Origin of the sequence: Streptomyces sp. RB17 (assembly GCF_009604455.1) — a bacterium.
Classification (GTDB): Bacteria; Actinomycetota; Actinomycetes; order Streptomycetales; family Streptomycetaceae; genus Streptomyces.
On sequence record NZ_WEGL01000017.1, the window covers coordinates 1 to 55,073 of the forward strand.

The window sequence follows — 55,073 nt, forward strand, 5'->3', positions numbered from 1 at the left end:
GACGTTTTTGATCCGGCCTGCGGTCGTCCAGATGGACACCGTCTGTGCGTCCATCTGCCACGACAGGCACCGGTCGTCATATGGCTGCGCCGATTCGGGCCGGAACATGATCGGCTTGGACTCTGCCTCGAGCCGGCGCTTCGAACCCGACTTCCCCAGATTCCCAGCACGGATGTTCGCGTGCAGCGTGGTGTACGCGTCGCGCACCTTCTTGATCACGTGCTGCGCCGCCTGCGCCCCCAGCCCGGAGGCTTTGAGGTGGGCGTACGTGTGCTTGCGCAGCTCGTACTCACGGGGAACGTCGTTGACGAAGGCGACTTCGGAGACCCAGCACGCCAGGTCGTTGACCGTGCGCACAGTCGCCGACAGCGCGGCGGCCTGGTCGGCCTCCGGCATCAGCTTCACCTGCGTCACGATCTTCATACCGGCAACCTACAGTGCCGCACTGACAACGCCTCAGGCCGACAGTGCAGACCCGTGCGAACAAACAGGTCACCCCATCCAGAGAAGCGATTCCTCCCGGGCGGGGTTCCTCGCTAGATCCTGCTGAACCGACAACCGAGCGCCCGCGCGGACCACCGCGCCGGGCGCTCGCCTGTGTCAGCGATCCTCTTCCCGCCAGGCGCAGAGGGCCAGCAGGAGCTCGGCGCGTACGTGCGCGGAGTCGAGGCCCACGCCCAGAACGGACTGGACCCTCTCCATACGGCTGCGCAACGTGTGGCGGTGCACGCCCAGGGACGCGGAGGCGGCCTCCCACTGGCCGTTGTGCTCGAGGAACGCGCGCAGCGAGCTGAGCAGTTCGGTTGCGTTGGCGGCGTCGTACGCGGCGAGCGGGGCCAGCCGGGTCCGGGCGATCGACTCCAGTACCGTGCGGCTGCCGGGCGTGGCCAGCAGGACATGACCGGCGAGCGACTCGAAGCAGACCACGTCCGGGCAGTCGCGGGCCTGGGCGGCCGACGCGGCGCTCAGCGCCTCGCGCAGGGCCGACGGCCCCGCGTCCAGTTCGTGCGGGCTGCTGAGGCCGGCCCAGAGGCGGGCGCGCGTCGGCGCGGCCAGCCGGTCCAGCACCGCCTGGGCCGTCATCGCGTGGCCTCCGGGGAACAGCAGCACGGCGCACCCCTCGCGGACGGTGCCGAACAGCGGCAGGCCGCGCTCGCTCAGCTGCTCGCCGGCGGCCTCGAGGAGGGGACGTGGGCTGCCGCCGCGGACGGCCAGGACACGCACCCCGTCACGCACCGGGAAGCCGGCCTCGGAGAGGTGGCCGAGCGCCGCCGACGAGGGAATCGACCCGTCCAGGAGCATCCGGAAGAAGAGGCTGTTCACCCGGTTCTGCTCGTCGCGGAGCCGCAGCGGTTTCTCGGCCTCCAGGGCGACCAGCGATGCGGCGTGTCCCAGCAGCAGGTGGTCGACCGGTGTCAGCTCCCGGTCGGTGACCAGCACCAGCCGCCCGTGCACCCGCGGGCCCACCCGGACCTGCTGCACCGCCACCCCGGCCCCGGGGCCGCAGCTCACCGCCGCGGCCGGCTCGTCCGCCGTGCGCAGGGCCGCCAGCACGTCGGGGGCGGGCGCGGCGGCGCCGGCCGGATGCGCGGCGCGCGTGCGGCCCTCGTGGTCCAGGAAGAGCACGGCCGTACGTGTGGAGACGGCCAGTTCCCGGACCACGGCCTGTGCGCCGCCGTGCAGGGCGGCCCGGGTCATGCGCGGCTGGATGCGGGAGGCCTGGACGACGCCGTCGTACTGCTGCTCGGCGAGCCGTTTCATCACCGCCTTGGTGACGGCGGCGAACGGCGTGGGCAGCGGGACCTCCAGCAGCGGCAGGTCGGCCTCCTGGGCGGCCGCCACGACAGCGGCGGGCACCGCCTCGTGCGACAGGCCGACGCCGAAGCCCAGTGCCGCGACGCCGACGTCGTGCAGGCGCTCGACGTACTTCTGCTGCGCGCAGGCCTGTGCCGGGAGGCGCAGACCGGTGGTGAGAAGCAGCTCTCCCCCGCTGATCCAGGCCACCGGGTCGGCCAGTTCGATGCTGTGCGCCCAGAGCACCTCGCGGTCGAGCCGCTCGCGCGCGGCCAGGACGCGCAGGCCGAGTTCCGCACGCCCGAGCAGCCAGCGCAGAGGTACGCCCACCGCCGCCCACCACCTTCGCCCTTGACCTCTAAGACTGTAGGTCAGGGTATTTCATGGTGTCCGGCCACCAAAAGACCGGAAGGGCGAGCGGCGGGCGTGCCGAGGTGTGAGCTGTACGACGGCGGTCAGGCCGCGGACGCGGTTTCCTCGGTGATGGCCTTGCCGAGCAGCGTCAGACCCTCGTCCAGCAGGCCGTCGGAGATCGACAGCGGCGGCAGGAACCGCAGGACGTTGCCGTAGCTGCCCGCCGTCAGCACGAGCAGTCCCTCCGCATGACAGCGCCGGGCGATGCCGGCGGCCAGTTCGGGCGCGGGGACGCGGTCCCCGTGCGGCTCCACGAGTTCGATGGCGATCATCGCTCCACGGCCGCGCACCTCTCCGATGGCCGGGTGGGCGTCGCTGAGCTCGGCGAGACGCTCGATCATGGTGTCCCCGATCTCGCGGGCGCGGCCGAGCAGGCCGTTCGTCTCGATCTCTGCGAAGACGCCGAGCGCCGCCTCGCAGGCGACCGGGTTGCCGCTGAAGGTACCGCCCAGGCCGCCCGCGGGCGCGGCGTCCATCAGCTCCGCACGGCCGGTCACCGCGCCCAGCGGCAGGCCGCCCGCCAGTCCCTTCGCCGTGGTGACCAGGTCCGGCTCGATGCCCTCGTGCTCGCACGCGAACATCCGGCCGGTTCGGGCGATGCCCGCCTGGACCTCGTCGGCGATCAGCAGGATCCCGCGGTCCCGGCAGAGCTCGGCGACCCGCGGGAGGAAGCCCGGCGCGGGGACGATGAAGCCTCCCTCGCCCTGGATCGGCTCCACGACCACCGCCGCAACGTTGTCCGCGCCGACCTGCCGGTCGAGCAGGTCCGCCAGGGCCGCTGCGGCCTCCTGCGCGCAGTGCTCGGGCCCGGTGGGCCAGCGGTACGGATACGCCATCGGGGCGCGGTGGACCTCCGGCGCGAACGGGCCGAAACCGTGCTTGTACGGGCGGTTCTTGGCGGTCAGGGTCATCGTCAGCAGCGTGCGGCCGTGGAAGGCGTGGTCGAAGACCACGACCGCCGGGCGGCCGGTGGCGGCCCGGGCGATCTTCACCGCGTTCTCCACCGCCTCGGCGCCGGAGTTGACCAGCAGGGTCCGCTTCTCGCCGGGCACGGGTGCGAGCTCGTTGAGCCTCTCGCAGACGTCCAGATAGGACGCGTACGGGTTCACCAGGAAGCAGGTGTGGGTGAACCGCCGCAGCTGCGCGGCGGCGCGCTCGGCCACCGCCGGGGCCGAATTGCCCACGGTGGTGACGGCGATGCCGCTGCCGAAGTCGATGAAGGAGTTGCCGTCCGCGTCGACGACAACTCCCCCGCCGGCGGCCTCCACGAAAACGGGCAGGGTGGAGCCGACCCCGGCGGGCACCAGACGGCGCTGCCGGGCCAGCAGTTCGCGGGAGCGCGGACCGGGGATCTCGGTGACGATCCGGCGGACCTGCTCGAGGCCGGGACCGCCGGCCGGTCGGGAATCACCGGGCATGGGACGTCCTCCGGGAGGTCGGGGGCTGGGGCACGCCGAGCCAACCACCGCCGCGCGCACCGCACCATCGACGGATCGGCGTGCCCGGACCGGCTGCGCCACTCCATCGCGTCCAGTGCGTCCGATGCACGGCCCACCACAAAATGACGGCCTCACCCCACCCGCGACGGCGTCATGGGTGTCCCGAAAGGAGTGCCGATGCGACCCACCCCAGGCAGCAGCGTGAGGGAGGCCGGGGCGGCCCGGCCGGCCCGGACCCTGCGCCACCTCGTCGCAGGGCAGTGGCGGACCGGCGACGGCGACGAGCTCGTCGACCTCAGCCCGGCGCGCCCCCGCGAGATCGTGGCCGTAGGACGGCTCGCCCAGGACCACGACCTCGACCGGGCCGTCGTCGCGGCGCGGGACGCCTTCCCCCGCTGGGCCGCCACCCCGCCCCATGCGCGCGGCCGGATCCTCGACCGCGCCGCCGAGGTCATCGAGGCGCACGCCGGCCCGTGGGGCGAGGAACTCGCCTGGGAGGAGGGCAAGACCCGCGCCGAGGGCATCGGCGAGGTGCGCCGGGCCGCGGACATCTTCCGCTACTACGCCGGTGAGGCATCCCGTCCGGTCGGCGAGGTCTTCGCCTCGCCCCGGCCCGGCGAGCAGATCCACGTCATCCACCGGCCCGTCGGCACCGTCGCGGTCGTGACCCCGTTCAACTTCCCGATCGCGATCCCGGCATGGAAGATCGCCCCGGCGCTCGCCTACGGCAACACCGTCGTCTGGAAGCCCGCGACCCTGGTGCCGCTGCTGGCCCTGCGGCTCGCCGAGGCGCTGGTCGAGGCCGGTCTCCCGGACGGCGTCGTCTCCCTGCTCATCGGCGGCGGGAGCCTGGGCGGGCGGCTGGTCGAACACCCTGGTGTCGACGCGGTCACCTTCACCGGGTCGACCTCGGTGGGACGCGGCCTGATCGCCGCCTGCGGGCGCCTGGCGCGCCCCGTCCAGACCGAGATGGGCGGCAAGAACGCGGCCGTCGTGCTCGCTGACGCCGACCTGGAACTCGCCGTGCAGGAGGTGCTGGCCGGGGCCTTCCGCGCCACCGGCCAGAAGTGCACCGCCACTTCCCGGCTCATCGTGCAGGAGCCCGTCGCCGACGAGTTTCTCGCGCAGCTGACCGAGCGTGCCGCCGCCCTGCGGGTCGGCGACCCCCTGGACGACGCCACCCAGATGGGGCCCGTGGTGTCGCTCCAGGCCCGCGACGAGATCCAGCACGCCGTCGACGCAGCGGCCGCCCGCACCGGCGTCGACGTCCTCACCGGTGGCCAGCACTACGACGACGAGCGCATGGGCGGGGCCTTCGTCCCGCCCACCGTGCTCGAGCTGGCCGGCGACGACCCGGTGTGGCGGGAGGAACTGTTCGGCCCCGTCCTCGCCGTACGCCGGGCCAAGGACTCCCGGGAGGCGCTGAGGCTGGCCAACGACAGCGACTTCGGCCTCTCCGCGGCCGTGTTCACCGACGATCTGCGCGCCGTCACCGCCGCTGTGGAGCAGATGGACGTCGGCGTGCTGCACATCAACTCCGAGACGGCGGGCGCCGATCCGCACGTGCCGTTCGGCGGGGCGAGGCAGAGCGCGTACGGGCCGAAGGAACAGGGCCGCGCGGCACGCGAGTTCTTCACCCACACCACGACCGTGTACCTGCGCGGATCCGGAGGTCCGCTGCTGTGACCGCACCCTCCCCGCTGCCGCTGAGCGGCGTCCTCGTCGCCGACTTCGGCCGCGTGCTCGCCGCGCCTTACGCCACCATGCTCCTCGCAGACCTGGGCGCCGACGTCATCAAGGTCGAGCACCCCGCCAAGGGGGACGACACCCGCGCCTGGGGTCCGCCGCATGCGCACGGCGAGGCCACCTACTACCTGTCCGTCAACCGCAACAAGCGCTCCGTCGCCCTCGACCTGGCCGACGAGGCCGACCGGCGCCGCGCCGCCGAACTGGCCCGCCGGGCCGACGTGCTCTTCGAGAACTTCCGGCCCGGGACCATGCACAAGTACGGGCTCGGATACAACGAGGTCCGTGCCGCCAACCCGGGGATCGTCTACTGCTCGATCACCGGGTTCGGAACGGGCCCCGGGGCCGACCTGCCCGGCTATGACCTGCTGATCCAGGCCGTCGGCGGGCTGATGAGTGTGACCGGGCCCGCTCCCGGACAGCCCGTCAAGACGGGCGTGGCCCTGGTGGACGTCCTCACCGGCCTGCACGCCGCGATCGGTGTGCTCGCCGCGCTGCGCCACCGGGAGGCGAGCGGCGAGGGACAGCACGTCGAGGTCAATCTCCTCTCGACCCTGCTGTCGAGCCTGGTCAACCAGGCCGCCGGCTACACCCTCGCCGGCCGGGTGCCGGGCATCCTGGGCAACCGGCACCCGTCCATCGCACCGTACGAGGTGTACCGCGCCAAGGATCAGCCGCTCGTCATCGCCGTCGGCAACGACCGGCAGTTCGCCGCGCTCTGCCACGGCACCGGCGCGCCGGAACTGGTCGACGACCCGCGTTTCTCCACCAACGCCGACCGGGTGGCCCACGTCGACGAACTCGCCAGGAAACTCGGCCACTTGCTCGCCACCCGCACCGCGGCCGAATGGTTCGAACACCTCACGCCCCTGGGCGTCCCCTGCGGCCCCGTCAACAACCTGGCCCAGGCTTTCGAGCTCGCCGACCGCCTCGATCTCGCGCCCCGGGCCGTGATCGACGGCGCCGGCGAAGCCCCCGTCGACCTCGTGGCCAACCCGATCTCCCTGTCCCGCACCCCGCCCCGCTACGACCGCCGCCCGCCCCGGCTGGGCGAGCACACCGGCGAGATCGCGGACTGGCTGGACTCCTGACCCCCACTCACCCCAAGGAGCACATGATGAGCGGCACCAAGCCGATGAAGGACCCCCTGGACCTGCTCGACCTCCCCTCCATCCTCTCGGACGAGGAGCGCGAGATCCAGTCCACCGTCGCCAGGTTCCTTGCCGACCGGGTCCGCCCGCACATCGGCGAATGGTTCGAGAACGCGCACTTCGCCCGTGAACTCGCCCCGGAACTCGGCAAGCTCGGCGTGCTGGGCATGCACCTGGAGGGCTATGGCTGCGCCGGCACCAACGCCGTCAGCTACGGTCTCGCCTGCATGGAGCTGGAAGCCGCCGACTCCGGGTTCCGCAGCTTCGTCTCGGTACAGGGCTCACTGTCGATGTACTCGATCTGGAAGTGGGGCTCGGAGGAGCAGAAGCAGGAATGGCTGCCACGGCTCGCAGCCGGCGAAGCGATCGGCTGCTTCGGCCTGACCGAGCCGGACTTCGGCAGCAACCCGGCGGAGATGCGCACCCGGGCCGCGCGCAACGGCGATGACTGGGTCCTCAACGGCTCCAAGATGTGGATCACCAACGGCGGCATCGCCGACGTCGCCACCGTCTGGGCGCAGACCGAGGACGGCGTGCGCGGCTTCCTCGTCCCGCGCGGGACCCCGGGCTTCACCACCCAGGACATCAAGCAGAAGATGTCGCTGCGCGCCTCGATCACCTCCGAACTGCACTTCGACAACGTACGGCTGCCCGACTCGGCACGCCTGCCGCACGCCGAGGGCCTGCGCGGGCCGCTGTCCTGCCTGAACGAGGCCCGGTTCGGGATCCTCTTCGGCGCGGTCGGAGCCGGCCGGGACTCCCTGATGGCAGCCCTGCAGTACGCCGACTCCCGTGTCCAGTTCGGCCGGCCGATCAGCGCCTTCCAGCTGACGCAGAAGAAGCTCGCCGACATGAGCGTGTCGCTGGGCAGCGCGGCCCTGCTCGCCGTGCACCTGGGCCGGCTCAAGGACCAGGGCCGGCTGCGCCCCGAGCAGGTCAGCGTCGGCAAGCTGAACAACGTCCGCGAGGCCCTGGCCATCGCCCGCGAGTGCCGGACCGTCCTCGGCGCCAACGGCATCTCGCTGGAGTACCCGCCGTTGCGCCATGCCAACAACCTGGAGTCCGTCCTCACCTACGAGGGCACCAGCGAAATCCACACGCTCGTCATCGGCCAGGCCCTCACCGGCCAGGCCGCCTACCGCTGACCCGCTGTCCCCTCGGGAGAAGGACGCATCATGACGCCATCGACAGCCGGCCGTTCGGGGAAGTCGGGCCGCGGGCCCCGGCCGGAACGCCGGCGTACGTCACCGCCGGCGTGCGCCGGTGCCCGCCCGGCCTCCGCCGGCATCCGCCGCGTCGGCGTCGTGGGAGCGGGACTCATGGGCAGCGGCATCGCGGAGGTCTGCGCCCGGGCGGGACTGGACGTGCTCGTACGCGAGACCGGCCCGGACGCCGTCCGGGCCGGGCGGGACCGGATCACCGCATCCCTGGACCGCGGCCTCCGCAGCGGGAGACTCACCGAACCGGAGCGCGATGCCGCACTCGGCCGGATCCGCTTCACCACCGACCTGGCCGACTTCGCCGACCGCGACGCGGCGATCGAAGCCGTGGCCGAGGACGAGCAGGTCAAGACCGAGGTGTTCGCCACCCTGGACAAGGTCCTCACCCGGCAGGACGCGATCCTCGCCACCAACACCTCCTCCATCCCGGTGATGAAGCTCGCCGTGGCCACCGGTCGACCGGAGCAGGTCGTCGGCATCCACTTCTTCAACCCGGTACCGGTGATGCCCCTCGTCGAGCTGGTGCCCTCGCTGCTGACGGGTCATCAGGCCCGTTGCGTGGCCGAGGACTTCGCGACCGCGAGGCTGGGCAAGCACGTCATCGAGTCGCAGGACCGGGCGGGCTTCGTCGTCAACTCCCTGCTCGTCCCGTACCTGCTGTCCGCGATCCGCATGCTCGAATCCGGCTTCGCCACCGCCGAGGACATCGACGACGGCATGGTCCTCGGCTGCGCCCATCCCATGGGTCCGCTGCGGCTGTCGGACCTGATCGGCCTCGACACGCTCAAGGCCATAGCCGACTCCCTGTACCAGGAGTCCAAGGAGCCGCTGCACTCCCCGCCGGCCCTGCTGCTGCGGATGGTCGACGCGGGCCTGCTCGGCAAGAAGAGCGGCCGCGGTTTCCACGGCTATGCCCGCTGACTGGAGTGGACGCCCGGTGCACAGGGCGCGCTGTAAGAATGCCCTGCCGATGCCGGGGGTGCCGGGGTGTCCGGGTTCCTGCTCAGCAGCGACACGGGTGTGGCCGAGCGTCCAGCGGTGAGCAGTCAGACGTTCACGTCTTCATGTGCCAGCAGCGTCATGAGCAACGGGATCTGGGTGGCGACGGCGGCCCGGACGGCGCCCGGCGCGGTCTCCCATTCGTCATCGCTCTCGGCCAACCCGCCCAGCAGGCACGGGACTTCGGTCGTCCCGGCCGGGCGGCAGCGGCGATCCGGGCGAGGTACGGGACGGCGTCCACGCCGGCGGAGTACACCGTGCCCTGATGGAGGATGCACGAGTACAGCTCGGAGATCGCCTGCTCGGCATCCCCGCCCCCCTCGGCGAGGGCACGCAGCAGGTCGGGCAGGTCCTCGGCGGAACCATAGGCGTGCGAGACGGAGGACCAGGGCTGGGTGTCGAGACCGGCGAGGGCGTAGCGAGATCCATGACGTGATCTTCGCAGCCCGGTGCGACAGGACGGTCAGGGCCCTGCGACGACTGGGCCGGCGCGCCTGAGTCGTCCCCCTTCGGTGTCAGGTGGCGGTGGTCTACGGCGTCTCCTGATCGTGCCGGTAGGCGGCGAGCAGGAAGAGCCAGATCTCGCTGACGGTGGGGAAAGGGGCGATCGCGTGCCGGAGCCGTTTGAGCGGGACCTCACCCGCGACCGCGATGGTTGCCGAGTGCAGGAGCTCGCTGACGCCGGGACCGACGAAGGTCACTCCGAGGAGGACCTCCCGGTCGAGGTCGACGACCAGCCGGGCGTGGCCCCGGTAGCCGTCGGCGTGGAGGTTGGCGCCCTGGGCGGCGTTGAAGTCGAGGTCGACGGTCTTGACGCGGTACCCGGAGCGCTCCGCCTGCTCGGCGCTCAGGCCCACCGCGGCCGCCTCGGGGACGCTGAAGAAGACCTGGGGTACGGCGTGCTGGTCGGCGGTGGTGGCGTGGTCGCCCCAGGGCGTGTCGTCCAGCGGGCGGCCGGCGGCGCGGGCGCCGATGGCGTCGCCTGCGGTCCGGGCTTGGTATTTGCCCTGGTGGGTGAGCAGGGCGCGGTGATTGACGTCGCCGAGGGCGTACAGCCAGTCGCCGTCGACCCCCTGCACCAGGCAGGTGGTGTCCACATCAAGCCACGAGCCGGGGGTGAGGCCGACCGTGTCCAGGCCGATATCGTCGGTAGCCGGGGTACGGCCGGTGGCGAACAGGACCTCGTCGGCCTCCAGCTCGCCCCCGTCATCGAGGGTGAGGGTGACCGGTCCCTCCGGGTCCGTGCGGCGCAGGGCGGTCACCTGCACGCCGATCCGCACATCCGCGCCCGCCTCGCTCAATCCCTGGGCGACCAGTTCACCGGCGAAGGGTTCCATGCGGGGGATCAGGCGGCGCCGGGCGAGCAGGGTGACCTGGGAGCCGAGGCCCTGCCAGAGGGTGGCCATCTCGATGCCGACTCCGCCGCCGCCGATGATGGCGAGGCGGGTGGGCACGGTGCTGGAGTCGGTGCCCTGCCGGCTCGTCCAGGGACGGGCCTCGGCGATGCCCGGGATGTCGGGCAACGCCGGTCGGCTGCCGGTGGCGATCGCCACCGCGTGCCGGGCCGTGAGGGTCTGCCGGGCGCCGTCGTCACGGGTGACGCTGACGCGTCGGGGCCCGTCGAGACGGCCGTGGCCACGAAAGAGGTCGGCTCCGATGGACTTGAGGAACAGAGCCTGTCTGGCGTCGTCCCAGTCGGAGACAGAGCGGTTGCGGCGGGCGAAGACGCCATCGGTGTCGAGCCGACCGGTGACGGCCTGCCGGGCACCGTCCACGCGCCGCGCGTCGGCGAGCGCGATGACCGGCCGCAGCAGCGCCTTACTGGGCACGCACGCCCAGTACGCGCAGTCGCCGCCGACCAGTTCCCGTTCCACGACCGCTACGGAGAGGCCGGCGGCACGGGCGCGGTCGGCGACGTTCGCACCGGCCGGGCCCGCACCCAGCACGACCACGTCGTAAGGAACGCCTTCCTGGGTTTCGCGCGGTCCGCTCATGTTCTTCCTCGCATTCCTGGGAGTGCCTGACGACGGTCGAGGTGGTACTGATGCCGCCCGTCGGGCCTGGTGGGTCGGGCCTGGGCGGGGGCTCCCCGACCGGGCCAGGGCACGTCGGTCAGGCGTCAGTGTGCGGGGTGACGACCGGCCATTCGGTGTCGGTATCGGCGAGGACATTGAAGTAGTTCGTAAGGATGCTCAACGCCAGATCGCCCACGACCTCGGCGATCTCGGCGTCGGTGGCGTCCACGGCCCGGGCAGCCTTGAGCTGCGTCTCACCGATGTGATCGCGGGCAATAGCGTGGGACGGGTCCGGCAGTGCGTCGACGTACGGGTCGGTGGACTCGGCGGGGCGGGCGCGCTCCAGTCCCCCGGCGTCGGCCTTGGCGACGTGCGCCCCTATGGAGGTGTGGGCGGAGAGGCAGTACGTGCAATTGTTGTACTTCGCGGTGGCGATCGCCAGCCGTTCCCCGACCGGGGCCGGGATCATGGTCCCCGGTCCGCCGCGAGGGCAGCATCCTCCCGGCGATCACCCACGAGCAGCCGGACACCACCACCCAGACCGGCGGCCGACCCGTCTACCCATGGTCCAGCGGGATGTCCGCCTCGGAGAACCACAGGTCACACTGGGCCGGCTCGCCCGGCCGATACGTCGTCCGGGACACCGGGTCCACCGGCAAACACGCCGGTCCGAGCTCACGCACAACACGTACCTTGAGGATCGGCCTCCCCCACTGGTCGTGGCACGGGTAGATGGGATCGCCGTAGGTGTTCAGCACCCACTGGCGGGACCAGTCGTACACGGGGTCGCCTTTCCCTCTGATCTCGGCTGTTCCCTTGAAGCGGGACTGCACCTATGGGAAGCCTCGACCATCCGTTCATTGTCGGCGCAGGCGCGCCGTCCCGCATCAAGCCGACGCTGACGTCGGCGATCCGGCGCTGCTACTCGCCCACGTAGAAAATGACGGACCTGTAGCTGGTGCCCACGCCGTCGCCGTGGCGGTTCGACGTGGAGGGGTCGTGGACCTGGAAGAAGAACTCGAGGATTGAACGGTAGCTGGTCTTGGAAGGGTCGTAGGTGATCTCAACCGACTCCACGTGGCTGCCGTGGTTCCGGTAGGTCGGATGCACTACTTCGCCGTCCGTGTAGCCCACCCCGGTGGCGACCACGCCCGGCAGCGCGCGAAACAACTCTTGCAGGCCCCAGAAGCACCCTCCGGCCAGTACGGCCGTCTCCATCATGTCGGACTGCCTTCCCTTCGACGTGGACCCACGTTTGCGCTGACGTACGAGGTTGAGGGGCCCCCGACCACCCCCGCTCACGACGGTTAGCGGACCCGAGCGCGGTATTTTTGGCTCGAACGTCGCTGGCCGCGGACCGGTGCCGGCCGGTGTCTGCGCACGTCTGCCTGGCATGCCGTCTGAGGCGAGAGGCCGACCGCAGTGGGGCTTTGGGGCCCCATGCCAGTTCAGGACGACGTGCCCCCCCGCTCAATTGGCGGCCGCCGGGCACTTCGACTGACTGCGCAATGTCTGGACCGACGTCGCGCCGAAGGCCGGAGGTGCGGCTGAGGTCTGTGGGAGAGAAGGAAGATAAGAGGCGTGTGTTCCCCGTCGCTGATACTTTTTAAGGGCGCCGGCCCTGCTTACGACGAGCCGATTGGACGGCCAGCATGGCGATCATCTCGCGCGGTTTCCACGGCCGTCGACCGCCCGCGGGCAGGAAGCTGCCACCCGGGCAGTACGAGACCACGGGCTTTCCGGTCCTCTCGGCCGGGCCCACGCCGAGGATCAGCACAGACAAGTGGGAGCTGTCCGTCACCACGGAGACCGGGAGGCGGCACACCTGGGACTGGGCCGCCCTCACGAAGCTGCCGTCGGAAACCCCGACGGCAGACCTCCACTGCGTGACCAAATGGTCGAAGTTCGGCACCCGGTGGCAGGGGGTGTCTTTGGACGTCCTGCTCGCCGATGTCGAGACGGCTGCCGAGTACGTCCTCGTCTCCTCCTACGGGGGCTACACCACGAACCTCCCGCTGGAGGATCTTCTGGACGGCAAAGCCTGGATCGCGTACGGCTACGACGGCCGGCCGCTCGCCCCCGAGCATGGCGGTCCGGCCCGACTGCTCGTCCCGCACCTCTACCTCTGGAAGTCCGCGAAGTGGGTGCACGGACTGGAGTTGCGGGAGAACGACATCCCGGGGTTCTGGGAGAGCGCCGGCTACCACAATTACGGAGACCCGTGGCAAGAACAGCGGTATCGAGGAGACTAGGCGACCGGCTCCGATGGGGGGTCGCCGAGGTGACAGAACGTCGCGCTGAGTCCGCGACGGCCGTCACGCTGGTGCTGGAGGTGCCGGAATGGCCCGGCCATCTGGCAGGCCAGCATGTGGACATCCGGCTGACCGCGGAAGACGGCTACAGCACACAACGCAGTTACTCCATCGCTTCGGCCCCGGACGGAACGCGCCTGGAACTGACAGTGCAGCGCGTCGTTGAGGGCGAGGTCTCTCCCTACCTGGTCGACGAGCTCATGCCCGGCGACCAGCTGGAACTGCGGGGACCGGTCGGAGGCTGGTTCGTCTGGCAGCCGGAGCAGCAAGAACCGGTTCTGCTCGTGGCCGGAGGCTCCGGGCTGGTGCCGCTGATGTGCATGATCCGCTCGCGGCGTGCAGCCGGCAGCCGGGTTCCCTTCCGGGCGCTGTACTCCCTGCGATCGCCGGCCGATGTGCTGTACGGGCCAGAAATCCGCCAAGGAACACCAGGGGTCGACGTCACACACATCTACACCCGGGAAGCGCCACAGCAGTCCGCGCGCCCCCCGGGCCGCATCACACCCGACGACCTGGTACGCCACGGATGGCCACCGGACTTCGCGCCCACCTGCTACGTCTGCGGACCCACGGCATTCGTCGAGAAGGCAGCTGCCTACCTGGTGCTCCTCGGACACGACCCCGAGCGAGTCCGCACAGAGCGCTTCGGCTGAGGAGAGGACTGAGATGACGGCAGGCACACCGGCAGACACCGGTATCCCTCGCGACGCAGAGGGCGGCTACATCGACGGCAACGCGCTGGCCGGCCCTCTGGCCGAACTCTTCGCGGTCGACCTGACAGCAGCGACCAGCCAGTGCGCGCACTGCAGCAACACAGGGCCCGTAGCGCTCCTGCACGTATACCTTCAGGCACCGGGACTGGTAGCCCGCTGCCAGCAGTGTGGACAAGTGATGCTACGTCTGGTGCGCGCACCGGAGACGGTCTGGCTGGACATGAGCGGCATCACAGTAGTGTCGATCCCCGTCGGCGCCGACTGAGCCACCCATGGCCTCCCCTGCGGATGGCACGCCGTCGGCGCGGCAAGCTCGGTGGTGCCCGCCACGACCGGAAGGCGGGGCCGCTGAAAGCTGGTGGGCCACCGCTCGGGTCCCGACGACTGCTCCTCCTTCCACTACCCAGCGCAGATCGTAGGACGCTTGGTAGGAGGGCGGCCAGAAGGAGCAGAAGCGCCCCATTCTCGTCGACGGACCAGGTGCCCTCCGTCTGGCGTCCTGCCTCGAAGTAGGAGGTGCTTCCGTCGGGTTGGAAGGTCTGGGTCGTGCGGGGACTCCACCCCTTGGACGCCGCAGCACATAAGCGCACTGCTGTACACGGGCATCGACTGAGGGCCTGCTGGGCCCCGAGCCGCAAGACGGGGCGCCGAGCCGCCATGCCGTTCGGGCTCCGGGGCCCTGCCCTGGTTGCCGGTCATCGGCTCTCGGCGGCGTCCTCTTCCGTCGTCTCGAAGACGCTCAGGAACTGGCCGTAGCCCTCCTGCTCCACATCCTCCAGGGGGACGAAGCGCAGCGAGGCGGAGTTGATGCAGTACCGCAGTCCTCCGCGGTCGCTGGGCCCGTCCGGGAACAGGTGCCCGAGGTGGCTGTCCCCTTGAGCCGACCGTACTTCGACGCGGACCATGCCGTGGCTGGTATCGGGCCTCCCGACGACGTGGCCGGACTCCAGAGGCCTCGTGAAGCTGGGCCAGCCGGTCCTGCTGTCGTACTTGTCGACCGAGGCGAAGAGGGGCTCCTCGGACACGATGTCCACGCGTAATGCATCGCCCCGACTCTTACCGTGTTGCAGGGGTGCAGGGGCCGCGGGTGAGGGCCTGCCCGGGGCGCGATGCACGGGCGGACCGTTGAAGTGGTGGTCAGAAGCGGCCGCCCGTCGCGAGCCCGGCTGCCTCCCCTCACGACCGGGACGGGACGACGACGAACGGTTGCCCAATCTGCCCCATTGCTCGTGCCCGGCCCGTAGCGGCGACGCTGGGGTGCAGGTCGCCCTCGACAGGCCCGGCACGGATGTGGACGCGTGCTTCCAGGCGGCAGGGATCGTCCTGGCGCCGTCACGTCCGGCGACGGCCGACTGGTCGTCGCGTGCACCGTGACGCTGAGTCCCGACCACCTGGCGATCTGGGCTTTCGCGAGTGACGTCGCCGTCGTCGGCTCCGCGTGGGACCTCGTGCAGCGCCAACGGGACGCACCGGGTCCAGGAGAGGGCGTCCGGCTCGGCAGGGTGCTGATCTCGTATGCGTTGGGCACGCCGGGAAGGGGGCCTCCAGCAGCCACTTCCCGCGGGTCTGCGCCGCTACTCACCTGGCTGCGCCTGTTCACCTCTGATGCCCTTCGCGGCCTCCGCTTCCTCGGCTGAGATGTCCTCGGCGATGGCAAGCACCCGCCGCAGGCTGGCGGAGGGAATCACGACGCCACCGGCGCTGTCCATGTAGATGTAGTCACCGGGACTCACGCAGACACCGGAAATCTCAACAGCCACGGCGCAGGCGTAGGGCATCACCGTGTCGCCGCCCCATCGGACCGCCTCCCCCCGGCACCAGGTAGCGAATCTGTAGCCACGCAACTGGCCGAAGTCACGTAGCCGGCCGTCGGCGAGGACTCCGGCCAGCCCGGTGCTGTCTGCCCTGGCAAGCTTTGTGCCCCCGCCGTGGGACACGTCGGCGTGCCCTCCGCTGGAGAGCACGAGCACCTGGCCCGCCCCGGGCGGGTTCCCGAGTGCTCCGTAGAAGTAGTACCGGAAGTCATGGCCCTCTGCTACCAGGTCCTCGCGGTAGGGGAGAAAGGAGATGGTGGCTGCAGGCCCGAAGAGATAGCGGAGAGGGTCGGGGCTCGACATGGCGGGTATGTGCGCTCGATGGCCGTGGACCCGGTTCATGGCGTCGACGAGCGTGGCGCACCCAAGGCGGGCTGCCTTCTGAGCCGGTGTCTCGTCCTCCATCAGCTTCTTCTCTCAAAGGGCCATGGGCTCTGTCCGGCGTACCGCCGGGGCGCCGCCAGGCACCTCGGCTGGGCCAGAGCCGCGTGAAGGCTACGCGTGCCCGGCTTTCTGCATGTGCCAGAGCCTCCGTCCGCCGGGCCGGGACCCGAACCGCCGGCACTCCTCCGAGGTGGCCAGTGACGAATAGGTATGCCTGAGAACTGCGCCTAGTGTGTGAGGGTTCTTACTGTCACTCACCCTTTCAGTGTCGCGTTCACAGGCTCGCAGGGCATCTTGGCCACCGTTCTCGCCCCGGCGTCCTGTCGGGGCCGCGTCGCGTCCTCATGCTGCTCCTATGCCAATCAGGCTGCTTGCCGAAAGGAGTCCTGGTGAGTGCCGATGCGGGCGTCGTTGTGGAGGGCGCGGTAGACGCCGTCGGAGAGTCGCCGTCGCAGTGCGCGTATGGCTTCGGTGCTGGTGTTGCCCGCTTCCTTGCGTCGCTGAAGGTGGGCATGGGCATCGGGATGGTAGTGGGCCTGAGTGATCGCGATGCGGGTGCGGGCGAGGCGATGTGGCCGAGGGCCGTCGCGCCTATCCGCTTTCGACCTCGTGGAACGGTCAGCCGTCATGTCCGGTGGTACGGCTGACCAGCGTGCTCAATCGCTCTCAGGGAAGCGGGAGCAGGTGAGCGAGGAACGAGAGTTCTCGCGTCTCGGCGCCCTGCGTTTCGCCCGCCGCGTCGTCGAGCAGCAGGCCACCCGGGAGCCGGGCCTCATCGACCGGTGGATCGCCGACGAACAACGGCGCGAGGCCGAGGAGCGGCGGGGCCAGGAGCGTCGGCCGCCGACGCCGGACTGGCTCCTCGAGGTCGGTCTCAACCGGACCACGCGGTCTACATCCACCGCGGCGACTGCTGGAACGCCGGTCAACGGTCTCGCCCTGTGGCCCCAGGCCGAGGCGATGCGGGCACTCACCGACGGCGTACCTGCCTGCCTGCTCTGCCGGCCGGACAGCGAGCTGGGCGTCCTCGACTAGGTGTGGTGTCTCGGGACCTTGGTTACACGAAGTCCTCGAAGGTGAGCTGCTGCGGAATGTCCGCGAGTGGTTCGGGCGGCTGGTCGAAGACGATCCGGTGGTCGCTCCCGGCGGTCCGGCTGATGGGCGGTCGGCCGCCGAGCGCTGGGTGCGGCCGCTTCTGGTTGTAGTAGTTCACGAACTCCGCGAGCGCGGCGCGGCGTTCACGCTCGGCCGTGTAGTCGCGGACGTACGCCGCCTCGCGGGTGAGCGTCCCGTTATACCTCTCCACCTTCCCGTTCGTGCGCGGCGTGTGCGGCCTGGTCCGCTTGTGCTTCGTACCGGTTGCGGCGAGGGCGTCAGCCCAGGTTGTAGACCGGTAGCAGGCGCCGTTGTCGGTGAGGCAGCGGCGGATCGGTGTGATGCCGTGGGCGGCGAAGAACGAAACGGCCCGGTGCCAGAAGGCGACCGCGGTGACGGCCTTCTCCTCGACCAGGGCCTTGGTGTACGCGAGCCGGGAGTGGTCGTCGAGCGCCGAATGCAGGTACGTGTATCCGACCTTGCCGGAGCCGGGACCGGTGCGTTTGGAGGCGCGGGCGGACTCGGTGCCGACGCCGTGCATCCGCCGGCCGCCGCCGGTCGGGACGCGTCCGAGCTTCTTGATGTCGACGTGGACCAGGTCGCCGACCCGGTCGTGCTCGTAGCGGATGACCTCGCGCAGTTGCTCGCCGGTCGGTGGATCGAGGTCCCGGAGCCGGTTGAGTCGAACCCGCAGGCACAGGCGCAGACGTTCTTCGGGGGTCAGCGGTGCGTTCCGATGTGCCCTGCTGGTGGTGCTCCTGGACTCGGGGGCCGCGTTCACCGGGAGCCCTGGCATGTCGGGGCTCCCGGTGAGCGACTGTGCGTGGCGTCAGCGTGCGAACTTTTCGATGGCCGCTGGGGTGACGGGGGTGAAGAAGTTGACGAGGTTGCCGTCGGGGTCACGGAAGAGCAGCGACCGGTTGCCCCAGGGCATCGTGGTGGGCTCGTTGACGAAGTCGGTGACGAAGCCGGTCAGGTTCTGGTGAACGCGGTCCACGTCGTCGACGAGGAACTCGGTGATCACGCTGTGGTTGTCCGCCGGGCGGGCAGAGCCCGGGGCGAACAGCGGGACCGTGCGGGTGCCGGCGATGGCGAGGGTGGCGCCCGCGGTCTTGAGTTCGGCGAAGTCCTCGGTGGCCCACGTCGCCCGCGCCCCTGTGGCTCGCTCGTAGAAGTCGACGAGGCGCGCTACGTCGCTGGTGATGATGCGGATCGAGACGAAGTCCATGGGAATCTCCTTGGCTGTGCTGGAGGCGTGCACGTCGCAGGCTAGGAGAAATAGTGGACAGAATCGGTCCTGTATTCGCGTTAGGCTGCGGACATGCCTCGCCCCACCGGCCGCGTGCTGACACTCCTGGAGCTGCTGCAGTCGGGCGGCATCCGGACGGCGGCCGAACTCGCCGACCGGCTCGGCGTCGAAGGGCGCACCGTGCGCCGGTACGTGGACCAGCTGATCGACCTCGACGTGCCCGTGGAATCGGTGCGCGGCCGCTACGGCGGGTACCGGCTTGCCCCCGGGTACCGCTTGCCTCCGCTCATGCTCAGCGACGACGAGGCGCTGGCCGTGCTGCTCGGCCTGGTCGCGGGCCGCCGGGCAGGGTTGACGACGACGGAGCGCGCGGCAAGCGAGACGGCATCGGCGAAGATCCGGCGGGTGCTGCCCAAGCACATCGCCCGTCGGCTCGACACACTCCTGGCAGCTCTCGCCTTCACGGATCAGCCCGGCGAGTTCGACACCCCGGACGCTGGGGTCCTGCTCACGATCGCCGATGCGGTGCGCCACCACCGACCGGTCTCGATCCGCTACACCGACCGTGACGGACGGCGCAGCGAACGCACGCTGCACGCGTACGGGATCGTCGCCCATGCGGGCCGGTGGTACGTCACGGGCAAGGACGCCCAGATCGGCGAGGACCGAACCTTGCGGCTCGATCGCATCGCAGACGCGCGGACCCTGCCCGGCTCATTCGAAGCGCCCGTAGGTACCAGTCCGGCACAGCGCGTGTTGTCAGGGCTCGCCACGGCCGAGTACCAGCATGAGGTGACCTTGCGGATCCACGGGACAGTTGAGCAGATCCGCGCCCACCTTCCGGCCAGCGTCGCGAGCCTGGAGGAGCACAAGCCCGCGGCGGGCCAGGACCCGGCGGCCGAGCACTGGCTGCGCGTAGAGCTGCGGGCGGAACGACTCGACTGGTTGCCTCCGGTACTCGCCGCACTCGACCAGCCGTTCGTCATCGAGCGCCCCGATGAACTCCGCGACCTCGTCATCGCGCTCGCCGAGCGCCTCACGTCCTATGCCCGCCGAGCCTGACAGCGAGGAACCAATGTCATGAGATGGCACAACTAGGCGCTGCGCGGCCGGCGGCCGGACATCCTCTTCGCTGTGGTCTTCTTCGCCGCGGCCTTCTTGGCTGGCTGCTTCTTCGCGGCCGCCTTCTTGGGCTTCGGGAGCTCGTGCACCTCGGCGGGCCCGGCGCCCTCGCCTCGGGTGGCCTTCGCCTTCTCGACGGATGCGTTCAACGCGGCCATCAGGTCGAGCACCTGGGCCGGCGCTTCTGGCGCGGGCGCCTCTGGCAGCGGCTTCTCCTCGCGTTTCGCCTCGATGATCTGGGCGATTGCCTCGGTGTAGCGGTCCTGGAACTCGGGGCCCTCCAGGGACTCGGTGGTCATGGTGTCCATCAGGGCGAGCGCCCCCTTGATCTCGTCTTCGGTCACCTCGGTCGGCGGCGGCAGCAGCTCGGTGGGGTCGCGGATCTCGTCCGGCCAGCGCATGGCATGGAGGACGAGGACATCGTCGCGAACGCGGAGAAGCCCGAGTCTCTCCCTGCCGCTCCACGCGTACTTCGCGACGGCCACCTTGGCGGAACGCCCGAGTGCCTGGACGAGGAGCTTGTACGGCTTGGCCGCCACCTGGCTGGACGGCTGGAGGTAGTAACCCTCCGCGATCTTCAGAGGATCGATCGACCCCAAGGGCACGAACGCGTCGATCTCGATGGCGCGGGCGGTGGGCAGCGGGAGGTTACTCAGGTCCTCATCGGTGATCGGGATGACCTGAGTTTTGGTCAGCTCGTAGCCCTTGCCGATCTCGTCCTGGGAGACCTCCCGGTCCTCCAGCTCACAGATCTTCCGGTAGCGGATTCGGCCCTGGTCGGCCAGGTGGTACTGGTGGAATCTGATGCTGTGGTCCTCGGTGGCGCCCACGACGTTGATCGGTACCGTGACCAATCCGAAAGAAATAGCGCCTGACCATATGGTGCGGGGCATCGGTAGACCTCCGTGATTGCCCCGAGCACCACCAGACTACGAACGGCTCTGGCGTCCCGCATGCGCGCTCCCGGCCCGCGCCGCACTCTGAGAGGGTGACCGAGACACCGCAGGTGGTCGTCTACCCACCGGCCGAGGACGGCGGCAGGCGGGTCCGCGTCGGCAGCCGGTTCATGGGCATGGCGTACACGCTGCTCGACATCGTCGAGTTCCTACGCCGGGCCGGATCCGAAGACGTGGAGCCCGAGGACGTGGCGGGTGCGGCCTGGGTGGAGTGGCGGGGCGTCGGGCCGGACGTTTGGACGCCGCCGCCCGGCTAGGGCCACCCCATCTCGTGCCGCCGCTTGGCCGGTGGCCGGCGCGGCGGCCCCGCCCAGCGCGCAACACAGGCGAGCACGCCCCGATCCCCGGCTGCGTTCGCGCCGCCTCTCCCGCCCTGTCTCTCACTCTCAACTCCAGCCAGGGACATGGGCGAAAAGCGGCCGCCACGGGGATGTCGCACCCCCCGACCACGCCCGTACGATGGGGGTGGCCTGAGCAGCCACGCCGACGTCGGCGAGGGCTCGCGCAAGACGCAAGGGCTGGCGCAAGAGATGTTCCGCCCAGGCGGGCGCTAATCGAACAACAGTGCCATCCGGGCCGAGATTCTGCGGCCGAGGTGACTGGAGGACGTCACCGGAACAGGCGCCGTGACCACTCCCCCGCCGCCGATCGCGGAGCCCGACCGGTCCGGGCTGACCTGCCCCGGCGACCAGGTCGGCCTGCGCGCCGACTGCCAGCGCAAGACCCACAAGTACGACAGAGGGTTGAGTGTTGCGTGCGGATCCTCTGAAGTGACGCGTTGAGCTGGGAGAATGCTGGTCCGGGTGCGCCCGGGGGCTGTCGGTCTCTGCCGCGGTTTTCCGTCCTGCAGAATCGACCAGGTTGCAGGGGACCGCACTCCGGACTGCGTGAACGCCCGCCGGTGTATCCGCCCGATGTCCTTGGTCACCGCCTCAAGACGGAGCTGAAGGGCGCGTCAGGATCCTTCCTGAAGGCGGCGAAGGCCTCGCGTGCGCGGCCTTACCGGATGAGGAGGTCGCCCAGCTCGTAGCTTCCAGGCTCTCGGTCGAGGCGGACTGCTATGGCCTCATCGGGGCGACCTTGGTTTTCCAAGACGCCTGCCAGCGTCTCCCGGCGGAGGTAGAACTCGTCGTCGGTGAGGCCCTCGAGTATGGCGATGGATTCGTCGGCCCGTCCGGTTTCGGAGAGCAGCCATACCCGGAGGCGGGCCAGCTTCTCTTCCCATTCCGCCAGGTGCATGCGGCCGTCCTCGTCGTCGGCGAGCTGAGGCGGCCGGGAAGCGAGCTCAGCGAGGAGGTCGCAGGCGGTGTCGAGGTGGCCGCGTTCGACCAGCTTCATCAGCGGACCCTGTTCGTAGCAGCCGCAGTCCCGGTCGGCCAGTAGCGGGCCGGCGGCTTCCAGGGCTTCGTCGGGCCGTCCGTGGCGCACCAGCAGGTCGGCGAGATGGGCCGGCCCGCGCATGGGGTGGTCCGCCGCGGCGCGCCGGGCCACGGCGAAGGCGGCATCGGTGAGGCCGAGTTCCTCCAGCTTGCCGATCAGTTTGCCAACTGCGTACTGGCCGTAGGAGCGCTTTGTGAGCTCCTCCAGGTCCTGCAGCCGTTCGTGACGGGCTAGTAGCTGGGCGAGCTCTTCAACGACGTTCACGCTGACGGAGTTGCCGGTGCCGAGGTTTCGCTGCAGCGCCTGGACGGCCTCGTCCAGGCGGCCTTGCCGTTCCAGAACCTGCGCCGGCATGACCGTGGCCAGGAGCGGATGGCCGGTCTGCAATTCCTGCTCCACAATCGGAGTCATCAGGTCCACCACTTGTTCATCGCAGCCCGCGCCCTTGGTTGCATCCACGAGGCCCTTAGGACTCCTAGCAAAAGGAGGCCCAGAGGCGGCGCAACCAAGGAGCGGGGAGGTGGCTCCGTTGACGCTCCGATTTTCGCTGTTCGCCGTGCCACTCACCGACATCCCGCTCACGCCGCTGGTGGCCGGCCTCGCCCTTGGTGGCCGCCCGGCTAGCTTCCTTCGGCGCCTAGTTGGCGCAAGAGACTGCGGTTGTCGGTGCGTACCCACTCCTCGATGAGGCGTCCCCGGTCGTCGAAGCGGAAGATGTTGATCAGGTCGAACACGATGCGTTTGCCGTTGGGCGGCAGCGGGCCGGCCGGTGACTGGGTGAACTCGCGGGCGAAGGTGCCTTCGATCCATGTCTGGCAAGCCAGGTGGTCACCTTCGGCCACCACGATGCCGCGCCGGATCGCTCGCTCGTCGAAGGCCTCGCGCACGGAGTCGAAGTAGGCGGTGAGCCCGGCGAAGTCGGACTCGAAGCCGTCCGGCCCGTGGAAGCGAAACTTCTCCGTGTCGAAGTACGTCACGGCCTCAGCCGGATCCTCGCCCGACACCTCCAGCTCACCCGCGCGGATCAGTCGCGCCACGAGTTCGTTTCGAGTGAATCGCTGTGTCATGTCACCAGCCTGCCCCCCTCCAGTCATGCGGTCCAACGATGATTCCGCACCATTTCCATGACGAACACGCATGTTAGGCTCGCGGCCATGGCCGAGTTCACCCTTGCGGGCCTCCGCGTCGTTCACCAGGTCGCCGCCGCGGGATCCTTCACTCGGGCCGCCGAGATGCTCGGTTACACACAGTCGGCCATCTCCCGCCAGGTCGCTGCCATGGAGGCGGCAGCCGGAGCACCGATCTTCGACCGCCGACGACGAGGCGTGGCGCTCACCCCGGCAGGCCAGGTGCTCCTACGGCGCGCGACGGAGATCCTCGCCGACATGGCGGCGACCGAGCTGGAACTAGCCGGTCTGCGTGACCGGCTCGCAGGCCGCCTCACGATCGGCGCCTACCCCACCGCCGCCATGGCGTTGGTCCCGCGAGCGATGGCGCAGGTGACGTCCGGTCATCCGGGTCTCGCCGTGATCCTGGCGGAGGCCTCGACGCCCGCCCTGCTCCGGCGACTGCAGATCGGCCGGCTGGACGTGGCGGTCATCGGGGTCGGCCACGGCCTTCCGGATTACGACCTGAGCGAACTGAGGCAGACCACAGTGCTCCAAGGTGACCTTCTGGTGGCCGTCCCGGACACGCACCGGTTCGCGGGCCACGCCGGCATCACCGTGCCGGACCTCGCCCAGGAGCACTGGATCGCCGGGGACGACGCGGCGGGCGAGCCGCAGTTCGGAGCCTGGCCGACCCTGCCGGACCCCCGCATCGCCCACACCGCGCGCAGCTGGTCGACACGCCTCGGCCTGGTCGCGGCCGGCCTAGGCATCACTGTCATCCCCGATGTGGCCCTACCTGCCCTGCCGACGGGTGTACGAGCCGTGGCCGTCACCGACAGCTCCTGGCCCGGACGCGCGACTGTCGCCGTGACCCGGCCACGCCCTTCCGCCCAGGCACAGGCGATGGTGACAGCCCTGCAGAATCAGGCCGCCTGTCTCCACAACGCCTGACTCCGGGCAGGAACGGCCTGAGGACGCCTACAAGAAGAGGTCTTCAGGCGACGCCGGCACATGATGCTGCAGCCGAGAGTGAGGAAGGCCTGGTGCAGGTCGTCGCGGATCTCCCAGCGGGTGCGCAGGCGGCGGAACCAGTGCAGGAGCGCCAAGCCGGCTTCGACGACCCAGCGGTGAACGCCAAGGCCGGAGCCGTGCTGGCTGCCGCGGCGGGCGATGACCGGGCGGATGGTGGGGATATTCGAATCTCCCCACCCGGTGCTCGGGCAGTCCTCAGGGTTGCTCGACTTGATTCCCCGGGCAGCCCCGCGCTGACCTGCGGACGGGCGCCACAAGGGAGGGACCGCCCGCCAGCCGGCCAGCACCAGGGCCGTGGCGGCCGGTCCAGGGTGCGCGCAGCGCATCGCGCGAGCGACGCCGAAGGCGCCCTTGACGGGCCGGCGCGGCCCGGACACGACCGGGCGGCCCCGGCTCATGGGCCCCAGTAGTACTCGCCGAAGAAGCAACGGAGTAGCCCCTGACCTGGCCGGTTGGTGCGGAGCCGGCGGCTCGTTGGGCTGAACGAGTGAGTCCGGCGGCGAGGGGGGCGGGCAGATGGCAACGCGGGTGTTCTCCGATGAGGAGTTGGAGGCCCTGCGCTCCTTCCCGGCGATCGGTAAGCACCGCAGTAGGCGTCAGCGTCAACATCAGGAACACAGTGACCGGCCGGAACTTCGGCGGAAAGGAGACTTACGGCCTGGACACCAGTGGTGGCAATACTTGCGAAGCGATCGGCCGGACCCACCACTTGTACAGCGGTGGCAACTCGTTCTGGAACAGCGGAGCAGGCCAGCACGGGAACTGCGGCGAACAAGGGCTGTCGACCCGCATCAGCCCGGGGGCCTGGCCCAAGCTGCCGAACTCAACCCAAGGGGGAAACTTGCCTAGTTGGACTGGACGCGTCACCAAAGCCTTCGTCGCTGGCGCCATCGCCGTCGCAGGCGTGGTCGCCGGCACGGGAAGCGCCCACGCAGACCCCGCGACAGCCTGCCGAGCGGGGAGCAACAGCCCCACGGTCAATGTCACCAACACCATCTCCATCGGCTCCTGCTACTACGTCGAAGGCAACGGCTACACCATCTGGGGCTGGATCCCGTACCAGAACAACTCCGGCAGCGCCGTGACGTACTGCGCGCACGCGATCAACGTTTACAACCCCGGCGGCCCCTGGGCCCACGACTTCGGTTGCGACAGCACTACTGACGCGCGGGAGGGGATGGCCTACCCGGGAAAGGCGCAGCCGTACCGGGGCTGGGGCTGGCAGACCTGGGATGCGCCGGCGGGCTCGTACGTGATCTCGGCCGGGTTCTGGTTGAACGGCCGCTACCTCGGCGACGTTGAGAGCCCGATGACCAAGATCGGCGATCACTAAGGGGCAAGCACATGCCCGAGTGGACCGGTGGCGGTGCCAACGAGGGTGACGCCGCCACAAATACGGCTGAGGACACCACCGCGGCCACCGAGGCGGACATGACCGCCGCGGAGCAGACCGAGCCAGCCAGCGAGTGACGGAGCAGCACGAAGGCCCGGCACCCGTGATCGGATGCTGTTGGTTTACTTGGGGGCCCGTCTACTTCGCTCCGTCGATCGTGAGATCGGCGGAGCGAAGTGCTGCGAAGTGGCCGGTGCGGGTGCGGGATCTCGGTGTGCCGGTGATGTGGGCGTCGATCCGGAACAGGTTGATCGCCGCTCCGGTGATGAGTGGCGTGACCGTACGGCGCGGCCAGGGCTACACCCTCCGCGTCCCCGCGGTCCACCGTCAGCTCCTCGGCCACTGCGAGCCGCTCGACAGCCCTTCAGTGATCCCGGCACAGAACTTCCCCAGTCTGTTGATAACCCGACCGAGCGGGGCGAGGAGCATCCCTGGTCGTTTTCAAGAATCCCCATCAGCGGATGCCCAGGCCGCGCAAGTCGCGGCGATAGGTGTCGTAGTCGTAACCACGGTCGGCATACAGCACATCGATGCCGTGCGCTTCCACGATCACGTGATGCTTGCTGCCGGTCCGGCCCCGGTCCACCGGAGACGGCCCGGTCTTCGCGCCGCCCTTCATCGCCCGCAGGTGCGATCCGTCGACCGCCGCCTGGGACAGATCCAGCTGGTCGGCCGCCCGCAGCTCGGCGAGCAGCAGTTCGTGCAGGCCTGCCACACCCCGGCCTCATGCCGGTCCCGCAGTCTGCGCCAGCACGTGCTCCCCGAGCCGTGTCCCAGCTCCTGCGGCAGGAACTCCCAGGGGATCCCCGTGTACAGCACGAACAGGATCCCGCTGAGCACCCGCCGTTCATCCAGCCGTTTGCGCCCCGGCCACCGGGCACAACGCTCGACCACCGGCAGCAGCGGAGCGATACGCTCCCACAGCCCGTCATCGACCTCCCACGGCCTGCGCTGCCCCATCCCCACCCCGATCCATCGGATGCAGGCGCAACATCGGCTGACAGCCTGTCATTCCAAGGTGACAACCGGACTCATTTTGCAAGGAGTCCTAGTACCAGTGCTCCAGGTGCGGGCGCAGGAGGTCTCACCGAACCTCTGTCGCCCGATGACGCGCCCCGTGACGTGGGTGCCGGCGGGGAGAGCTGTCACGGTCTTGGGTCAAGACTTACGAACTTCCTGAGGTGGCGGGGACTCCAGAGGCCGCGCGACCTCGGACATGAGTCCGATGATGGTGCAGCCCAGGGAAGAGCGCCATCAGCTTGGGAAGCTGCGAGCATTTGCGGCCGGTTGGGGGCTGATTTGGGCGAACGGCTGTGATGCAGCCTCGTCGGGCCCGGTTGCTTTCACCGTGATTCCCCGTTGTTCCCCGCTTGTTCTGGCGCACGTATGGTGCGGTGCCGCATGCGCGTCCTTTCGAATGCGGTGTCCGCATCTCGTGCCATGACCCTCGGGTGCTGCAGATCCCGGGATACGAAGGCGGCCCTCTGGTCGCGGGGAACGCCTATCTGGACGACCCCTTGTTCTGGCCGGTGCACCTCGGTACCTGTTTGCGCGGTGTGGACGCGCAACGAGCTGCGTTCGGTGCCGACTGGGACGCGGCCATGGGCACGCTGTGGGCACAGCGTGGAAGGACGCCGGCCGCAGCGCTTGCGTGAAGGGGCTCTGCGCTCGGCGCCGCTGTCTCCGTCGACCAGCCCGGCGGCCCTTGGCGAGTGCACAGCCCTTCCGGCGGGGTGCGCCTCCCGGGGCGAGGACGGCATCGGTTTGGCAGCAGCGGACCGGCGACTTTCCGGGCCGTGCTCCCCTTCGGCCGCAAGACGGCGTTCGGGATACGGCACGCGCCCGCGTGTTCAGGCGGAGCCGGAGCCGGAACTGCCCGCCGACTGGCTGGCGGCACGGCGGTACTCGGCGTTGATGCGCTGCGCTTCCTCGAGTTGGTCCTCGAGGATGACGATGCGGCACGCGGCCTCGATCGGAGTCCCCTTGTCGACGAGCTCGCGGGCGCGCGCGGCGATCCGCAGCTGGTAGCGGGAGTACCGGCGATGTCCTCCCTCGGAGCGGAGCGGAGTGATCAGACGAGCCTCACCGATGGCCCGGAGGAACGCCGGGGTGGTGCCGAGCATCTCGGCTGCCCGGCCCATGGTGTAGGCGGGGTAGTCGTCGTCGTCCAGACGATCATTCAGGGGGTTGTCCGATGTCATGTCACCTCGCTGTGTAACGCGTCGAGGGGCCCTGGTGCCGTACGGCACCAGGGCCCCGAAGGAAATTCAACACCATCTGTCGGCCCTACTGCTGTGCCGACCTTCTGTTTCCGCTACCCGGCCCGGCAGGGGGGGTGCGGGGGATCGCTGCTGCTTGACCGGGGACCACCATCCATTCCGGGGTCTTGCGGTACCCGGGCCGAGTGCTTCTCGGGCCGGGCGATCCTGATGGCGTCTGCTCCTCCGTTCCTCTCTGAACCAACCACTCAGTGAACCGGTACTGCTGTTGGCAGCTCCTCGACGTGCGAGCCGCCCAGTGCGGCTCTCAGTCCCGTCACCGTTCTGGTAACACTCTGGCTTCGAGGCTCGAGAGCCGCACTGACCTGCGTACTTCGTATTCAGGCACCCGCCAGTTCGTGTCTGGCGGGTCTTGTTCGTCCGTGTCTACGAGAAGAAGCGTACCCACATCAGGAACGAAAATCTACTCATGCAAGAGTAGATTTCACCCTTCTGGTGGAGGAAGAAGCCTGCCGCGTTCGGGCCTCACCGGTTAGCGGAGGCCGCCTCCTGCCGAGCGCGCCAACTGCTTCAGCCCCACGGGCGGTTCCTGATACAGGTGGGCCGCATATGCTGTGCTGTCATGTCGAACCCTGATGAGCTGCTCGTCGCCATCTCCGCCGCGGTGGAGTCCGAGCGAAGCAATCAGATGTCGCTGACCGTGGTCGTCGGCGGCGCCGTCATCACCGGCCGGCTGGCTCCCGAGGCGGTGTGGAGGGAGCGGGTGGCGGAGGTCCTGAAGGACTCGGACCGTCTCGGCCCGTTCTCGGACGTCTTTGCGCGCGGTCCGCGAGGGAACCGGCCCGGTCGCGGCGAGGCACCCACGCATCTGCACTTTCATCTCGCCCGGATCCTGCAGGGCAGCCTCGGCATCCCGGAGACGGGCGGCATGTACCGAGTCGCGATCAAGGACGTCAGCGCATGGACCGTAGGAGATCTCATCCACTTCGACCGGTGAGACGTTGCCTCCGCCCCGTTGCCCGGGGCTTTCCGAGCGGACGGCGACACAGCGGTGGGGGCGGTCTCCCGCCCGTCCTCATACGGCCACAGGGCCGGTGCCGCCGAGCAGTGCGGACGCGGTTTGGAGGGCGGTGGGTCCACCCGCGCCCACGGGCGCGCCCTCGGGGCGGTCGTGGCAGGTGAAGCCGAGACGCGTCATGGCCCGCACGACTTCGGCGGCGGTGAAGTCACGGGGGTCCTGTCGCGTGATGACCTGGCCCACCTGCTTGACGGGGTAGCGGCGGCGGCCGATGGTCACGGACGCCCCCGTGACGAGCTCGGGCCTGACGCCCTTCATCGAGGCCAGCACCCCGGTCCTGGTCAGGTCGAACGGGTACCGGGCGATGACACAGCGCATGATGCCTCACAGGGGAGAAGTCGCGTGGAAGAGGAGAACGGGCCGCCCGGGGCGAGACGGATCAGCACGAGAGGGCGGCTACGCCCGGAACCCGGCCGTACTCACCGACGCCGCCCGAGCGGCCGCCGGGCGAGGGCAGTGGTCCGTCGAGGACGTCCCGCAGACGGATCCGGTCCGTGTGCGCGGAACTGTCGCGGAGAACGGCGAGCCGGACCCGGGTGACCGAGCCTGTGCTCTCGTCGTCCCCGTCGCACACTGTCAGGTACTCGACCCGGGCACCCGCCATGACGGCCAGAGCCACCTCGACGGTCATGTCATCACATACCCGAAGCCCGTGCCCTTCGATGTCCTCGACCGCGGTCACGGGAGCAGGGTCCGGCATACGGTACTGCGTCCGCGCTGGCGTCAAGGGTGTCTCCTTCGGTGGGGGATGGTCGGCTTGGCGGCCCTTGCGGCCCCGGGAGAGCACGGCGGCTTCCGGGAGGCCAAGGGGGCTCCGGGGACTGCGCCGGCCTAAGCAGCCGAGTCGTTCCCGGGCCGCCACTGTGCCCTGCGGCGCACCCCCGCGCCGACGGGTCGGCCCTGGCCGGTGCGGCCCCGGCGGTCCCGGGACGGCGAAGGCGCGCGGCGGGTGCGTTCCACGACAGGCGCGGTGATGACCACGGGAACCCCGGAGGGCGCCTGGGCACCCGTGATGCGGCTCAGCTCCGCCTCGCCCGAGCGGACCGGGGTGATGTGCGGGGTGATGCCGGCCGAAGCCATCAGCCGGGTCATGCCGCGGCGCTGGTCGGGGGTCACCAGGGTGACGACGCTGCCGGACTCCCCGGCGCGCGCCGTACGGCCGCCACGGTGCAGGTAGTCCTTGTGGTCGCTGGGCGGGTCCACGTTGACGACCAGGTCGAGACTGTCGACGTGGATGCCGCGGGCCGCGACGTTGGTGGCTACCAGGACGGTGATGTGACCGTCCTTGAACTGCGCCAGGGTCCGGGTGCGCTGCGGCTGGGACCGGCCACCGTGCAGGGCCGCGGCGCGGACACCGCTGCTCAGCAGGTGCTTGGTCAGCCGGTCCACGGCGTGCTTGGTGTCCAGGAACATGATGACCCGGCCGTCCCGGGCCGCGATCTCGGTGGTCGTGCGGTGCTTGTCCGCGTCGTGCACGTGGAGTACGTGGTGCTCCATCGTGGTGACGGCACCGGCCGACGGGTCGACGGAGTGCACCACCGGGTCGGTCAGGTAGCGGCGGACCAGCAGGTCGACGTTGCGGTCCAGAGTGGCCGAGAACAACATCCGCTGGCCCTCGGGGCACACCTGGTCGAGCAGGGCGGTGACCTGGGGCATGAAGCCCATGTCGGTCATCTGGTCGGCCTCGTCGAGCACCGTGGTGCCGACGTCGACGAGCCGGCAGTCGCCCCGGTCGATGAGGTCCTTGAGCCGACCGGGCGTCGCGACGACCACCTCCGCGCCGGCACGCAGCGCACCGGCCTGCCTGCCGATGGACATTCCACCGACGACGGTGGCGAGCCGCAGGCTCACCGAGCGGGCGTAGGGAGCGAGCGCGTCGGTGACCTGTTGGGCCAGCTCACGGGTGGGGACGAGGATCAGGGCCAGTGGCCGGCGCGGCTCGGCGCGCCGGCCCGCCGCACGGGCCAGTACCGCGAGGCCGAAGGCGAGGGTCTTGCCCGACCCGGTGCGGCCGCGACCGAGTACGTCACGGCCGGCCAGGGAGTTCGGCAGGGTCGCCGCCTGGATCGGGAACGGTACGGTCACACCTTCGTGGACGAGCGTGGTCAGCAACGGAGCCGGCATGGCGAGATCGGCGAACGACTCGACAGCGGGCAACGCGGGCGTGACCGTCTTCGGAAGCGCGAACTCGCCCCCCGCGGGCTGCCGGTTTCCGGAACCGGCGGAACGGCGCGGAACGCCGGAGCGGCCTGCGGCGGCGCTTCCTCCGAAGCGGTCGTATGTGCGATGGGTGCGTGCGCGAGTGGTACGTGTGCGGTTCATGCGGAACCTTCCTCGATGCGGGCACGTATCAAGGAATTTCCGCAGCAGAATGAGCGGCGCAGGGAATCGCGAGAACGGGCCGAAAAATCACAGAGTCGAATCACCCTGGGAATGAAGCGAGCTGGGGCCCGCACCCCAAGGTGCGGGCCCCAGCTGCGAAGTATGCGTCAGCGCCGGTGCGTCAGGCGGGAACGATGTTCTCGGCAGTCGGGCCCTTCTGGCCCTGCGCGATATCGAACGACACCTTCTGGCCTTCCAGCAGCTCGCGGAAGCCCTGGGTGGCGATGTTCGAGTAGTGGGCGAAGACGTCGGCGCCGCCGCCGTCCTGCTCGATGAAGCCGAAGCCCTTTTCCGCGTTGAACCACTTCACAGTGCCAGTAGCCATGTTGTTTCTCCTTCGGAGGCGGTATCGGGAATACGCCCTGTGCGCATTCCGTGTCGCCGTGATGATCGGCCGTCGGAAAAACCTTCTGGCAACCACACCTGCAACTGAGATCGACAGTAGCACGGTGCGATCGGCCTTGCACGGTCGATAATTCCGCTCCGCCGGGCGGTCGAGGAATACTCACCGTACCCCGCACCCATTTCTCATTTCACGGGCACAGATATTGCTCTCCGCGGACGCGGCCTTCCTGCCGTGCGCTTCCGCCCGCAGCCCTGTGACCTCCCTCGACGGGACATGTGCCGCTGCCACCGTCGTCAGCGGATGGCACAACAGCGAACACGCCCGAGACTCCCATACCGCAATAAAGGTCACATCCCCCGTGAAGAGCGTGCCGGCCGGCGTCGACGGTGATCGGGCTCACGTCGGTCAGGTAGATCCCGGAGATGGGAGGAAGCACGGGGAGTAGCGCGGGATGGGCGAGGCGAGTCCCGTGTTCGCACCGGCTCCCGAAGACGGGTGGCCTCATGACCGGCTCCGATTCACCCTCTGATTCCCGGCATCTGCTGAGCGGTGTTCACGTGATTCCCGGCATCTGCCGAGCGGTGTTCACGAGGCCGTACGGCCGGGGTGCGCGCTCCTCCGGTTGGAGACTACGGAGTCGCGGGAAGGTGTCCTGGATGGTGCGTGGTTGCCGCGGTCGCGCGACATCGCTTCCGAGCTGCCCGCACTGCTGACCGCCCTCACCAGGCACCTCGGACCCGTGACCCGCGTCGGGCTGGACACCGTGGCCTGGGCAGGGCTCCCGACGCGGATCGTCGTCGACGACCGGGTGGTGCATATCGACTCCTTCCCCGTGGGTGACGACACCATCCTGATCACCCGGGGTGACCAGGATCTCTTCTCGCTGCTGGTGGTCCCGCCGACCGCGACACCCGAGGCCGCCCGCGCCGCGATGGCCCAAGCAGTGCGGGCAGACAACGTCAGCCAGGCGGAACAGATCCTCATCGATACCGGAAGCGGGCAGGAGCCGTCGGACTGATGCGCCGCACCTGGACCGAGGCAGGTGAGGTCAGCCGCGCCACTCCACCATGAGCAGCGCCGCGCAGCAGCTCGAGGAGCGCATCGAGGAACTGGACGATCTGCTCTTCGCCGAAAGCAGCCGACAGATCCAGACCGTTCAGCGCCGTTCCTACGCTCTACGGAAATCACTGGTTCGGCTTCGTCGCGTCGTGCTGCCCATGCGGGAGGTCGTCAACGCCCTCATGCGCCCCGACCTCAAGGTCGTCGACGGCCCCCTGCTGCCGTACTACCGCGATGTGTACGACCACGTGCTGCGTGCCAGTGAGTGGACGGAGTCACTGCGCGACCTGGTGGAATCGGTGCTGGAGGCCAACCTGTCGGTGCAGGCCAACGCGATGAACCTGGTCATGAAGAAGGTGACGAGTTGGGCTGCGATCATCGCCGTGCCTACGGCGATCACCGGCTTCTACGGGCAGAACCTCCCCTACCCGGGCTTCGGACACCAGTCGGGGTTCATCGTCTCCAGCACCGTAATCGCCGTTGCCTCTCTGATGCTGTACTTCGCTTTCAGGCACTGGGACTGGCTCTGACCGCACACGCTTCTGCGTGCTGGTCGGCAGAAGAGCACAGGGAGCCGGAACCCGCACTTGGTTCCCCGAGGGCTCCCAAAACGGCTCCGCAAACCGTTCAGGGGCCTGGGGCTGCACTGTCGGGGTGGCGGAACCGGGCTGATGATCCGAGGGCGCAGGGTGGCTCGGTCGAAGCCCTGGGAAGTCGACGATGAGCTGTGGGCGGTGATCGAGCCGCTGCTGCCCGAGGTCGAACGTCGGACGCGGCACGCCGGCTGCACGCGGTATCCAGACCGTTTGGTGTTCCAGGGCATCCTGCCCGTCCTGCACACCGGGATCGCCTGGGAACACCAGCCGCAACAACTCGGCCTCGGCTCGGGCATGACCTGCTGGCGCCGCCTGGCCGAGTGGACCGAAGCCGGATCCGCCGGGAGATCCGCGACGACATCCACGAGGCCTTCCTCACCCTCGAATGCGCCCTCATCTGCTGGAGGCGCTTGAAGTCATCGCAATAGGAGTTCTTTGAACTTCAACAAGGCGACAGTCTGGTCAGCCGGTTGACTCGGGCGAGGCCAAGAATCAGGCTCCGGCGATGGTCCGGCCAGGCATCGGCTCCGCGAGCGCGGCCCGCCAGGCCGGCGCGCCGAAGGGATCGGCGAAGTACTGCGTCTCGTGCACCACGTGCTGGTCAGCGAATTCCATGATGCTCACCGAGTGCGAAGGCACACCGTCGTAGGTGATGAGGCATTCGCTCACCCATAGATCCGCATGGCCGGTGATCCGCTGGACGGTGAAGTGCCGGTCGGCTGGGTGGCCGCCGCGTTGCGCGGAGATCGTCGCTCGGCCCCGGAACCGCTCACCTGACTGCGGGTAGTCCAGGATGGCGTCCGCGGCGTAGATGGCGTGCTCGGCTTCGGTGTCCCCGCGTTCCGAGGCCCGCCAATGCTCCTCGATCGCGGCCCTGGTCCGGGAGTCAGCATCCATGGCACCGCCCTTCCGTAGCGGTGACAGCCTAGACACTCCGGGCCACAACCAGCCGGAGCCAGCCGGACGTGGGCTGCCAAGTCCTCCCTTCGGTCGGATCGGAGGGCGGCAGCCGTCCACCGTGGCAACGACGTCGAGTGACCTCCACCGGCTCACCCCACCTTCGATCCATCCTGTCAGGAGGTCTTAGGGCACGCGGAGGGCACGCTAGAGTTTCCCCTTGATCGTGGACACCCGGAGACTTGGGCGCATCGAGTCTCATGCGCGTCGGATGACCAGCACGGCCACGTCGTCGAGGTGGTCCACCTCGGCCACCGCGTCGAGTACTCGGTCTGCGGTCGCCTCGACGCCGAGCCGTTCCTGGAGGGCTCGACCGGCCAGCGCTCCCGCTCGCTCCAGTCCGGCTTCCAGGGGCAGGCGCGGCCCTTCGACCACACCATCGGTGACCATGACCAGCACGGTGCCCTCTTCCAAGGTGAAGGTCTCCTCGGGGTACTCGGCGCCAGGCACGACTCCCAGGACCGGCCCGGCGGGAAGTGTGCGGATGGTATGGCTGCCGTCGTCGCGTGCATGGAGCAGTGGCACATGGCCTGCGCTGGTACCGATGACCTGTCCGTCACGCGGATCGAGGTGCAGCATGGTGCAGCTCGCGAAGCGTGGCGCGCCCATCGCGACGAGCAACTCGTTGGTACGCGTCAGCACCGTTCCCGGCTCGGGCTCGTGGGCGGCGATCGCACGCATGGACGAGCGCACCTGGCCCATGAAAACCGCCGCATCCACGTCGTGCCCTTGGGCGTCGCCGATTTCCAGTGCGACCGCACCGTCGGGCAGGAAGAACGCGTCATACCAGTCTCCGCCGATATCCAGCCCATCCCGGCTGGGCTGATAGCGGGCAGCGATCTCCAGACCTGGGAGGTGCTCCGGCAGCGTCGGGAGCATGCTCTCCTGGAGCGCCGTGGACAGCTCGACGTGGGCTTGTTGCAACCTGATGCGCCTCAGTGCCTGGCCTGCCAATTCGGCCAGAGCCGTCATGAAGGCGAGCTTCTCGGAGGACGGGGGGCGCTCACTCTCGTACGTCACCACCCAGGCCCCGAGCGGCCGGTCGCCCACCGGGCTGAGGGGGATGATCGACAAGGCGGTGCCCGGGACGGGGCGCGGCAGGGGAAGACCGTCATCATGCAGCCAACGGCGAACAAACTCCTCGTGGTTGGGGAAGAACTGCGCCTGACCGGTACGGATCACGCAGGGCAACGGCCGGTCCTCATCCAGCGACAGGCCGTGCAGAGCATCAGCCTCCCACGCAGGAATCCCGGCATCCGAGGAAACCCGCAAGCGCCCATCGTCGACGACGGCGAAGAGCGTGCCAAGACCTCCGACGGCCGCGGCGAGCCGGGCCAGGACAACCTGCTGCAGTTCCTGCTCGGTGGCGGCGGTGAACAGGGCGGAGGAGAACGCGGTTATCCCATCGGCGCGCTCGCGCTCCGCGCTGACCTCGGCCAGCATCTCTTGGCGGTGTGTCTCCGACTGGGTGTCGTCGCGGATCACGGCGAAGACCCGTTCGGGGCCGCCGTATCCCAACTGGATCCGGCGGGTCTGGCCTGCGAGAACACGCCAGCCATCGGGCTCGGTGAGGAACCGCGACCTGATCCATGGGGACTGGGCGGCGGACGAGCGCACAAGCCGCTGTACGTTCCTCCGGTCGTCAGGGTGCACTCGCCTGATCACCTCGGACAGGGGCACCGACGCCTGCGGGAAGAGCGCGGCCAGGACGGGTGCGCCACCCAGTGACTCCACCCGGTGCTCATCGGGGGAACACATCCACAGGCCGAGGCCGGCATCCTTCGCCGCGAGTTGGAACGGGATCAGCAGACCACCGAGGTCGTGTCTCGCGTCCAACGAATGCAGCCATACAAGCCGCTCGCCACTCGAGGGATCCGTCACCGGTCGCGCCTCGACGAGGCAGACCACAGATGCGGTGCCCGTGCCGGGAAATTCCAGCACGCGCATCGCAAGCGTCTTCGTCGTGGCCCCGTGCGCCAGCAGGCTCTCAGCCGAGATGCGCTGATCCTCGGAGAGTAGATCAACGAAGCCATGACCCACGCACTGTTCCCACGGCCTGCCCAGTGCCGTGGCCATCGCGGCGTTGAGGGAGCGGATGACACCGTCCAGGATCAAAAGAGCCGACGGTGTAACCCTCTGAAGAAGTTCGTCCGCGGCGTCCACTTGCCGCTCCCTGACCATCGTCGAACGATGTGATCTCTTCGTCCTGCAACAAGGGTATCTGCCGCAGCGGTGGAAGTCCCGGGCAAAGGCCAGCACCGCGGTCGTCTTGCCCAGCCCCGGAAAGGCGTCCACGTCGACTCGCTCCGCTGACCCATACGCGTGGAAGCGGCTACCGAGCTTGGCGGACGCCGGCGTCGGGAGACGTCGCGAAGGTCTGCAGGTAGTCGATGGCTGCTTGCAACGCGTCTTTCAGTGGAGCGATGTCCCGCGCGACCTGGGCGAGGAGCATGCCGCCCTGGAAGGCAGCAAGGAGCAGATTGGCCAGTTGCGCGGGATCTGCCTCAGCGCTGATGCGGCCGAGTTGCTGCATGCGCTCGATTCCATCGCGGAAGATCTCCCTCCACTGGTCGAACGCACTCGCGAGCTCATCGTGAACGTCAAGGTCCGTCTTGATGATCTCGCTCGCGAGGGAGCCGAGGGTGCAGCCTTCCTGGTAGGCGCGCTCGTAGCCGACGTAGAAATCCGCCCACGCCCGGAGCGCGTCGAGGGTGTCGAAGCCGGCGAATCGCTCGTCGCGGTGGAACGTGAGGACGCGCTCGGCCTGCCATGCGATCACTGCCAGGACGAGACTCTCCTTGGTCGGGAAGTAGTGGTTGAGCTGCGATCCGCTGACGCCGGCGGCGCGGCGCAGCTGCTCGTTGTTCGTCGCGTGGACGCCGTTGGTGTAGATGAGCTCCGCAGCATGCTCCAGGATGCGGGCCCGCGTGGCCTGCCCCCTTGAAGTGAGCTTGTGAGGCGCCGGAGCCCCCGTAGTGGTGGTCATGCCTAACGATACCCCAGATTGGGCTTGACAGCCCAGATCCGAGTGGTGTTCACTCTGAGAAGTGGGCCGGGCAGCCCAGTTCCGCAGGGTTCGCAGTCACAACGGGGACTGGACCTCTGAAGCAGTAAGAACCGGCCTGGGCTCGACGCTGACCCCTCACACCTTCACCGGAGGTTGATTCGCCATGTCACGACTGAACGTTGCCTCTCCTGACGAGGTCCCCGACGGGGCGAAGGGCATCCTCGACAACGTCGGCACACAGTTCGGCTTCGTCCCGAACATGTTCGCGACTCTCGCGTCGAACCCGACCGTCCTCGACGTCGTCATGACGCTGCAGGGCTCCTTGAGCCGGGTTCTGGACGCGAAGACGCGGCACACCATCGCACTCGCCGTCTCGCAGGCCAACGGTTGCGATTACTGCCTGGCGATGCACACATACGTCTCGTCCGAACTCGGTGGCATGTCGAGCGATGACATCGACTTGGCCCGGGCCGGGAGCTCGATCGATCCCAAGCGCGCCGCGGTCGCTCGTTTCGCTCAGCAGGTGGTGGAGAGCCGCGGTCAGGTGAGCGACTCCGACCTCGCGGCTGTGCGAGGCGCCGGGTACACCGATCCGCAGATCCTGGCGATCGTCACGGTGGCGGTGCAGGTCCTGCTGACCAACTTCATCAACAACGTCAACCAGACCGACATCGACATCCCCGCCGTCAGCTCGGCCGGTACGCCCGGCTGATCGCCGGGATCCGCGTCGAGGCCGCGCACACAGCCGGTAAACCCTCACCGCCCCAAAACGATCATCCGGGAAGGTTCGATATGCCAGGCTCCGAACTCTATGAGAAGTTCATGGCACTGCACACCCGCGACGGCGGCCTCGTCATGCCGAACGCATGGGACGGCCTCTCGGCGCTGATGCTGGCCGATGCCGGCTTCGAGGCGATCGCGACGTCATCGGCGGCACTCGCCAGCACACTCGGCCGGGCCGACGGGCGTCACGAAGTCACCCGTGGCGAGCACCTCGAGCATGCGCGGCTGCTCGGCCGGCTCACCGGGCTGCCCGTCAACGGAGACTTCGAGGACGGCTACGGCGACACGCCTGAAGCCGTCGCTGCGACCGTGGCAGCCGCCGTCGAGTCCGGCCTGGCCGGTATCGGGATCGAAGACACCTCGGGCAATCCCGATCAACCGATCCGCGACTTCGACGAGGCAGTCAACCGCATACGCAGCGCCGTCGAGGCGGCCAAGGGGCGCATCGTCATCACCGGCCGCACTGACAACTTCATCGAGGGGCGGCCCGATCTCGACGACACCATCCGGCGTCTGACGGCCTTCGCCGAGGCCGGCGCGGATGTGCTCTACGCCCCTTACCCACCCGACCTCGACGCACTCGTCGCGATCGTCACCGCCGTCGCGCCGACACCGGTCAACGTCCTCATCTCGCCGGCGGACAAGGTGCTGACCGTCGCTGAACTGCAGAAGGCCGGGGTCAAGCGCATCAGCGTGGGTCCAGCGCTCTACACCCACGCAATGGAGGCACTCCAGCAGGCCACCAAGGCTCTCGTCGCGGGTGACCTCACCACTGCGACGACAGGAATCAGCTTCGAGCGCATCAGCGACCTACGTGCCCGCGGCACGAACTAGCCCAAACCCCGCGAACCACCGCTCGTCACCCACTCATCGCAAGAAGAAGGTTTGGCATGAATCTCGACAAGCTCATGAACAAGCACCTCACCAGGTACTTCGACCCCAGCAAGACCATTCCGGAGGACACCCTTCAGCAACTGCTGCGGTTCCTTCGCTCCACGCCGTCATCGGTGAACGTACAGCCCAACCACTTCTACGTCCTCGCCACGCCCGAAGGCAAGGAGCGGCTCGCCAACAACCTGGGCGAACGATTCCAGGACAACGCCGAGAAAATCCTGAAGGCGTCGCACACCATCATCCTCACCACCCGGGCAGATCTGCCCGACACCCACCTCGAGGCGGTGTTCGCAAAGGAGAGGGCCGACGGCCGGTTCCCTGACCCGTCCAAGCAGGAGCTGTGGGAATCCATGACCCGGGACTTCCTCAACCTGCGCAACTACGGCTACAAGGACCTGAACCACTGGATGGAGAAGCAGACCTACATGGCGGTGGGCCTGACCATGATGGCGGCCGCCGAGCTCGGCGTCGAGGCCACGCCGCTTGAGGGGTTCGACCCGACCAGTGTCGACAAGGCCTTCAAGATCCGCGAGAGCGGACACACCACGACGGTGCTGCTGGCCCTCGGCTACCCCGACCCGGAGAGGGTGTACACCACCCCGATCTCGCGATTCGACGACGACCAGCTGTTTACCTTCATCTAAACACCCCACCCGGACACCAAGACCCACCACACATACGAGAAAGAACCAATTCAATGAAAGCCATTGTGGTCACCGACCAGGCCGCGGGAACGGCCGGAATGACGCTGACGGAGCGGCCTGAGCCACTCGCAGCGATCAACGACGTCATCGTTCGGATCCATGCATCGGGCTTCGTCCCCACAGAGATGGAGTGGCCGTCGACCTGGGCCGATCGCGCCGGCCGTGACAAGACACCGTCGATCCCCGGCCACGAGCTGGCCGGAGTGGTCACCGCCCTCGGCTACGGCACGACGGGGCTCTCGGTCGGGCAGCGGGTGTTCGGCCTCGCCGACTGGCACCGCGACGGCACCCTCGCGGAGTACGTGGCGATCGAAGCACGCAACCTCGCACCGCTGCCCGGCGACGTCGACTTCACGGTAGGCGCGTCCCTGCCCATCTCAGGTCTGACCGCGTGGCAGGGGCTGTTCCAGCACGGCCGCCTCCAGGCCGGCCAGACCGTCCTCGCCCATGGCGCGGCCGGGGCAGTCGGGACGATGGTGACCCAGCTCGCACGTGAAGCGGGCGCTTACGTCATCGGCACCGGACGCGCCGCCGACCGCGAGAAGGCGCTCGACTTCGGCGCGCACGAGTTCGTCGACCTCGAGAACGACACGCTGAAAGACGTCGGCGACGTCGACCTGGTCTTCGATGTCATCGGTGGCGACGTTCAAGAGCAGTCCGCCGCCCTGATCAAGGCCGGAGGAACACTGGTGTCCATCGTCGGCCCGGTCGAAGCACGGCCCACTGACGGCCTGGCCATCGACTTCGTCGTCGAAGCCGATCGCGCCGACCTCGGTGAGATCGTGCAGCGGGTGCGGGACGGACGGCTGCGGACCAACATCGGTGACGTCGCGAGCCTCGACGATGCCGTCGGCGCCCTCAACCCGACCACGCGACGCGGCGGGAAGACAGTCATCCGCGTCCTCCCGTAGGCAGTGGACGGCCACCGTCCGACCGGCAGGTCATGGTCCTGATCTACGCCACGGCCATCGGCCACCGACCGGCGCAAGGACCCGAACCGACACACGCCGGGCACTCGAACCGACAGAGGAGTTGATCATCTTGGACGGACAGGAACTGCAGAAGATCGCGCGCGACTACACCGCGGAACTGCCCGGCACCGACCAGGAGCATCGTTTCGGCCCCAACTGGGAGCTCCACAAGGTGGGCGGCAAGGTCTTCATGCTCATGACCGACATGCCTGGACGCCCCGTCGTGATCCTGAAAGCCGATCCGGACGACGCCACAGCCCTGCGTGAGCAGTACGCAGACATCACCCCCGGCTACCACATGAACAAGAGACACTGGATCACCATGGAAGGCGGAGACGCCATCGACGACAAGCTGGTCAAGGAACTCATGACCGACTCCTACCGTCTCGTGGTCGGCGGGCTTCCCAAGTCCGAGCAACCCGTGGATCCACACACCTACAGCCGCCGCGCCTGACGCAGCGTCGCAGCAGTCTGGAGCCTCCCATGCGCGTGTTCGTCACTGGCGCCAGCGGCAGCATCGGCTCAGTTGTCGTTCCTGAACTCATCGCCGCTGGGCACGAGGTCCTCGGCCTCGTCCGGTCCGATGCCGCGGCCACGGCCGTCGCCGCCGCCGGCGGGACGCCGCTCCGCGGCGACCTCACCGACCTTGACAGCCTCCGCGCCGGCGCCGCGCAGGCCGATGGTGTCATCAACCTGGCCTTCAGCAACGACTGGAGCAACTTGGAGCAGGGCATCGACGAGGAAGCGCGCGCCGTACAGACCCTCGCGGCCGCCCTCGCAGGGAGTGGCAAGCCGTTCGTGCATGCCGGCCTCACGCCGATGTTGCCAGGTCACGTCTCCACCGAGGAGGACCCCGACACCACCAACGGTCCGGTCGGTGGCCGCGGCCGCACTTCCGACGTGGTGCTGACCCTGGCCGGCCAGGGCGTCCGGTCCTCTGTCGTGCGGCTGCCGCGCTCCGTGCACCAGCGCGGGTTGGCATACGGCTTCGGCTCGGTGCTCATCGCCGCCGCGCAGAAAACGGGCGTGTCAGCGTACGTCGGCGACGGCACGCAGCGATGGCCAGCGGTCAACCGGCTTGACGCCGCCGCGATGTTCCGCATCGCACTCGAGGACGCTGCGCCGGGCACCGTCCTGCACGCGGTAGCCGACGAGGGCGACACCATGAAGACACTGGCCGAGACAATCGGCGGCGTCCTCGCGATGCCGGTCGAGTCGGCGCCGCCTGAGCGCTTCGGCCTCATCGGTCGCCTGTTCGCCCTTGACATGCCATCGTCGAGTGCACTGACCCGGGAACGGTTCGGCTGGGAGCCCTCCCACCCCAGTCTGATCGACGACCTCGCTGCTGGCGACTATCCCGCCCTGGGATGAAATCCTCGGGAGGGCCTGGCGGCCTGTCTTCGCGCAATAGGCTTGGGAGCGTCACGGGCCGCTCGCGCTGCCTGCCGAGCCGCCGGTGTTCTTGACGATCACTGTGTCGCCGGTCCGGCTGAAATCGTAGAAGCGGTGGGCGTCCGCGGTGCTCAGGTGGATGCAGCCGTGGGAGCTGTCCGCCCGTCCGATGGCGTGGTCCCAGGGTGCCGCGTGGACGAACACGCCGGTGCTGGTCAGGCGTGCTGCCCAGTGGACCGTGAGGACGTAGTAGTTGGGACTGTGCGGATCGCACGTGATGTTCGCGCTGCACGAGGTCATCGTGATGACCGCGTCCTTGCCCAGCACGTGGAACGTTCCCGACGGTGTACGGAAGCCGGGTTTTCCGAAGCCGGCGGTGAAGGTCATCACCGTCCGACCGTGATCCGTGACGGTCATCTGGTGAGTCGCCGCGTCGATTGTCGAAACGTGGCCCGCGGGGACCGCCCGGGCGGGGCAGACGCTCAGCGTCAGGACGGCCGTCAGGGAACCGGCCACCGCGAGCCGGACGGCGTCACGAAGGTGTCGGCGTGGGGCTTGGCGTTGGGCCACTTCTGATCACCGCCGTTCTCTGTACAAATCGCGATGTTCATGCCTCTTGACCGGGGCGGCCCGCGTGGCTGGCCCGCCCCCGGACCGAGCGCCTGTGATCGGGCCCTCGCCCGCCGGGCAGGGCTTCAGGCTTCGAGTCCGGGTCGAACCGCCGAGGCAGCTGTTATGGCCGAGTACCACCGCGACTGGCCGGCTATCGCCGCTGTGACTGAGCGCGCGCGTTGCCACATGCTCTGTCATGGGCAGATTCGGGTGAGCCCGTCAGTGGGTGGGTGAGCACGTGGCTGACGTTGGGCCGAGGACGTCGGTTGGCGGTGGCAGGCTGCCGGCGTCGTCGGGGTTGAATCTCCAGCGGCTGGAGGATCCACACTCGGTGCCATGAACGCCGACGGTAGCCCGCTGCTGACCATCGGCCGGCTCTCCCGCCGCACCGGACTGACGGTCCGCACCATCCGCTACTGGTCCGACATCGGCGCGGTGCTGCCGGCCGGGCGGACCGGCGGAGGACACCGGCTCTACGACACCGAATCGGTCGCCCGCCTGGAACTGGTCCGCACCCTGCGAGAGCTCGGTCTGAGCCTGGACGAGGTGCGCCGTGTGCTGCGGCGGGAGATCACCGTCGCCGACGTCGCCGCCGTGCACGTGGCGGCGCTGGACGCGCAGATCCACTCGCTGCGGCTGGCCCGGGCGGTGCTCAGCACCGTGGCCAAGCGGCACGCCGATACCGAGGAGATGGCCCTGATGAACAAACTCGCATGATTGTCCGCACGGGAGCGCAGGCAGATGATCGACGACTTCGTGGCCGAGGTCTTCAACGGCCTGGACTCGGACCCGCTGCTGAAGGAGAAACTGCGGCTCACCCCGGAGCTCCCGGACCAGCCGACCCCGGAGCAGGTGGACGCCTGGGTGGAGCTGGCCGAGCTGGTCGGCGACGCGGACTTCCGGCAGCGGATGCGGAAGATGGTCGAGTACCACGCCGAGAGCCGTGCCCAAGGTGGTCCGGCCGCCCAGCCGGGGGGCTACCAGCGATTCACGCGGCAGATGGTCTCGCTCGTCGAAGAAGCGAGGGAGCGTGGCATCGCACCGGACTCGCCCGGGGCGGCACAGGTTGTGGACCGACTGCTGGAGGGAGCGGACGCGACCCGTCTCGCCTACGTCCGTGAGCGGCTGCGGGCGGGGCTGGACAGCCAGTCCGAGCGCTATCACCGTCTGCTCGCACTCATCAATGGTGAGCAGCCACGCCCGACGCACGCCGGCAACCTGGAGTGGCTGCTCGCAGCGATCGACAGCCACCCGACGCGGCCACCGGCCCAACCTCGCACGCCCCGCTGAACCGGCGCCGTCACCGAACATTCCGCATCGGCTCCCCGAGCTGAGCGCCCGGCTTCGGAGCCGGCGCGGCTGACGGCCCACGACGACGGCACGGCGTCGCGCCCGCTGCTGGGCGGGCTGGTCGGTTTCATTCGCGGGGTCGGCGAGCGCCACCTCGAGCATCGCGCTGCGGGGTGAGCGGGGTGCGCAGCTCGTGGGAGGCGTCGGCGGCGAAGCGCTTCTGAGCGTCGAAGGCGGCATCCAGGCGGGACAGCAGGTCGTCGATGGTGTCGCCGAGGTCTTTCAGCTCGTCGTCCGGGCCGGCGATGACGAGGCGTTCGTGGAGGTTGCGCTCGGAGATACGGCGAGCCTTGTCGGCCCTCATCCGCACGGGACGCAGCGCGCGCCCGGCCATCAGCCGGCCAAGCGCCACCGACACCGCGGACATCAGGCCGAGGCGTCGGCGAGGCCGGCCTGGTCGGTACCGCGCCCGCGATCGCCAGCGCCGTGCACCACGCCACCGGCAACCGCATCCGCGACCTGCCGATCACGCTGGACGCGTTGCTCTGAACGGCCGTCGAAACGGCATCGTCATGGATGAGGGGTCTGGTCGGTCCTGGCATGTCCTGCGCATGCCGCACGCCTCGGCCCCAGCCCACCAGGCCGTCGTCCGGCCGTTGCCGGCGTAGCCGACCGGTGCACGATGACAGGCCGGCCGCCCTGGTGACCCGTGATTCCAGCGGAATCGGACACGCCCTGGCCAGGCCATTCGCCGAGCACGGCTACGAACCTGCGCCGGGGACGACCACCCGCTGCACACCGCCCGGCAACTCCGCCGCGGGCGCCGGCCCCCGGCACGGCCATTACCCACCGATGCACGATGGGCCCGCAGACGCCCTACGCTGCATGTATGCGCATGCGTCCGATCGTCGCTCCCATACCCGACACCGGCGTGCGGCCAGCCGGCGGCATGGACGAGATCGTCGAGCAGCTCGCCGTCGGCGGCGTGGCCGTGCTGACCGGAGCCGGGATCTCCACCGAGTCCGGGATCCCCGATTACCGGGGCGTGACCGGGCGGCACCGGCGGCACTCCCCCATGACCTACCAGGACTTCGTCTCGGACGAGGCCAATCGGCGCCGCTACTGGGCCCGCGGCTATGTCGGGCGCCGCACGATCACGGCCGCCCGGCCCAACGCCGGACACCACGCCGTACAGGCGCTGCGCGCGTCCGGGTACGTCGACGGCGTGATCACCCAGAACGTCGACGGGCTGCACCAGGCCGCCGGGACGACGGACGCCGTCGCCCTGCACGGCAGCCTGGACCGTGTCGTCTGCCTCGACTGCGGGGCCGTCGGTCCCCGAGATGAACTCGACGCCCGATTGCTGGCCGCCAATGGGGAGTTCCTCGCCGCGCATGGGGCCGCCGTACTGCCCGTCAACCCCGACGGCGACGTCGAACTGCCCGACGACCTCGTGGACACCTTCCGCGTCGTGCCGTGCGAGCGATGCGGCGGTGTACTCAAGCCCTACGTCGTGTTCTTCGGTGAGAATGTTCCCAAGCACCGCACCCAGCGCTGCTTCGACCTCATCGACGCGGCCGACTCGCTGCTCGTCCTCGGCTCGTCGCTCGCGGTCCTGTCGGGACTGCGGTTCGTACGGCGCGCCGCCAAGGACGGAAAGCCCGTCTCGATCATCAACCTCGGCCCGACGCGCGGCGACGACCTCGCGCACGCGCACGTGGCGCTGCCGCTCGGCGAAGCCCTCACCGAGCTGACCGAGCGCCTCGGCGGCGACTGAAGGGCTGGGAGGTGCCGGGTGCCGACCGGGCGCTGCCCCCAATTGCAATGAGTCAACGTGCGTTACCGCCCGGTGAGCTCCACCTGACCGAGCCAGGCAAGAAGACCGTTCCTAAAGACTGAGCATGAATCGTGCGGGCCAGTCACGACGAGATGCCCGAGGGCGGCGCGTGCCACTGGTGACTGCGGGCCGGCCGATATCCCTGGCGCAGGCTCGCGGCTGGTCCGAGTTGGAAGAACGGGACGGCGCCCTCGTGCGCGTCACGGAGTCGCAGGTCGACAAGTTCGTGCGGGCCGGCCCTTGTCGCCGCGCGGCACGAGCCGCGACCTCGTCGTGGACGCGGGCCTGGGCGTCGCCGGCCTGTGTCGACGCGTGGCATGGACGCAGCCGGCAGGACCTGCCTGGATTGCGCTGATCGGAGCGCTGTCCCATACCACTGATCGTCCTGCGCCTCCCGGGCGCTCTCCGGCCGCCGCATGGCCCTTTTCGAGGAACAGACCGGCGCGCTGTTCACCGGCGACGTCATCTTCAACGGCCACCTCATCGCTTCGGCGGGCGGCGCTTGCGCGAACTGGCACACGGTCATCTCCGAGGCGGGCCCCGCGGATACACGAAGTTAACGTCCCGGACGCGGGTGTGAGACCGGTCCGGCCGACGATCGCAATACCTATCAAGCGACAGGTATCTGTCGACCGATCGGAGGTGCGGCGATGAGCCGGCCCGAACTCCCCCTTGCGCAGGACCCTGACGGCGGTGGCACGACCGGCCACGCCCTCTTCGGCTACCAGCAGGAACTCCGCCGCGGTGTAGGCAGTTTCGCGTCGTTCGCCGCGGGCTTCTCCTTCGTGTCCATCCTCACCACCGTCTTCCAGCTGTTCGGGCTGGGCTTCGGTCTTGGGGGCGCGGCGTTCTTCTGGACGTGGCCGCTGGTTTTCGCGGGCCAACTGTTGGTCGCGCTGTGTTTCGCGGAACTGGCCGCGCGCTGGCCCATATCGGGGGCGATCTACCAGTGGTCGAGCCGGCTGGCCGGCACCACGACGGGCTGGTTCGTCGGCTGGATCATGATCATCGGGCAGATCCTGACGGTCGCGGCGGCCGCGATCGCGGCGCAGGCGGTGCTGCCGGGTATCTGGTCCGGATTCCAGATCGTCGGCGGTCCTGGCGCCGATCCGTCGGTCGGTGCCCCGACCGGCGCGCAGAACGCGGTCCTGCTGGGTTGCGTCCTGCTGGTGGTCACCACGGTGGTGAACATCCTGGGCATCCGCCAGATGGCCGCCGCCACCAGCTTCGGCGTCACGGTCGAGATCATCGGCGTGCTCGCACTGGTGCTGGTCCTCTTCTTCCTGCCCGAGCGGGGTCCGCAGGTGGTGGCCCACCCCACCGGCTGGGCGGGCCATGGCGGCTACTTCGGGGCCTTTCTCGCGTCCTCGCTGATGGCGGCGTACGTGATGGTCGGCTTCGACTCGGCGGGCGAACTGGCGGAGGAGACCCACAGCCCGCGCCGGACCACTCCCCGGACCATCCTGCGGGCGCTGATCACCTCGGGTGTCGGCGGCGCGTTGCTGATCGTCTCGGGGCTGATGGCGGCGCGCAGTCTGACCGACGGGAAACTGGCCGCCGGTGGTCTGTCCTGGGTGCTCACCGACCGGCTCGGCGGGGTTCTGGGCCGGCTGCTGCTGTGTTGCGTGGCGGTCGCGGTGTTCGCCTGCACCCTGGCCGTTCAGACCTCCGGGGCGCGGATGATGTACTCCATGGCGCGCGAAGGCGCCCTGCCGTTCCACCGGCACCTCGGCAGGGTCTCGCCGCGCACCGGTACGCCGATCACCACGTCGATCGTGGTGGGCGTCGGCGCCGCGATCGCGCTCGTGGTCAACATCGACCAGTCGGCGATCTTCACCGCCCTCTCCAGCCTCTGCATCGCCCTGCTGTACCTGGCCTATCTGGGCGTGACGGTGCCGCTGCTGGTCACCAGGATCCGGCAACGGGGCAGTGGTGGGCTGCCGGTGGGCTTCGACGAGACCGGCCGGCCCCTGTTCTCGCTGGGCCGATGGGGAGTGCCGGTCAGCGCGCTCGCCGTGCTCTACCAGGCCGGCATGACGGTCAACCTGATCTGGCCCCGCGCGGAGATCTACGACCTCACCGGCGGCACATGGTGGCTGCGCTGGAGCGCCCTGCTGTTCATCGGGCTCAGCCTGGCCGCCGGTGCCGGCTACTTCCTCGCCCGCCGGCTGCACCGCCGTATCGAGCTGAGGCACGTACCGCACACCCACACCGAGCCGCCCCTCGACGCGCAGGCCGTAGCCGAGCCCGCCTGAGGGCCGGTGTGACGCGAGCGGACGCACCGATGACACACCGACGAAGGGACCGACGGGACATCCATGACCACCGCCGAGAACTCGACGGCCGTGCCGCCGCACGGCCGCTACCCGACCGGGCAGACCCCCGCCCGCGCCCGTGATCTGCACCTGACCGACAGTGTCCACCGTGCCCGCGACGACGCCCGCGCCCAGGGCGGTCAGGCCGGCGCGTGGATGCCGTACCTGCCGGCGTCGGACAGCCCCTACTGCCCGCCAGGGGTGGACGCGGCCGCCCTGGTGTGGGCGGAGACGGTGGCGCCCGGCGGGTACACGCACAAGGTCCTCGCCCGCGGCACCCGGCTGCGCTTCGACGACCCGAGCGGTGACGCCTGCGCCCATCTGCTGCTCTTCAACGCCCTGGAGCCGGTGGAGCGGCTGAACGTCGCCGACACCCAGAAGGTTCCGTGGCAGGCGTACCCGGGCCGGGACCATCCGCTGCTGTCCGGCGACGGCCGCATCCTGGCCGTGGTCAACGGCGACTCCTCCGGCCGGCACGACGCCTTCTGCGGCACCACCACCGACGCCTGGAACGAGCGCAAGTACGGTGACGCCCGCCCCGAAGGGCCGTCACCGTCCGGCCGCGGTCTCTTCCTCAAGGCGGCCGCCAAGCACGGTCTGAGCCGGCGCGACCTGCCACCCAGCCTGTCCTTCTTCCAGGGCGTGCGCGTCGAGGCGGACGGCACCCTGGCCTGGCAGGGCAGCGCGGGTGCGGGCACCCATGTCGAACTCGTCGCGGAGATGCCCGTGTTGGTGCTGGTCGCCAATGTCGCCCATCCGCTGGACCCTCGTCCCGGCTATGTCGTCGGCCCGCTGCGGGTGCACGCCTGGCGCGGTGCCCCGACCGGCCCCGACGAGCCGCGGTTCACCGCGACTCCGGAACTGCACCGGGCGTACCTCAACACCGTCGACTACTGCGAAGCCCGGGGGCTGTGACATGACGACCACGCGGACCGAGAACACCCCCGTGAGCCACCCGGCCGCCGCCGGCGGCACGGTCGCCTCCACCGTCCCGGTCGGCGCCGTGTACGCGGAGGGCTCCACCCTGGACCGGGGAGCGAGCCTGGTCGAGGGCTCCGTCGTCCTGGACGAGACGGTGGCCCCCAACGCGCCCTGGTCGGCGGTGGTGCGCAAGGGGCACGTCCTGACGATCGTCGACGTCGGCGGCAACCAGTCGGCCGACTGTCTGCTCTACGACGCGAACGATCCCGAGGAGCGCTACAGCGTCCCCGATACCCTGGCCTGGCAGGGCAACGCCTATGTGCGCACCGGCACCGTGCTGCGCAGCAACGAGGGCCGCCCGTTGATGACCGTCGTCGCCAACGAGGTCGACCGCCAGGACACCATCGGCGGCGCGTGCGGCAAGGAGTCCAACACCCTGCGCTACGGCCATCATGTGATGTTCCACCACGGCTGCCGCGAGAACTTCCTGGCCGAGGCGGGGCGGCGTGGCCTCGGGGCGCGGGACATCGTCTCCAACCTCAACTGGTTCATGAACGTGCCCGTCGAGGCGGACGGCGCGCTGGGCATCGTGGACGGCATGTCGGCGCCGGGTCGCCGGGTCGCGGTGCGCGCCGAGACGGACGTGCTGGTGATGGTGTCCAACTGCCCGCAGATGAACAACCCGTGCAACGACTTCAACCCCACGCCGCTGCGGATGATCGTCGTGGAGCCGGCACCGGTCTCCGGCGCCTCACGGTCCGCGCAGGCCGCCGGCACCGCGAAGGAGGGCGCGTGACCCGCCCCACCGCCGTTCTCGTCGCCAACCGCGGGGAGATAGCCCGCCGTGTGATCCGCACCGCCAGGAAGATGGGCCTGGGCACCGTCGCCGTTTTCTCCGACGCCGACCGGGCCGCCCCGCACGTCCGCGAGGCCGACCACGCGGTCCGCCTCGGTCCGGCGCCCGCCCGCGCGTCGTATCTGCGCGGGGAGGCGATCGTCGAGGCCGCGCTCGCCCATGGTGCGGGCATCATCCACCCCGGCTACGGCTTCCTCTCCGAGAACACCGCCTTCGCCCGTGCCGTGGAGGAGGCCGGTCTGCGTTTCGCGGGACCGACCGCAGACCAGATCACCGCCTTCGGCGAGAAGCACACCGCGCGCGCCCTGGCCAAGGCCGCCGGAGTGCCGTTGCTGGCCGGGACGGAACTGCTCGCGAGCGCAGAGGAGGCCGTCACCGCCGCCGGGTCGATCGGGCTGCCCGTGATGGTCAAGGCGACCGGCGGTGGCGGCGGCATCGGTATGCAGTCCTGCGCCACCGCCGATGAGGTGCGCGAGGCCTTCGCCCGCGTCGCGGCGCTCGCGGAGTCGAACTTCGGATCCGCCGGGGTGTTCCTGGAGCGCCTCGTGCGCCCCGCCCGCCATGTCGAGGTGCAGGTCTTCGGCGACGGCACCGGCCGGATCGCCGTCTTCGGCGACCGTGACTGCTCGTTGCAGCGCCGCAACCAGAAGGTGATCGAGGAGGCCCCGGCCCCGGCCCTGCCTCCTCAGGTGCGGGCGCTGCTGCACGATTCCTCGCGCCGACTGCTCGCCTCGGTCGGCTACCGGGGCGCGGGAACCGTGGAGTTCGTCTACGACCCGGTGCGCGAGGAGGCCGCCTTCCTGGAGGTCAACACCCGCCTGCAGGTCGAGCATCCAGTGACCGAGGAGGCGTACGGCGTCGACCTCGTCGAACTCATGCTCCTCCTGGCCCGCGACGGCAGGGTCGAGGACGCGGTGTTCGAGCGGGACTGGACGCCCGCCGGGCATGCCGTGGAGGCCCGCGTCTACGCCGAGGACCCCGGCAAGGACTGCCTGCCGTCCTCGGGCCTGATCACCCGGGCGGCCTTCCCCGGCCAGGACGCCGACGAGATGCCCGGCGTCCGCGTGGACGGCTTCGCAGAGACCGGTCTGGAGGTCTCGCCGTACTACGACCCCATGCTCGCCAAGGTGATCGCGAAGGGCCCCACTCGGGACGCCGCGTTGGACGTGCTCGGCCGGGCCCTGGCCGCGAGCCGGGTCGACGGCATCGTCACCAACCTGGGCCTGCTGCGCGAACTGACCGTGCGAGGCGAGGTGCGCGAGGCGGTGCACAGCACCAGCACGCTCGCCACCACCGTCGACCCCGAACCGCGTATCGACGTCCTGGTGCCGGGCGCGCTGACCACCGTCCAGGACCTTCCTGGCCGGCTCGGCTACTGGCACGTGGGGGTGCCGCCGAGCGGCCCCTTCGACGCCGTCTCCTTCGCCGAGGCCAATCTGGCCGTCGGCAATCCGGCCCAGGCGCCTGGCCTGGAGGTCACAGCGGGCGGCCTGACCCTGCGCTTCTCGGCCCCCACCGTGGTCGCCGTCACCGGCGCTCCCGTCCCGGTCACGGTGGACGGCAGCGCGGCAGCCCTGTGGGAGCCGGTCACGGTCCCGGCCGGCGCCACCCTGGTGCTCGGCGCCTGCCGGGGGCCGGGTCTGCGCAGCTATGTGGCCGTCCGGGGCGGCATCGACGTACCCGAATACCTGGGCAGCGCCTCGACGTTCACCCTCGGCGGATTCGGCGGGCACGGCGGTCGGGCGCTGCGCGCCGGAGACGTACTGCGGCCCGGAGCTTCGGTGATCGGCGCAGGCGGCCCGACGCCGCCCGAGCGCCGGCCGGCGATCACCTCGCACTGGCGGATCGGTGTCACCGAAGGCCCGCACGCGGCACCCGAGTTCTTCACCCGCGGGGACATCGACACCCTCTACGCCACCCATTACAAGGTGCACCACAACTCGGCCCGCACCGGCGTGCGCCTGATCGGGCCCAAGCCGCGGTGGGCCCGCCAGGACGGCGGTGAGGCCGGGCTGCACCCGTCCAACATCCACGACACGCCGTACGCGGTGGGTGCCCTGGACTTCACCGGCGACACGCCGATCGTCCTGGGCCCCGACGGGCCGTCCCTCGGCGGCTTCGTCTGCCCCGCGGTGGTCGCCAGCGGCGAATTGTGGAAACTCGGCCAGCTGCGCCCCGGCGACACCGTCCGCTTCGTACCGGTCAGGGAAGCCGAGGCGGCCGCCCTCGATGCCCGGCGCTCCTCCCCCACGCTGATCAGCGCGGGCGGAGACGGCGACGACGGCGTACTCGGCCGCCTGGAGGCCACTGATGCCCGCCCCGCCGTCACCTACCGCCGGGACGGCGACGACAACGTCCTGGTCGAGTACGGCCCCATGGTGCTCGACCTCGGCCTGAGGATGCGGGTCCACGCCCTGCAGGAGACCCTCGCCGCGCACGCGCCCGACGGCATCCTCGACGTCACGCCGGGCATCCGCTCCCTCCAGATCCACACCGACGCCCGCCGGCTGAAGGCCCGTGACCTCACCGCCCTGCTGCGCGAGCTGGAGGACGAAGTCCCGCCCAGCGACGAACTGGTGGTCCCCTCCCGCACGGTGCGGCTGCCGCTCAGCTGGGACGACCCGGCGACCCGGCTCGCCATCGAGCGGTACATGGCCGGGGTGCGCGACGACGCCCCGTGGTGCCCGTGGAACATCGAGTTCATCCGCCGTGTCAACGGCCTTCGGACCGCCGACGACGTCTACCGCACCGTCTTCGACGCCTCCTACCTGGTGCTCGGCCTCGGCGACGTCTATCTCGGCGCCCCCGTCGCCACCCCGCTCGACCCACGGCACCGCCTGGTGACCACCAAGTACAACCCGGCCCGCACCTGGACCGCGGAGAACTCCGTCGGCATCGGCGGCGCCTACCTGTGCATCTACGGCATGGAAGGTCCCGGCGGCTACCAGTTCGTCGGCCGCACCGTGCAGATCTGGAACCGGTTCCGTAAGGGCGGCCTGTTCCAGGACTCGCCGTGGGCGCTGCGCTTCTTCGACCGCATCGAGTGGTATCCCGTCACCGCGGAGGAACTGCTCGAACTGCGGGCCGAGACCGAGGCCGGGCACGGTGACTTCCCGACCGAGGAAGGCACCTTCTCGATCGCCGAGTACAACGCGTTCCTGGCCACGGAGGCCGACTCGATCGCCGCGTTCCGCCGGCGGCAGAGCACCGCCTTCGAGGCCGAGAAGCAACGCTGGCGAGCCGCGGGAGAGTTCGACCGCGCCGACGATCCCGAACCCGTGACCGCCGCCGCTGCCGTCACCCTGCCGGACGGGGCGGTCCCGGTCACCGCGCCGTACACCGCCACCGTCTGGCAGATCGCCGCCGAGCCGGGCGCCACCCTCGCGAGCGGCGATGCGATCCTCTCCCTGGAGGCGATGAAGATGGAGTCCAAGGTGAACGCCCCCACCGCCGGGACGCTGCTGGAGATCTACGTCAAGCCCGGTGAACAGGTCGCCCCCGGCCAGATCCTCGCGGCGGTGCGGGCATGAACGCCATGACACCGGCAGCACGGGTGAGGGCCGCCTACGACCGCATCGAGGCCGTCGGCCGGCCCGAGATCTGGATCCGCCTCAGGCCACGCGAGGAGGTGCTCGCCGAGGCGGCCGGCATCGAACCGGCGCTGCCGCTGGCCGGACTCGTGGTGGCCGTCAAGGACAACATCGACGTGGCCGGCCTGCCCACCACCGCGGGCGCCCCGTCGTACGCCTACGAACCGCAGGCCGACGCGCCCGCGGTGGCGCGGCTGCGCGCGGCCGGCGCGGTGGTGCTCGGGAAGACCAACCTGGACCAGTTCGCCACCGGCCTGGTCGGCACCCGCAGCCCCTACGGCCCGGTGCGCAACGCCTGGGACGCGGCCCGTATCTCGGGCGGGTCGTCCTCCGGCTCCGCCGTCGCGGTGGCCCTGGGCATCGCCGACATCGCGCTCGGCACCGACACAGCCGGCTCCGGGCGGGTGCCCGCCGCCCTCAACGGCATCGTCGGCGTCAAGCCCACCAAGGGCCTGGTGCCCGTGACCGGCGTGGTCCCCGCCTGCTACACCCTGGACTGCGTGACGGTCTTCGCCCGCGACCTGCGACTCGCCCGCATCGCGGCGGAGTTCGTCGAGGGCCCCGACCCGGCCGACCCGCTCTCCCGCACCGGCACCCAGCTCCCGCCGCCCCCCGCGCGACCCCGGATCGCCGTACCGACCGGGGAGCATCTGAACGGCATGGCGGACGGCTGGCGCGAAGCATTCGACGCCGCCGTGGCCCGCTTGGCGCGCACCGGGACGGAGATCGTGGAGACCGACATCACCCCACTGCTCCAGGCCGCGGAACTGCTGTACGGCGGCGCGTTCGTCGCCGAGCGGTACGCCGCCGTCGGGGCGCACCTGGAGAAGCACCGCGCCCTGATCGGCGGTGACCTCGATCCGACCGTCGCCGCCATCGTGCTGGCCGGCCGGGAGAGAACCGCGGCCGACTGGGCCGCCGACACCGCCAGACTCGCCGCTCTCGGCGCCGCCGGACGCGCGATGCTCGACGACTGCGCGGCGCTCCTGACCCCGACCACCACCTGGCACCCCACCCTCGACGAGGTGGCGGCCGACCCGGTCGGCGCCAACGCCCGGCTGGGACGGTTCACCAACTTCGCCAACCTGCTGGACTGCGCCTCGCTCGCCGTTCCCGCCGGGTTCGTGGACGGCCTGCCGTTCGGCGTGATGTTCACCGGACCGGCCTTCTCCGACCGCGCCCTGGCCGCGCTGGCCGAGCGGTTCGCCAACCCCGGGCTCGACCTGTTCGTGGTCGGCGCCCACCTCACCGGTCAGCCGCTCAACGCCCAGTTGGTGCAGGCGGGCGGCACCCTGGTCGGTCCGGCCCGCACCGCAGCCGGCTACCGGCTGTACGCCCTGCCCACCGAGCCGCCCAAACCCGGCCTGCTCCGGGTCACCGGGGGCGGGCGGGACGCCGGCACCGGGGCGGGGCACGACACGGCGTCAGGCGGCCACGCGGGGACGGGCATCGAGGGCGAGGTCTGGCGGCTGCCGGCGTCCGGGTTCGGGGCGTTCACCGCTGCTGTGCCCGCGCCGCTGGCCATCGGCACCGTCGAGCTGGCCGACGGGCGGCACGTCTGCGGCTTCCTCACCGAGCCGTACGCCGTCGAGGGCGCGCCCGACATCAGCCGCTACGGTGGCTGGCGGGCGTACACGGTGCGTGCGTGATGGGAGGCCGCGGTGCGGACACCGTGGTGGCAGGATGAGGCCATGACGACGACGCGTCCCCGTCAAGGCAGACCCCGGCACACGCCGCCGTCCGACCCCGGCACCTCCGCCCGCGAACAGATCCTCGATGCCGCGGGGGCGCTCTTCGTCGACCATGGGATCACCAGCACCAGCACCCGCATGATCGCCGAGCGGGTCGGCATCAGACAGGCCTCGCTCTACTACCACTTCGCCACCAAGGAGGAGATCCTCGCCGAGCTGCTGGCGACGTCCGTGCG

Annotated in this window: 55 protein-coding genes and 5 pseudogenes (1 of these 60 running past the window's edge); 35 read left to right on the forward strand and 25 right to left on the reverse strand. The window is 69.8% G+C overall.

Annotation, left to right across the window (positions count from 1 at the left end):
* From SRB17_RS42050 to gabT, 3 genes and pseudogenes are all read right to left on the reverse strand, one after another.
* A pseudogene (locus SRB17_RS42050) lies at positions 1–423 on the reverse strand (RNA-guided endonuclease TnpB family protein); the annotation flags it as partial.
* Positions 424–600: 177 nt separating this feature from the next.
* Positions 601–2,124, reverse strand: a complete 1,524-nt coding sequence (locus SRB17_RS42055; RefSeq protein WP_323377508.1) for a PucR family transcriptional regulator — start codon at positions 2,122–2,124, stop codon at positions 601–603.
* Between the two features lie 125 nt (positions 2,125–2,249).
* Positions 2,250–3,626, reverse strand: a complete 1,377-nt coding sequence (gene gabT / locus SRB17_RS42060; protein ID WP_153547046.1) for a 4-aminobutyrate--2-oxoglutarate transaminase — start codon at positions 3,624–3,626, stop codon at positions 2,250–2,252.
* 198 nt (positions 3,627–3,824) lie between these two features.
* Between gabT and SRB17_RS42065 the strand changes: the two genes are divergently transcribed.
* From SRB17_RS42065 to SRB17_RS42085, 5 genes are all read left to right on the forward strand, one after another.
* Positions 3,825–5,333 (forward strand): aldehyde dehydrogenase family protein, encoded by a 1,509-nt coding sequence (locus SRB17_RS42065; RefSeq protein ID WP_153547047.1) that lies wholly within the window; start codon positions 3,825–3,827, stop codon positions 5,331–5,333.
* Positions 5,330–6,484, forward strand: coding sequence for a CoA transferase (locus tag SRB17_RS42070; RefSeq protein ID WP_323377509.1), 1,155 nt, complete (start codon positions 5,330–5,332; stop codon positions 6,482–6,484). Before SRB17_RS42065 ends, SRB17_RS42070 begins: the two co-directional genes overlap by 4 nt.
* 26 nt (positions 6,485–6,510) lie before the next feature.
* The gene (locus SRB17_RS42075) at positions 6,511–7,689 is read left to right on the forward strand and encodes an acyl-CoA dehydrogenase family protein (RefSeq protein ID WP_153547049.1); all 1,179 of its coding nucleotides are present in this window, start codon (positions 6,511–6,513) and stop codon (positions 7,687–7,689) included.
* A 30-nt stretch (positions 7,690–7,719) separates the two neighbouring features.
* On the forward strand, positions 7,720–8,685 hold the full coding sequence (locus SRB17_RS42080) for a 3-hydroxybutyryl-CoA dehydrogenase (protein ID WP_153547051.1): 966 nt from the start codon (positions 7,720–7,722) through the stop codon (positions 8,683–8,685).
* Positions 8,686–9,028: 343 nt separating this feature from the next.
* The gene (locus tag SRB17_RS42085) at positions 9,029–9,199 is read left to right on the forward strand and encodes a hypothetical protein (protein ID WP_153547053.1); all 171 of its coding nucleotides are present in this window, start codon (positions 9,029–9,031) and stop codon (positions 9,197–9,199) included.
* Between the two features lie 94 nt (positions 9,200–9,293).
* On the opposite strand, the gene SRB17_RS42090 is transcribed toward SRB17_RS42085, so the two are convergent.
* From SRB17_RS42090 to SRB17_RS42100, 3 genes and pseudogenes are all read right to left on the reverse strand, one after another.
* Entirely contained in the window at positions 9,294–10,757 is a 1,464-nt protein-coding gene (locus SRB17_RS42090) for a dihydrolipoyl dehydrogenase family protein (RefSeq protein WP_153547055.1), read from the reverse strand.
* Positions 10,758–10,875: 118 nt separating this feature from the next.
* Positions 10,876–11,247, reverse strand: a complete 372-nt coding sequence (locus SRB17_RS45735; protein ID WP_194294331.1) for a carboxymuconolactone decarboxylase family protein — start codon at positions 11,245–11,247, stop codon at positions 10,876–10,878.
* 455 nt (positions 11,248–11,702) lie between these two features.
* A pseudogene (locus SRB17_RS42100) lies at positions 11,703–11,999 on the reverse strand (peptide-methionine (S)-S-oxide reductase); the annotation flags it as partial.
* 431 nt (positions 12,000–12,430) lie between these two features.
* Between SRB17_RS42100 and SRB17_RS45740 the strand changes: the two are divergent.
* Genes SRB17_RS45740 through SRB17_RS42110 form a run of 3 tightly spaced genes read left to right on the forward strand, consistent with a single transcriptional unit; the run spans position 12,431 to position 14,068 of the window.
* Positions 12,431–13,030: a sulfite oxidase-like oxidoreductase gene (locus SRB17_RS45740; RefSeq protein WP_194294324.1), complete on the forward strand. Its 600-nt coding sequence runs from the start codon at positions 12,431–12,433 to the stop codon at positions 13,028–13,030.
* A complete protein-coding gene (locus SRB17_RS42105; protein WP_323377510.1) occupies positions 13,000–13,743 on the forward strand; it encodes a ferredoxin reductase in 744 nt (247 codons plus the stop codon). Before SRB17_RS45740 ends, SRB17_RS42105 begins: the two co-directional genes overlap by 31 nt.
* A gap of 13 nt (positions 13,744–13,756) precedes the next feature.
* Positions 13,757–14,068, forward strand: a complete 312-nt coding sequence (locus SRB17_RS42110) for a DUF6510 family protein (RefSeq protein ID WP_153547061.1) — start codon at positions 13,757–13,759, stop codon at positions 14,066–14,068.
* A gap of 430 nt (positions 14,069–14,498) precedes the next feature.
* Here SRB17_RS42110 and msrB read toward each other — a convergent pair whose 3' ends face one another.
* Together msrB and SRB17_RS42120 are read right to left on the reverse strand one after the other, a co-directional pair.
* On the reverse strand, positions 14,499–14,918 hold the full coding sequence (gene msrB, locus SRB17_RS48740) for a peptide-methionine (R)-S-oxide reductase MsrB (RefSeq protein ID WP_416237139.1): 420 nt from the start codon (positions 14,916–14,918) through the stop codon (positions 14,499–14,501).
* Between the two features lie 459 nt (positions 14,919–15,377).
* Positions 15,378–16,022, reverse strand: a complete 645-nt coding sequence (locus SRB17_RS42120; RefSeq protein WP_153547063.1) for an RraA family protein — start codon at positions 16,020–16,022, stop codon at positions 15,378–15,380.
* 368 nt (positions 16,023–16,390) lie between these two features.
* Between SRB17_RS42120 and SRB17_RS42125 the strand changes: the two genes are divergently transcribed.
* Both SRB17_RS42125 and SRB17_RS47810 read left to right on the forward strand, forming a co-directional pair.
* The gene (locus tag SRB17_RS42125; protein WP_153547065.1) at positions 16,391–16,648 is read left to right on the forward strand and encodes a hypothetical protein; all 258 of its coding nucleotides are present in this window, start codon (positions 16,391–16,393) and stop codon (positions 16,646–16,648) included.
* Positions 16,649–16,685: 37 nt separating this feature from the next.
* Positions 16,686–17,036 carry a DUF6233 domain-containing protein gene (locus SRB17_RS47810; protein ID WP_323377511.1) on the forward strand — a complete coding sequence of 117 codons (351 nt, stop codon included), beginning with the start codon at positions 16,686–16,688 and terminating at the stop codon, positions 17,034–17,036.
* 22 nt (positions 17,037–17,058) lie between these two features.
* Here SRB17_RS47810 and SRB17_RS42135 read toward each other — a convergent pair whose 3' ends face one another.
* Entirely contained in the window at positions 17,059–17,892 is an 834-nt protein-coding gene (locus SRB17_RS42135; RefSeq protein ID WP_153547067.1) for an integrase core domain-containing protein, read from the reverse strand.
* A 33-nt stretch (positions 17,893–17,925) separates the two neighbouring features.
* Positions 17,926–18,324, reverse strand: a complete 399-nt coding sequence (locus SRB17_RS42140) for a VOC family protein (RefSeq protein ID WP_153547069.1) — start codon at positions 18,322–18,324, stop codon at positions 17,926–17,928.
* A 93-nt stretch (positions 18,325–18,417) separates the two neighbouring features.
* On the opposite strand from SRB17_RS42140, the gene SRB17_RS42145 reads away from it, so the two are divergent.
* Positions 18,418–19,407 carry a helix-turn-helix transcriptional regulator gene (locus SRB17_RS42145; RefSeq protein WP_153547071.1) on the forward strand — a complete coding sequence of 330 codons (990 nt, stop codon included), beginning with the start codon at positions 18,418–18,420 and terminating at the stop codon, positions 19,405–19,407.
* A 32-nt stretch (positions 19,408–19,439) separates the two neighbouring features.
* Here the strand turns inward: SRB17_RS42145 and SRB17_RS42150 are convergent, their stop codons facing one another.
* The gene (locus SRB17_RS42150) at positions 19,440–20,360 is read right to left on the reverse strand and encodes a Ku protein (RefSeq protein WP_153547073.1); all 921 of its coding nucleotides are present in this window, start codon (positions 20,358–20,360) and stop codon (positions 19,440–19,442) included.
* Positions 20,361–20,455: 95 nt separating this feature from the next.
* Here SRB17_RS42150 and SRB17_RS42155 point away from each other — a divergent pair, with 95 nt between their 5' ends.
* A complete protein-coding gene (locus tag SRB17_RS42155; protein WP_153547075.1) occupies positions 20,456–20,680 on the forward strand; it encodes a hypothetical protein in 225 nt (74 codons plus the stop codon).
* A 742-nt stretch (positions 20,681–21,422) separates the two neighbouring features.
* On the opposite strand, the gene SRB17_RS42160 is transcribed toward SRB17_RS42155, so the two are convergent.
* Complete coding sequence (locus SRB17_RS42160) at positions 21,423–22,262, reverse strand: hypothetical protein (protein WP_194294325.1); 840 nt, start codon at positions 22,260–22,262, stop codon at positions 21,423–21,425.
* Between the two features lie 161 nt (positions 22,263–22,423).
* Entirely contained in the window at positions 22,424–22,870 is a 447-nt protein-coding gene (locus SRB17_RS42165; RefSeq protein ID WP_228396619.1) for an ester cyclase, read from the reverse strand.
* 87 nt (positions 22,871–22,957) lie between these two features.
* Here SRB17_RS42165 and SRB17_RS42170 point away from each other — a divergent pair, with 87 nt between their 5' ends.
* Complete coding sequence (locus SRB17_RS42170; protein ID WP_153547079.1) at positions 22,958–23,863, forward strand: LysR family transcriptional regulator; 906 nt, start codon at positions 22,958–22,960, stop codon at positions 23,861–23,863.
* Here the strand turns inward: SRB17_RS42170 and SRB17_RS47180 are convergent.
* A pseudogene (locus SRB17_RS47180) lies at positions 23,836–24,096 on the reverse strand (hypothetical protein); the annotation flags it as partial. The gene SRB17_RS42170 and the pseudogene SRB17_RS47180 overlap by 28 nt on opposite strands.
* Before the next feature lie 467 nt (positions 24,097–24,563).
* On the opposite strand from SRB17_RS47180, the gene SRB17_RS42175 reads away from it, so the two are divergent.
* Both SRB17_RS42175 and SRB17_RS47815 read left to right on the forward strand, forming a co-directional pair.
* Entirely contained in the window at positions 24,564–25,277 is a 714-nt protein-coding gene (locus tag SRB17_RS42175) for a hypothetical protein (RefSeq protein ID WP_153547081.1), read from the forward strand.
* 11 nt (positions 25,278–25,288) lie between these two features.
* A complete protein-coding gene (locus SRB17_RS47815; RefSeq protein ID WP_267133501.1) occupies positions 25,289–25,414 on the forward strand; it encodes a hypothetical protein in 126 nt (41 codons plus the stop codon).
* A 383-nt stretch (positions 25,415–25,797) separates the two neighbouring features.
* On the opposite strand, the pseudogene SRB17_RS42185 reads toward SRB17_RS47815, so the two are convergent.
* Positions 25,798–26,297 (reverse strand): annotated as a pseudogene (locus tag SRB17_RS42185) (transposase); the annotation flags it as partial.
* A gap of 890 nt (positions 26,298–27,187) precedes the next feature.
* The gene (locus tag SRB17_RS42190; protein ID WP_153547088.1) at positions 27,188–27,538 is read right to left on the reverse strand and encodes a MerR family transcriptional regulator; all 351 of its coding nucleotides are present in this window, start codon (positions 27,536–27,538) and stop codon (positions 27,188–27,190) included.
* A gap of 640 nt (positions 27,539–28,178) precedes the next feature.
* Here SRB17_RS42190 and SRB17_RS42195 point away from each other — a divergent pair.
* Positions 28,179–28,553, forward strand: coding sequence for a hypothetical protein (locus SRB17_RS42195; RefSeq protein ID WP_031172494.1), 375 nt, complete (start codon positions 28,179–28,181; stop codon positions 28,551–28,553).
* A gap of 78 nt (positions 28,554–28,631) precedes the next feature.
* Here SRB17_RS42195 and SRB17_RS42200 read toward each other — a convergent pair whose 3' ends face one another.
* The 4 genes from SRB17_RS42200 to SRB17_RS42215 all read right to left on the reverse strand — a co-directional run bounded on the left by SRB17_RS42200 (position 28,632) and on the right by SRB17_RS42215 (position 31,341).
* Positions 28,632–28,952, reverse strand: coding sequence for an SCO5918 family protein (locus SRB17_RS42200; RefSeq protein ID WP_153547090.1), 321 nt, complete (start codon positions 28,950–28,952; stop codon positions 28,632–28,634).
* A 61-nt stretch (positions 28,953–29,013) separates the two neighbouring features.
* Positions 29,014–29,334, reverse strand: coding sequence for a CBS domain-containing protein (locus SRB17_RS42205; RefSeq protein WP_153547140.1), 321 nt, complete (start codon positions 29,332–29,334; stop codon positions 29,014–29,016).
* A 131-nt stretch (positions 29,335–29,465) separates the two neighbouring features.
* Positions 29,466–30,956 carry a DEAD/DEAH box helicase gene (locus SRB17_RS42210; protein WP_194294326.1) on the reverse strand — a complete coding sequence of 497 codons (1,491 nt, stop codon included), beginning with the start codon at positions 30,954–30,956 and terminating at the stop codon, positions 29,466–29,468.
* 181 nt (positions 30,957–31,137) lie between these two features.
* Positions 31,138–31,341, reverse strand: coding sequence for a cold-shock protein (locus tag SRB17_RS42215; protein WP_028799214.1), 204 nt, complete (start codon positions 31,339–31,341; stop codon positions 31,138–31,140).
* 592 nt (positions 31,342–31,933) lie between these two features.
* Here SRB17_RS42215 and SRB17_RS42220 point away from each other — a divergent pair.
* The 3 genes and pseudogenes from SRB17_RS42220 to SRB17_RS42230 all read left to right on the forward strand — a co-directional run.
* On the forward strand, positions 31,934–32,380 hold the full coding sequence (locus SRB17_RS42220; protein ID WP_153547092.1) for a DUF5994 family protein: 447 nt from the start codon (positions 31,934–31,936) through the stop codon (positions 32,378–32,380).
* A gap of 49 nt (positions 32,381–32,429) precedes the next feature.
* Positions 32,430–32,951, forward strand: a complete 522-nt coding sequence (locus SRB17_RS42225; RefSeq protein WP_228396620.1) for a magnesium transporter CorA family protein — start codon at positions 32,430–32,432, stop codon at positions 32,949–32,951.
* 141 nt (positions 32,952–33,092) lie between these two features.
* Positions 33,093–33,353: pseudogene (locus SRB17_RS42230) on the forward strand (transposase); the annotation flags it as partial.
* A 156-nt stretch (positions 33,354–33,509) separates the two neighbouring features.
* On the opposite strand, the gene SRB17_RS42235 reads toward SRB17_RS42230, so the two are convergent.
* From SRB17_RS42235 to SRB17_RS42245, 3 genes are all read right to left on the reverse strand, one after another.
* The gene (locus tag SRB17_RS42235; protein ID WP_153547096.1) at positions 33,510–33,914 is read right to left on the reverse strand and encodes a nuclear transport factor 2 family protein; all 405 of its coding nucleotides are present in this window, start codon (positions 33,912–33,914) and stop codon (positions 33,510–33,512) included.
* A 258-nt stretch (positions 33,915–34,172) separates the two neighbouring features.
* On the reverse strand, positions 34,173–36,137 hold the full coding sequence (locus SRB17_RS42240) for a SpoIIE family protein phosphatase (RefSeq protein ID WP_194294328.1): 1,965 nt from the start codon (positions 36,135–36,137) through the stop codon (positions 34,173–34,175).
* A 169-nt stretch (positions 36,138–36,306) separates the two neighbouring features.
* A complete protein-coding gene (locus SRB17_RS42245; protein ID WP_153547100.1) occupies positions 36,307–36,960 on the reverse strand; it encodes a TetR/AcrR family transcriptional regulator in 654 nt (217 codons plus the stop codon).
* Between the two features lie 184 nt (positions 36,961–37,144).
* Between SRB17_RS42245 and SRB17_RS42250 the strand changes: the two genes are divergently transcribed.
* From SRB17_RS42250 to SRB17_RS42275, 6 genes are all read left to right on the forward strand, one after another.
* On the forward strand, positions 37,145–37,693 hold the full coding sequence (locus tag SRB17_RS42250) for a carboxymuconolactone decarboxylase family protein (RefSeq protein ID WP_153547102.1): 549 nt from the start codon (positions 37,145–37,147) through the stop codon (positions 37,691–37,693).
* Between the two features lie 110 nt (positions 37,694–37,803).
* Entirely contained in the window at positions 37,804–38,598 is a 795-nt protein-coding gene (locus SRB17_RS42255; RefSeq protein ID WP_228396621.1) for an isocitrate lyase/PEP mutase family protein, read from the forward strand.
* A 56-nt stretch (positions 38,599–38,654) separates the two neighbouring features.
* Positions 38,655–39,302, forward strand: coding sequence for a nitroreductase family protein (locus SRB17_RS42260; RefSeq protein WP_153547106.1), 648 nt, complete (start codon positions 38,655–38,657; stop codon positions 39,300–39,302).
* Positions 39,303–39,355: 53 nt separating this feature from the next.
* Positions 39,356–40,273, forward strand: a complete 918-nt coding sequence (locus SRB17_RS42265) for an NADP-dependent oxidoreductase (RefSeq protein WP_153547108.1) — start codon at positions 39,356–39,358, stop codon at positions 40,271–40,273.
* Between the two features lie 130 nt (positions 40,274–40,403).
* On the forward strand, positions 40,404–40,787 hold the full coding sequence (locus SRB17_RS42270) for an MmcQ/YjbR family DNA-binding protein (protein ID WP_153547110.1): 384 nt from the start codon (positions 40,404–40,406) through the stop codon (positions 40,785–40,787).
* Between the two features lie 29 nt (positions 40,788–40,816).
* Complete coding sequence (locus tag SRB17_RS42275) at positions 40,817–41,704, forward strand: SDR family oxidoreductase (protein WP_153547112.1); 888 nt, start codon at positions 40,817–40,819, stop codon at positions 41,702–41,704.
* A gap of 51 nt (positions 41,705–41,755) precedes the next feature.
* On the opposite strand, the gene SRB17_RS42280 is transcribed toward SRB17_RS42275, so the two are convergent.
* Positions 41,756–42,295: a L,D-transpeptidase gene (locus tag SRB17_RS42280; RefSeq protein WP_323377512.1), complete on the reverse strand. Its 540-nt coding sequence runs from the start codon at positions 42,293–42,295 to the stop codon at positions 41,756–41,758.
* Positions 42,296–42,673: 378 nt separating this feature from the next.
* Between SRB17_RS42280 and SRB17_RS48325 the strand changes: the two genes are divergently transcribed.
* Both SRB17_RS48325 and SRB17_RS48330 read left to right on the forward strand, forming a co-directional pair.
* Positions 42,674–43,054 carry a MerR family transcriptional regulator gene (locus SRB17_RS48325; RefSeq protein WP_323377513.1) on the forward strand — a complete coding sequence of 127 codons (381 nt, stop codon included), beginning with the start codon at positions 42,674–42,676 and terminating at the stop codon, positions 43,052–43,054.
* A complete protein-coding gene (locus SRB17_RS48330) occupies positions 43,055–43,627 on the forward strand; it encodes a hypothetical protein (RefSeq protein WP_323377514.1) in 573 nt (190 codons plus the stop codon).
* 127 nt (positions 43,628–43,754) lie between these two features.
* Here the strand turns inward: SRB17_RS48330 and SRB17_RS42290 are convergent, their stop codons facing one another.
* Positions 43,755–44,045: a hypothetical protein gene (locus SRB17_RS42290; RefSeq protein ID WP_416237140.1), complete on the reverse strand. Its 291-nt coding sequence runs from the start codon at positions 44,043–44,045 to the stop codon at positions 43,755–43,757.
* A gap of 471 nt (positions 44,046–44,516) precedes the next feature.
* On the opposite strand from SRB17_RS42290, the gene SRB17_RS42295 reads away from it, so the two are divergent.
* The 8 genes from SRB17_RS42295 to SRB17_RS42330 form a co-directional block, all read left to right on the forward strand.
* Positions 44,517–45,404, forward strand: a complete 888-nt coding sequence (locus SRB17_RS42295; RefSeq protein WP_194294329.1) for an NAD-dependent protein deacetylase — start codon at positions 44,517–44,519, stop codon at positions 45,402–45,404.
* A 476-nt stretch (positions 45,405–45,880) separates the two neighbouring features.
* The gene (locus SRB17_RS42300; RefSeq protein ID WP_153547118.1) at positions 45,881–46,024 is read left to right on the forward strand and encodes a hypothetical protein; all 144 of its coding nucleotides are present in this window, start codon (positions 45,881–45,883) and stop codon (positions 46,022–46,024) included.
* Positions 46,025–46,114: 90 nt separating this feature from the next.
* Positions 46,115–47,719 carry an amino acid permease gene (locus SRB17_RS42305; RefSeq protein ID WP_153547120.1) on the forward strand — a complete coding sequence of 535 codons (1,605 nt, stop codon included), beginning with the start codon at positions 46,115–46,117 and terminating at the stop codon, positions 47,717–47,719.
* Between the two features lie 63 nt (positions 47,720–47,782).
* Positions 47,783–48,694: an urea amidolyase associated protein UAAP1 gene (locus tag SRB17_RS42310; protein ID WP_153547122.1), complete on the forward strand. Its 912-nt coding sequence runs from the start codon at positions 47,783–47,785 to the stop codon at positions 48,692–48,694.
* A gap of 1 nt (position 48,695) precedes the next feature.
* A complete protein-coding gene (locus SRB17_RS42315; protein ID WP_153547124.1) occupies positions 48,696–49,496 on the forward strand; it encodes an urea amidolyase associated protein UAAP2 in 801 nt (266 codons plus the stop codon).
* Complete coding sequence (gene uca / locus SRB17_RS42320) at positions 49,493–53,086, forward strand: urea carboxylase (RefSeq protein ID WP_323377515.1); 3,594 nt, start codon at positions 49,493–49,495, stop codon at positions 53,084–53,086. The genes SRB17_RS42315 and uca overlap by 4 nt, the downstream gene beginning before the upstream one ends.
* A 5-nt stretch (positions 53,087–53,091) precedes the next feature.
* Positions 53,092–54,795: an allophanate hydrolase gene (locus SRB17_RS42325; protein ID WP_153547144.1), complete on the forward strand. Its 1,704-nt coding sequence runs from the start codon at positions 53,092–53,094 to the stop codon at positions 54,793–54,795.
* A 42-nt stretch (positions 54,796–54,837) separates the two neighbouring features.
* Positions 54,838–55,073 carry the start of a TetR/AcrR family transcriptional regulator gene (locus SRB17_RS42330; protein WP_153547126.1) on the forward strand. 448 nt of this gene lie beyond the right edge of the window, so only the first 236 of its 684 coding nucleotides appear in the window; it begins with the start codon at positions 54,838–54,840; its stop codon lies beyond the right edge, outside the window.

What these genes read in the sequence shown, in the direction of transcription:
- SRB17_RS42235 (WP_153547096.1), bottom strand. Translation starts at nt 33,914, where the DNA reads ATGGATGCTGACTCCCGGACCAGGGCCGCGATCGAGGAGCATTGGCGG.
- SRB17_RS42195 (WP_031172494.1), top strand. Translation starts at nt 28,179, where the DNA reads ATGTCGAACCCTGATGAGCTGCTCGTCGCCATCTCCGCCGCGGTGGAG.
- SRB17_RS45740 (WP_194294324.1), top strand. Translation starts at nt 12,431, where the DNA reads ATGGCGATCATCTCGCGCGGTTTCCACGGCCGTCGACCGCCCGCGGGC.
- SRB17_RS42200 (WP_153547090.1), bottom strand. Translation starts at nt 28,952, where the DNA reads ATGCGCTGTGTCATCGCCCGGTACCCGTTCGACCTGACCAGGACCGGG.
- SRB17_RS42170 (WP_153547079.1), top strand. Translation starts at nt 22,958, where the DNA reads ATGGCCGAGTTCACCCTTGCGGGCCTCCGCGTCGTTCACCAGGTCGCC.
- SRB17_RS42080 (WP_153547051.1), top strand. Translation starts at nt 7,720, where the DNA reads ATGACGCCATCGACAGCCGGCCGTTCGGGGAAGTCGGGCCGCGGGCCC.
- SRB17_RS42110 (WP_153547061.1), top strand. Translation starts at nt 13,757, where the DNA reads ATGACGGCAGGCACACCGGCAGACACCGGTATCCCTCGCGACGCAGAG.
- SRB17_RS42250 (WP_153547102.1), top strand. Translation starts at nt 37,145, where the DNA reads ATGTCACGACTGAACGTTGCCTCTCCTGACGAGGTCCCCGACGGGGCG.
- SRB17_RS42315 (WP_153547124.1), top strand. Translation starts at nt 48,696, where the DNA reads ATGACGACCACGCGGACCGAGAACACCCCCGTGAGCCACCCGGCCGCC.
- SRB17_RS42075 (WP_153547049.1), top strand. Translation starts at nt 6,511, where the DNA reads ATGAGCGGCACCAAGCCGATGAAGGACCCCCTGGACCTGCTCGACCTC.
- SRB17_RS42065 (WP_153547047.1), top strand. Translation starts at nt 3,825, where the DNA reads ATGCGACCCACCCCAGGCAGCAGCGTGAGGGAGGCCGGGGCGGCCCGG.
- SRB17_RS42295 (WP_194294329.1), top strand. Translation starts at nt 44,517, where the DNA reads ATGCGCATGCGTCCGATCGTCGCTCCCATACCCGACACCGGCGTGCGG.
- SRB17_RS42205 (WP_153547140.1), bottom strand. Translation starts at nt 29,334, where the DNA reads ATGCCGGACCCTGCTCCCGTGACCGCGGTCGAGGACATCGAAGGGCAC.
- gabT (WP_153547046.1), bottom strand. Translation starts at nt 3,626, where the DNA reads ATGCCCGGTGATTCCCGACCGGCCGGCGGTCCCGGCCTCGAGCAGGTC.
- SRB17_RS42310 (WP_153547122.1), top strand. Translation starts at nt 47,783, where the DNA reads ATGACCACCGCCGAGAACTCGACGGCCGTGCCGCCGCACGGCCGCTAC.
- SRB17_RS42245 (WP_153547100.1), bottom strand. Translation starts at nt 36,960, where the DNA reads ATGACCACCACTACGGGGGCTCCGGCGCCTCACAAGCTCACTTCAAGG.
- SRB17_RS42275 (WP_153547112.1), top strand. Translation starts at nt 40,817, where the DNA reads ATGCGCGTGTTCGTCACTGGCGCCAGCGGCAGCATCGGCTCAGTTGTC.
- SRB17_RS42145 (WP_153547071.1), top strand. Translation starts at nt 18,418, where the DNA reads ATGCCTCGCCCCACCGGCCGCGTGCTGACACTCCTGGAGCTGCTGCAG.
- SRB17_RS47815 (WP_267133501.1), top strand. Translation starts at nt 25,289, where the DNA reads ATGCCCGAGTGGACCGGTGGCGGTGCCAACGAGGGTGACGCCGCCACA.
- SRB17_RS48325 (WP_323377513.1), top strand. Translation starts at nt 42,674, where the DNA reads ATGAACGCCGACGGTAGCCCGCTGCTGACCATCGGCCGGCTCTCCCGC.
- SRB17_RS42135 (WP_153547067.1), bottom strand. Translation starts at nt 17,892, where the DNA reads ATGCCAGGGCTCCCGGTGAACGCGGCCCCCGAGTCCAGGAGCACCACC.
- SRB17_RS42120 (WP_153547063.1), bottom strand. Translation starts at nt 16,022, where the DNA reads ATGGAGGACGAGACACCGGCTCAGAAGGCAGCCCGCCTTGGGTGCGCC.
- SRB17_RS42085 (WP_153547053.1), top strand. Translation starts at nt 9,029, where the DNA reads ATGGAGGATGCACGAGTACAGCTCGGAGATCGCCTGCTCGGCATCCCC.
- SRB17_RS42265 (WP_153547108.1), top strand. Translation starts at nt 39,356, where the DNA reads ATGAAAGCCATTGTGGTCACCGACCAGGCCGCGGGAACGGCCGGAATG.
- SRB17_RS42210 (WP_194294326.1), bottom strand. Translation starts at nt 30,956, where the DNA reads ATGAACCGCACACGTACCACTCGCGCACGCACCCATCGCACATACGAC.
- SRB17_RS42225 (WP_228396620.1), top strand. Translation starts at nt 32,430, where the DNA reads ATGAGCAGCGCCGCGCAGCAGCTCGAGGAGCGCATCGAGGAACTGGAC.
- SRB17_RS42190 (WP_153547088.1), bottom strand. Translation starts at nt 27,538, where the DNA reads ATGACATCGGACAACCCCCTGAATGATCGTCTGGACGACGACGACTAC.
- SRB17_RS42325 (WP_153547144.1), top strand. Translation starts at nt 53,092, where the DNA reads ATGACACCGGCAGCACGGGTGAGGGCCGCCTACGACCGCATCGAGGCC.
- SRB17_RS42255 (WP_228396621.1), top strand. Translation starts at nt 37,804, where the DNA reads ATGGCACTGCACACCCGCGACGGCGGCCTCGTCATGCCGAACGCATGG.
- SRB17_RS42300 (WP_153547118.1), top strand. Translation starts at nt 45,881, where the DNA reads ATGGCCCTTTTCGAGGAACAGACCGGCGCGCTGTTCACCGGCGACGTC.
- SRB17_RS42165 (WP_228396619.1), bottom strand. Translation starts at nt 22,870, where the DNA reads ATGACACAGCGATTCACTCGAAACGAACTCGTGGCGCGACTGATCCGC.
- SRB17_RS42215 (WP_028799214.1), bottom strand. Translation starts at nt 31,341, where the DNA reads ATGGCTACTGGCACTGTGAAGTGGTTCAACGCGGAAAAGGGCTTCGGC.
- SRB17_RS42305 (WP_153547120.1), top strand. Translation starts at nt 46,115, where the DNA reads ATGAGCCGGCCCGAACTCCCCCTTGCGCAGGACCCTGACGGCGGTGGC.
- SRB17_RS45735 (WP_194294331.1), bottom strand. Translation starts at nt 11,247, where the DNA reads ATGATCCCGGCCCCGGTCGGGGAACGGCTGGCGATCGCCACCGCGAAG.
- SRB17_RS42140 (WP_153547069.1), bottom strand. Translation starts at nt 18,324, where the DNA reads ATGGACTTCGTCTCGATCCGCATCATCACCAGCGACGTAGCGCGCCTC.
- SRB17_RS42260 (WP_153547106.1), top strand. Translation starts at nt 38,655, where the DNA reads ATGAATCTCGACAAGCTCATGAACAAGCACCTCACCAGGTACTTCGAC.
- SRB17_RS42150 (WP_153547073.1), bottom strand. Translation starts at nt 20,360, where the DNA reads ATGCCCCGCACCATATGGTCAGGCGCTATTTCTTTCGGATTGGTCACG.
- SRB17_RS42090 (WP_153547055.1), bottom strand. Translation starts at nt 10,757, where the DNA reads ATGAGCGGACCGCGCGAAACCCAGGAAGGCGTTCCTTACGACGTGGTC.